We start from the raw sequence: 47,496 nt of genomic DNA on the forward strand, positions 1-47,496 counted from the left end.
ATCGCTACCGGGGGACATATCGTCCGTCTATGTTGGCGGCCGTACCAGACGCTGTCAGTAGGCAGCGCCCCGTCCGGGAAGCGGGCATATATGGGGGACTCGCCGAACCGTCAAACGCTTTTTTGCGGGGATCGTGAAAAAGATGCTCAAGCCTCCCTTTGATAGGCATTATACTCTTGTTTTAACGTGATTTTTCTTCTGAAAAATGTTCTGAAATCCTGGCCGGAAACGCGCTTCCGCAACGACCCGGCCGGGCCTGCCGACCGCAAATATTCTTCATCAAGGCGATTCACCCCAATGAGTCGTGCCGAGCCCCCGTCAAAACCTCCCTTCCGCATGGCGATGCCACGCCGATTTCAGGCATCGCGACCGGACGGATGCCCCCTCCCGGTCGATCCGGCGTCACCGCCCCTCTTTTCCGCGCGCGGCATATCTGCCTAGAACGGCACCATGAAAACACATCTCCGCATCGCTTCCGTGCTCACGCTCGCGCTCGCCACCCCCTTTCTGGTCGCTTCAGGCTATGAGGATGCCGATCCCTTCATCGGCACCGATGGCGAAGGGCATACCTTTCCCGGCGCCGCCGCGCCGTTCGGCATGGTCCAGCTCAGCCCCGATACCGACACGAACTGCCTGATCCGCGAATGCTATGGCCATGCCGCCGGCTATCGCCATGGCGACCCGACCATTCAGGGTTTTTCCCACACCCATTTCTCGGGCGCCGGCCATTCCGATCTTGGCGACTTCCTGGTCATGCCGGTGGCGGGCGATCATGTGCCGCTGGAACCCGGCGACCCGACACAGCCCGGTTCGGGCTACCGCTCCCGCTTCAGCCATGGCGACGAGGTGGCGCAGCCGGGCTATTATGCCGTGACCCTGAGCGATGCCGGCGTGCGGGCGGAGATGACCGCGGGCCAGCGGATCGGCGTCCATCGCTACAGCTTCCCGTCGGGCAAGGCGGCGCATCTGCTGCTCGACATGCGCAGTTCGCTCTACAACTATCCCGGCAAGATCCTGTGGTCCTCGCTCCGCCTCCACCCCGACGGCACGATCACCGGATCGCGCCAGACGCGCGGCTGGGCACCCGATCGCCAACTGTTCTTCGCGATGCGCTTTTCCGCGCCGCTCAAGGACCATGGCTTCATCAGCACGGAAAAGGACGTTCCCTACAAGGGTTTCCAGGGGCCGGGGCGCGGCAGCGATGCGGTGGCCGAACGGAGCGGCCGCGCGCTGGTGGGCCGGTTCGACTTCGGCACGCTCGACAGGCCATTGGAGGTCAGGGTCGCGATCTCCTCGGTCGATGAGGCCGGCGCGATCGCCAATCTCGACAGCGAGCCCGGCGGGTTCGACGCCGTCCGCGCCGCGAGCCGCCAGGCGTGGGAGAAGGCGTTGTCGGCCGTGGAGATCGAAGCCCCCGCGCCCATGCGCCGCAACCTCTACACCGCGCTCTACCACACGCTGCTGGCTCCCTCCGTCGCCGGCGACGTCGACGGGCGCTATCGCGGGCCGGACAATGCCGTGCATCGGGCCGAGGGCTTCACCTTCCGGTCGACCTTCTCGCTGTGGGACAGCTTCCGGGCCGAGCATCCGCTACTGACCCTCGTCCAGCCGGACAGCACGAACGGCGACATCGTCCGTTCCCTGCTCGCCAGCCGCAAGGCAAGCCCGGACGGCATCCTGCCGGTGTGGCAGTTCCAGGGGCGCGAGACATGGACGATGATCGGCTACCATGCCGTGCCGGTCATCGCCGACGCCTATCTGAAGGGCATAGGCGGCTTCGACCCCAGGGAAGCGCTGGACGCCATGGTCGCCAGCGCGACCTACGCCCCCTATGGCGGCATCGGCGACTATCAGCGGCTCGGCTATGTCCCCATCGACCGGGAGCCGGAGGCGGCGTCCAAGACGGTGGAATATGCCTATGACGACTGGACCATCGCCCGCATGGCCGAGGCGATGGGGCAAAAGGACGTGGCCGCGCGCTTTTATGCCCGCGCCGGCAACTGGCGCAACAGCTTCGACCCCAAGACCGGTTTCGTCCGCGCGCGCAAGAGCGACGGCGCCTTCCGCACCCCCTTCGATCCGACCGCGATCAACTATGGGTCCGACTATACGGAGGGCAATGCGTGGCAATATAGCTGGTTCGTGCCGCAGGATCAGCACCGGCTGTTCCAGCTGATGGGTGGCGATGGGGCCGCCATCGCCAAGCTGGACGCCATGTTCGACTTCGACAATAGGAAGATCGACTACAGCCATGCGGAGGATATCGCCGGGCTGATCGGCCAATATATCCATGGCAACGAGCCCAGCCATCATGTCGCCTATCTCTACAGCTATGCCGGCGCGCCATGGCGGACACAGGCGCGGCTGAAGCAGATCGTGGAGAGCCAGTACAAGCCGACGCCCGATGGCCTTTCGGGCAATGACGATCTGGGGCAGATGTCGGCCTGGCTCATGTTCACCGGCCTCGGCTTTTACCCGGTCACGCCGGGCAGCCTGGAATATGTGATCGGCCGCCCCTTCGTTTCGCGCGCGGTGCTGAACCTGCCCAATGGCAAGCGGTTCACGATTCTCACCGATGGCCTGAGCGACGCCAACCCCTATGTCGGCCGGGTGATGCTGAACGGCAAGCCGCTGGAGCGCAGTTATCTGCGGCATGAGGAAATCATGGCGGGCGGCGAACTGCGCTTCACCATGCAGGCGGCACCCAATCGCAACTGGGGCGCCTCCCCGGCGGCGCGGCCCTATTCGCTCAGCACGGCAAGAGCGATTTCCAAGTGATCGGAATCGATCGCCGGTTAAGAAATCGCGGTCGATCAAGGATAGAGAGCGGTTGCTCTGATGCAATCAGATCAACCGCTCCAGGCGCTGAACGGATAGCCTGTCCATGGCGCGATGGGGTTGCAGACGCAGGGGCCTAGGGCGGATCGACATCCAGAAGAGGGCAGGTTGGCTACAGCCAGGACCATCGTCATCCTGAACGTGTTTCAGGATCTATCGCGCCTCCTGAAGCCATCGCGCACGTGGAGGAATGGATGCTGAAACACGTTCAGCATGACGAATTGGAATAAACATAGCTCAATCATTCAAGAGAGTTGAATGTCTATTTGACCTAGAGCGGTGAACGATTGGATGGGATCGTTCACAGCCCTGATTGTCTTTTGTTTTCCGCATTCTGCCAGCCGTCGGCTGTTCCAGCCGACTTCAGAATGCTCTAAGCGCCCCGCGCCATCTCCTCGCCCCGGTCGCGGGCGGCGCGCAGCGTGTCGGTGAGCAGGGCGACGAGGCGGTCCTCGGCATCCAGCACATCCATCCCCTGCCGCGTCATCCCGCCGGGGCTGGCGACGCGATCGGCGAGCAGGCCGGGGCTTTCATCGCTCGCCGCCGCTAATGTCGCTGCACCCTGCACCGTCGCCAGCGCCAGCCGCCCCGCCTGATCGCGTGGCAGGCCAAGCGCGGCGCCCGCCCGCGCCAGCGCGTCGATGAAGCGGAACAGATAGGCGGGGCCGCAGCCCGAAAGCGCCGTCACCAGATTGAACTGCCCTTCGTCGGCGATCCATTCGGCAAGGCCCAGCGGCGTCATCAGCGCCTGCACCGCATCGCGCGTTCCGCCCGATGTCGCACCATCGGCAAACAGCGCACACACACCCTGCCCCACGCCCACGGGCGTATTGGGCATCACCCGCACGATCTGCGCGCCGTCGGGCAGCGCCGTGCGCAGTTGCGCCGCCGTGGTGCCGGCCAGAATAGAGACGAACTGCGTGTCCGCGCCCGCAATCCGCGCCAGATTGGGAGCCACATCGGCGAACTGATAGGGCTTCATGCCGATCAGCACGGTCGTCCCCGGCGGCAGCGCCTGCGGATAGTCCGTGATCACCGCCACCCCCGGCGCGACCGGCCGGCCACTGGGGCGCAGCACCGTCACCCGCGCCGGATCGAGCCCGCAAGCGATCCAGCGGGACAGCATCTGCCCCGCCATATTGCCGCAACCGATCATGAAAAGATGCGCCGGCCAAGCCGCGCTCATGCCATCTGCCATGCTGGGTTCAGGCTTCGCCGCGTGTCTCGATGAGACTGGCCGACAGCGCCTCCGCCGGGGTCTTGCCGCCCCAGAGCACGAACTGGAACACCGGGTAGAAACGCTCGCACTCGTCGATCGCGGTTTCCACCATGATCTGCGCCTGATCCAGCGTGATCGTGTCCCCCTGCCCCAGCAACGCGCCGTGGCGGAACAGCACGATGCCGCTCGAAGACCACAGCTCGAAATGGCCGAGCCACAGCTGTTCGTTGATGAGGCCGATGGCTTCGTACACCGCCACCCGCTTGTCGTCCGGCACCTTGATGTCGGGCATGGCGAGCAGCTGGAGCACCTGATCCTCGTCACGCCAGATGGCACGCACTTCATATTGCGCCCAGCTGCCGCGCGTGGTCGCGGCGATCTCATCCTCGGCGACCTGCTCTATCGTCCAGCCATGGGCGTCGAAATAGGTCGCCAGCATGTCTATGGGCGCCGCATCCTGCCCGTCATGTTCGAATTCGTCGCTGTCCATCATGCTCTATTCGCTCGTCCGCGTCCCCTTGCCATGCTCTATCAGCTTATGTCGCCAAAAAACAGGCGCCAGCCACATGGCCGCCGGGGCTGTGATCCATATGTGGACAGACTGTGGATAAGTCAGTCGGCCTTCTTCGCCGAAACCTTACGCGAAGAGACGCGCGCCTTCACCACTTCGGGCGCGGCGCCTTCCAGCGCGTCGAGTCGCGCCTTCAGCATCTCCACCTCCTCGCGGGCGGCGGCGGCCATGGCCTTGACCGCGTCGAATTCCTCGCGGCTGACGAAATCCAGGTCGCCGACCCAGCCCTTGGCCCGCTCGCGCGCGCGCGATTCGAATTCACGGGTCATGCCGGCCACGGTGCCGGCCGCGCCGTTCACCAGCTTGGCCAGATCGTCGAAGAAACGGTTTTCACTCTGCATGGCATTCACCTGCGATCAGATGGGACGGGACTATATCTGGGTGCGCAGCGCCGGAACCACAAGGGTTTCAGCGCCCGGATTGAGGCGCATGATCCCGCAGTTCAGCGACGAGGCGAACACAAGCCATGCCAGATAGGGCAGCATCATCCATCCTGCTACCCTGCGAATCCGGAAAAAGACGATTGTCGCGGCCCCCGCCGCCAGAAGGATCGCGACGAGCAGGGCCAGCGCCGCCGTCACCTGATGCGCGGCGAAGAACAGTGGCGACCAGGCCAGATTGCCGATCAGCTGGACGAGGAACAGGGCGATCGCCAGGCCCCGGAGCCGCGCGCGCCGCGCATGCAGGATCATCGCGATCGCCAGCCCCATCAGGATGTAGAGCAGCGTCCAGGCGATGGGAAAGGCCATGGCCGGCGGCATGTAATCCGGCTTCTGCAGCGCCGCGAACCAGCGATTGCCATAGCCGCTATTGGCCGCCCGGCCGGACAGGAAACCGAGAAAGACGATGGCCGGCACGGTGAACAGGGCCCAGCGGAGATAGGCAAGGCGAAGCTGCCCCCTGGACGCAATCTGGTTCATCCGCGCTCACCCCCCTGATTATTCGACGCAATCGGCCCGCTTCAATTCATTCAGCGGCATCCGCCGCCCCGTCGCCCAATGCCGAATCCAGCTTCCGCCCTACGCTTTGCGGGGAAACCGTGCGCCCCGCAACCCGCGAATAAATGATCGGGATGAGGAAGAGCGTGATCAGCGTCGCAAAGGAAACGCCCGCCACGATGACGACGCCGATGCTGCTGCGCGCCGCCGCGCCCGCGCCGGATGCGATGACCAGCGGCACCGCGCCCATCACCGTCGCGACGGACGTCATCAAAATGGGGCGCAGGCGGCGCACCGCCGCCTGGCGGATCGCCTCGCCGATCGCCAGCCCCTCGTCGCGCAACTGGTTGGCGAACTCGACGATCAGGATGCCGTTCTTCGCGGCCAGGCCCACCAGCATGACGATGCCGATCTGGCTGTAGAGGTTGATCGTGCCGCCGCTCAGCGCCAGCCCCATGATGCCGCCCGCCACCGCCAGCGGCACCGTCGCGATGATGATGCCGGGGTGGACGAAGCTTTCGAACTGCGCCGCGAGCAGCAGGAAGACGATGAGGATGGTCATGCCGAAGATCAGCAGGATGGAGCCGCCGGTCTCGCGCAGCGACTGGCTTTCGCCGCGATAACCGATCGCCAGCACCTCGGGCGACTGGCGCGCCTGGGTTTCCAGATAATCCAGCGCCTCGCCCAGCGAATAGCCCGGCGCAAGGCCCGCCGTCAGGGTGATCGCGCGCAGCTTGTTGTAGCGGTTGAGCTGGCGCGGCCCGGCCACGTCCTTCAGCGTCACGACAGCGGAGAGCGGCACCAATATGCCCGTGCGCGTGCGCACCTGAATGCGGGCGAGGCTGGCCGGGCTGAAGCGCCCGGTGCGCTCGGCCTGCACGATCACGCGATATTCCTCGCCCCGGTCGACATAGGTGGTGACGCGGCGGGAGCCGAGCAGGCTTTGCAGCGCCTGGCTGACATCGTTCACCGACACACCCAGATCGCCCGCGCGCTTGGTGTCGACGTCGATCCGCATCTGCGGCTTGGTTTCCTTGTAGTCGCTGTCGAGGTTGACGAGGCCGGGATTGGCCGCCGCCGCCGCCATGATCCGGTCGCGCGCCGCCACCAGCCCTTCATAGGTCGATCCGGCGATCACCAGGTTGACCGGCAGGCCGCGGCCGCGCGACAGGCCCGAGCGCGGCGCCACATTGCCGCGGATGCCCGGCTGCTGGGCCAGCACCTTGTTGATCTCCGTCGACACCTCGTCGGTGGTGATCGTGCGGTCCTCCCAGGGACGCAGATAGGCGATCACCGCGCCATTGTTGAAATCGTCGCTCGTGCCGAAGCCGCCGGGCACGCGCATGATGAGGTTCTGCAACGTCCCGTTGTCGCGCAGCGGCTGCAGCTGCTTTTCGACGGTGTTCAGATAGCTGACCATCTTTTCATAGCCGGTGCCTTCCGCCGCGCTCACATTGCCCTGCACCACGCCGGTATCCTCGGACGGCGCCAGCTCGTTGCGCAGGGTCGTGAACAGCCCGCCGGCCACCACCAGGAACAGCCCGACAGCCAGCAGCGGCACCAGGGGGCGCTTCAGCATCCGGTCCAGCGCGCGGGCATAGCCGCTCTCGATGCTCTGGAAGCGATCGTCGATCCACTTGGTCAGCCGCCCGCGTTCGCTATGCTTGAGCAGCTTGGAACAGAGCATCGGCGCCAGGCTGAGCGAAATGAAGCCGGAAAAGGCGATCGCGGCGATCATCGCCACGGCCAGTTCGCGGAACAGCAGGCCCGTCTGGCCGGCCAGGAACATCACCGGCACGAATACGGCGCACACCACCAGCGTCGTGGAAATGATGGCAAAGCCCACCTGCCGCGTGCCGAGATAGGCGGCGACCAGCGGGTCCTCCCCCTGCTCGATGCGGTGATAGACATTCTCCAGCACGACGATGGCGTCGTCCACCACCAGGCCGATGGCGAGCACGAAGGCGAGCAGCGTCAGCAGGTTGATCGACAGGCCCAGCAGCCACATCACCGCGCAGGTGGCGAGCAGGCAGATCGGCACCGTCACCGCGGGAATGATGGTGGCGCGGATCGACCCCAAGAACAGGAAGATGACGACGATCACCAGCACCGCCGCCTCGCCCAGCGTGTGGTACACATTTTCGATCGCGCGGCTGATGAACAGGGATTCGTCGGACCCGACCGCGATCTGCATCCCTTCGGGCAGCACCGGCTTCAACTGCTCCATCAGCGCCTTGGCCTTGTCCGCCACTTCCAGCGTGTTCGCGCCGGACTGACGGATGATGCCAAGGCCGATGGCGGTGCCGCCATTGGAGCGGAAGCTGCTATAGGGGTTCTCGGCGCCCACCTCGATCCGGGCGACGTCGCCCAGCTTCACCTGATAGCCATTGGCCCCGCGCCCCACGACCAGCTGCGCGAACTGCTCCGGCGTCGCGAACGGCCGGCTCACGCGCAGCGTCTGGTTCTGATCCTTCGATTCCAGGCGGCCGGCGGGCAGCTCGACATTCTGCGACCGCAACGCGCTTTCGACATCGGCCGGGGTCAGGCCAAAGGCCGCGAGCCGCTCGGCATTCATCCAGATGCGGGTGGAAGGCCGCGCCTCGCCGCCGATGAACACGCGGGCCACGCCGTCGATCGCCGAAAAGCGATCCGAAATATTCCGGTCGAGATAGTCGGTGAGCTGGATCGGGGTCCAGCCCGGCCGGGAGAAGGCGATGAAGAGGATCGGCCGCGCATCGGCATCCACCTTGCGGATCTCCGGCGCCAGCGCGTCCTCGGGCAGGTCCTGCAGGGCCGATCCCACGCGGTCGCGCACATCGTTCGCGGCCGAATCGATATCGCGCGAGGGATCGAACTCGATGCTGATGGTCGAACGGCCATCCTCGGACGTGGAGGTGATCGTCTGGATGCCCTGCACGCCGGCAATGGCGTCTTCCAGGATCTGGGTGATGCGCGTTTCGACGACCGATGCCGCGGCACCCGTATAGGTCGTTTCCACCGACACCACCGGCGGATCGGTATCGGGATATTCACGAACGGAGAGGCTGAGATAGCCGACAATGCCGACGATGCAGAGCAGCAGCGCCACCACTGCCGCGAAGACCGGCCTGCGAACGGAAACGTCGGAAAGCTGCATCGGCCCTGTCCGTCAGCCGGCCGGCCGGCCGGTGGCGCCGGGGCCGGACGGGCCGCCATGCGCCTTGCCGCCGCGCGCGCCGCTATCTTTCAGGCCGTCTTCCGGCTTGTCCGTCGTCAGTTGCACGGGCATGCCGTCGGACAGCTTGACCACGCCTTCGGTCACGACCACCTGCCCGGCCCTGATCCCGTCCGTCACCTCGACCAGGCCGCGATCGCGCATGCCGATCTTCACGGGCGTCCGCACGACCTTGCGGTCCTTGCCGGTCCCCGTGACGACGAAGACCAGGCTCTTGTCGCCATCGCCCACCACCGCCAGTTCCGGCACGGCAAGCGCGCTGCGCTGGCGCGAGAGGACCTTCACGGTCAGCAGCATGCCCGGCTTCAGCGCCTTGTCGGGATTGGGCAGGATGGCCCGCACCTTGACCGCGCGGGTCGCGGAATCGATCACCGGATCGATGGTCGCGATGATGCCCTGGAACGGGCGGTCGGGGAAAGCGGCCGAAATGGCGGTGATCGGCTGCCCTTCCTTGATGCTGGACAGCAGCGTTTCAGGCACGGTGAAGTCCAGCTTGATGCGCGAGATATCGCTGATCGTGGCAATCGCCGTTCCCACCGGCACCACCGCACCCACCGAAATGGTGCGCAGCGAGGCATAGCCGGCGAAAGGCGCGCGCACGACCCGGTCACTGATGGAGGCTCTGGCCAGCGCCGCATTGGCCCGCGTCGCGGTGGCGGTCGCGGCCTGCGCCTCCAGGTCGGCATTGGTGGCAAAACCGCGCGCCTTGAGCGCCTGGATGCGCGTCAGCTGCAGCGCGGCCTGCTGTTCATTGGCGGTGGCGGCGGCCAGCTGGGCGGCTTCCTGCCCCTGCGACAGCGTGGCGATCACTTGCCCGCGCTGCACGAAACCGCCGTCGGTGAAGTTGAGCGAGGTGATCCGCTGCGTCACCGGCGCCGCCAGCACGACCTGTTCATTGGCCATGGCCGTGCCGACCGCTTCGATCGCATCGGTGAACGAGGCGGAGCCGACAGGCTGCGCCTCGACAAGGGGCGTTGGGCGCGGCTTATGCTGCTGCCCACTGCCACATGCGGCCAGCATCAGCGCCGCCAAGGAGAAAACCACCGAAATTCGCATGGCGCTGGGCTAACGGTCCTTTGAATGCGACACAACAACCAGCTTTGTCGCAAAGTGTATCAACGATGTGACAGCAGGTGCAGACCCTGGTCATCGCCGGTCAGAACGAAACAGTCATCCGTTCCCGCTACGTCGGGCACAGATGAGGAATTCCACATTGCCTTCCGGCCCTGTAATGGGACTTTGGGTCACGCCCGCGACACCCCATCCCGCGCCATCCAGCCAGGCTCTCACATCCTCGCACACCCGCGCGTGAACGGCCGGATCGCGCACCACGCCGCCCTTCCCCACTTCCTCGCGCCCCGCCTCGAACTGCGGCTTGATGAGCGCGACCAGCAGCGCGCCGGGCGTGGCAAAGCTCATCGGCCGCTCCAGCACCTTGGCCAGCGAGATGAAGCTCGCGTCGCACACGATGATGTCGACGGGTTCGGGGATATGCTCAAGCGTCAGGATGCGGGCGCTGGTCTTCTCATGCACGATCACGCGATCGTCGATGCGCAGCTTCCAGGCGAGCTGGTTGGTGCCGCTGTCCACCGCATAGACGCGCGCGGCACCGTTGGTCAGCAGCACATCGGTAAAGCCGCCGGTCGAGCTGCCGACATCCATCGCCACCATGCCCGTCACGTCCAGCCCGAAATGGGCGAGCCCATGGGCGAGCTTGATGCCGCCGCGCGACACCCAGGGATGGTCGCGCCCGCGCACGTCCAGCACGGCATCCTCGGGCAGCTGCTGCCCCGCCTTCTCCACCTTGCGGTCACCCTGGAAGACAAGGCCGGCCAGGATCAGCGCCTGCGCCCGCGCCCGGCTTTCCACCAGGCCCCTGTCGACCAGCATCTGGTCCGCCCGCTGCTTCGCCATATTCAGAGCAGCCCGGTCAGCGCCGATGGCGTCAGGATCTGCGGCAGCACCCTGCCCGACTGGCCGGGCGCATACCACAGATAGAGCGGCACACCCGAGCGCCCCTGGCTTTCCAGGAAGCGGCCGATCGCCGCGTCGCCATTGGTCCAGTCGCCCACCATCACCGTCACGCCATTTTGCGCAAAGGCGCGGGCGACCTCCGCCCGGTTAATGGCGGCGGCTTCATTCGCCTTGCAGGTGATGCACCAGTCGGCGGTGAAATAAAGGAAGACCGGCTTGCCCTGCGCGCGCAGCGCCGCCAGCTTCGCCGCGTCGAAGGGCACGACACCCTCCCTCGCCACCGCCGCATGGGCATCCGTCGTGCGGGCAGGCAGCAGTGCGATGCCCAGCGCCAGCGTCGCCGCCATCGCCGCCGCCGTCGGCAGGCCGCCCGTCCGGCCCTGCCGCTGCCTGGTGCCCAGCCACCACAGCACCGCCGCCGCAAGCATGGCGGCGCCCGTGCCCACGGCAATCGCGCCCATGCCGCGCTGTTGCCCCAGCAGCCAGAGCAGGCCCAGCGCGGTCAGGAACATCGGGATCGACAGGATGCGCTGCAGCCGTTCCATCCACAGGCCCGGTTTGGGCAGGCGGCGGCGGATCGCGGGCACGAAGGCGACCAGCACGAACGGCAGCGCCAGCCCCGCGCCCAGTCCGGCGAACACCGCCAGCGCTGCCAGCACCGGCAGCACCAGCGCCGCACCCAGCGCCGCGCCCATGAACGGCCCGGTGCAGGGCGTCGCGACAAAGGCCACGAGCGCGCCGGTCCAGAAGGCGCCCCCCATGCCGCCCTTGCTCGCCAATCCGCCGCCTGCCCCGACGGCGGACAGCGTGAACAGCCCGGCAAGATTGAGCGCGATCGCCGTCACCAGGATGAGCAGCAACAGGATGATCCGCGGGTCCTGCAACTGGAAGGCCCAGCCCACCGCCGCGCCCCCCGCCCGCAGGCCCAGCAACAGGCCGCCCAGCGCCATGCAGGTGACGATCACCCCCAGCGCATAGGCCAGCGCCTCCCGCTTCGCCGCACGACCATCGCCGCCCGCCTTGGCGAGGCTCAGCGCCTTCAGGCTCAGGATCGGGAAGACGCAGGGCATGACATTGAGCAGCAATCCGCCCAGCAGCGCGCCGCCCAGCGCGACAAGGATGGCGCTGACGCCCCGCGCCTTTGCGCCGGCACCCCCGCCTGCCAGCGGTTCGCCCGCCGGCGGCACCGGGCCCGGCCGCGCCGTCAGCAACAGCCCCTGATGGTCGCCGGTGCGCAGCACGCCGTCCACCACGCCGCCGCTCTTCGCGCTGCCATCGGCATCGGTCTCTACGATCAGCATGTCGCCATTGCGCGAGACGTTCTGCGTGGCCGCGAAGCGCAGCGCATGATCGGTGCGCGCGAAGAAATGCGGATCGCTGACGGCGGCGGAGGCCGGCAGCGGCACCGCCAGCCGGAACCTGCCATCCACCAGCTGATAGCGCCCCTCGGCACCCAGCGGCCGGGGCAGATGCGCGCGATAGCCATCGAACCGGCTCTGCAGGCGCGGATCGACCGCGCCGCTGCCCACCAGCATGTCGACGGAAAGATCGGCCCCCTCCGGCACGCACACCTCGCGCGTGCAGGCCAGCCAGTCGGCATGCACGCGTACCGGCAGGCGATCGCCCGGCTTCATCCCCGCCGGCACGCGACCGCTGACCAGCACCGCATAGGGGCCTTCATAGACATGGTTCATCAGGCCGGACACGATCAACGTCTCGGGCACCGGATAGCGCAGCGGCCCCAGGGTCACGCCGGCGGGCGCGCTCCACTTCACCGTCATGCCCAGGCCCGCGTCGCCCGGATTTTCCCAATAGCCGTGCCAGCCCGCCGCCGGGCGCATGTCGAAGGCCAGCGTGAAGCTGCCGCCGGGCGCCGGTGCGGGGCTCTCCGCGATCAGCTGCGCGGCGATATGCGGCGGCCCGCCCTGGCCGAAGGCCCCGGGCGATTGCGCCCATGCGCCGGGCGCGCCAAAGGGCAGCAGGCCAAGCATCATCGCGCCCACCATCGCCACCATCTTCAGCACTGTTATCCGTCCCGGCCTCAGCACTGTCATCGACATTGTCATCTTAAGGACATGAAAAATCCGCATCTGGCACCTGTCCTCTTGTCCCTGAGCGGGCTAGGTCTGCCTTATACGCCCGTCAAGCCCGTGGAGTTACTCCTCTTGTCCCTTCGCCATTTCGCCGCCCTTTCGCTGATGCTCGCATCCGCCGCGCCGCTCGCCGCCCAGACGTCTGCTCCTCAGGCGCCTGCCGCCCAGCCCCCGGCCGCGCCGCAATCCCCGCCCAGGCTGATCGTCGCGATCTCGGTGGATCAATTCTCCGGCGACCTGTTCAACGAATATCGCCAGCATTATGTCGCGGGCATGAAGCGGCTGGCGCAGGGCGTCGTCTTCCCGCGCGGCTATCAAAGCCATGCCGCGACGGAGACCTGCCCCGGCCACTCCACCATCCTGACCGGCAGCCGCCCTGCGCGCACCGGCATCATCGCCAACACCTGGTTCGATTTCAGCGCGCCGCGCGCCGACAAGTCGGTCTATTGCGCCGAAGACGAGGCCAAGGGCACGAACAGCAGCGAAGACTATACCGTATCCCCCCTGCATCTGCGCGTGCCCACTTTGGGCGGGCGGATGAAGGCGGCCAATCCCGCCACCCGCGTCGTCTCCGTCGCCGGCAAGGATCGCGCCGCCGTGATGATGGGCGGCCCCGTGACGGACCAGATCTGGTGGCTCACGCCCAAGGGCTATGTCAGCTATGCCGGCACGCCGGCCAACCCGCTGGTGGACAAGGTGAACGGCGAAGTCGCCCGCCTGCTGGGCGCCGACCGCCCGGCCATGGAGCTGCCCGCCGACTGCGCACCCAAGGATTTCGCCGTCGATATCGGCGCGGGCAAATCCGTCGGCACCGGCCGCTTCGCCCGCAAGGCCGGCGACTATAAGAGCTTCCGCGCCTCGCCGGAGCAGGACGCGACCACCCTCGTCCTCGCCGCCGCGTTCATCGAGCAGATGGGCCTTGGCAAGCAGGCGCAGACCGACATCATCGCCATCGGCCTTTCCGCCAACGACTATGTCGGTCACAGCTACGGCACCGAAGGCACGGAGATGTGCATCCAGCAGATGTCGCTGGACCGCGAGCTGGGCGCCTTTTTCGACCGGCTGGACAAGGACGGCATCGACTATGAAGTGGTGCTGACCGCCGACCATGGCGGCCACGACCTGCCCGAACGGCATCGCGAAAACGGCATTCCCGACGAAAGCCGCGTGGATGCGGCACTCGCGCCCAAGGCGCTGTCGGATGCAATCGCCGCGAAGACCGGCCTGTCCGGCCAGCTCATCTATGGTGACGGCCCGGCGGGCGACCTCTATCTCGCCCCCACCCTCTCGCCCGCGCAGAAAGCCAGGGTGCAGGCGCAGGCCCTCGCCATCCTGCGCGCTCACCCGCAGGTGCAGGCCGTCTTCACCAAGGCGGAGATCGCCGCCACCCCCAGCCCCACCGGCTCACCGGAAAACTGGAGCCTGATCCAGGAAGCCCGCGCCAGCTTCGATGCCCATCGTTCGGGCGACCTGCTGCTGCTGCTGAAACCGCGCGTCACGCCGATCATCGACCCGACCAAGGGCTATGTCGCCACCCATGGCAGCCCCTGGGACCTCGACCGCCGCGTGCCCATCCTCTTCTGGCGCAAGGGCATCACGCCGTTCGAACAGCCGCTGGGCGTGGAAACGGTGGACATCATGCCGACGCTGGCCGCGACCATCGGCCTGCCGGTGCCCAAGGGCGAGATCGACGGCCGCTGCCTCGACCTGGTTGCCGGCCCGGCGAGCAGCTGCCCGCAATAAGCAACGCAGCGCTGCCGGTTCGGCCCATGAGCCGGCAGCGCCTGCGCCCCTTGCGCAAGAGGCGGCGAGCCTCCGGGCCGGATTTGCCCGCACCCGGTTTTCGCGGCAAGCCGCCGCCCGCACAGGCTGCCCACACAGGCCAGCGCACGGGCTGCCAGGCCGGCAGGACGCAGTTATTTCCCCGGCCGGCCCATTTCCATGCTATGGTGGCCCATCACGTCATCCTCCATGACCAGGATGTGACAGAGAGCGCCTTGGCTCCCGGTCGATCTGGGAGAACCGTGATCGACATCATCTATCTTCAAAAACGACTCCGGTCCGCGCGCACCATGGCGGCGATGGCCGCCGACGTCCCGGCGCGCATGATCCATGAGGACATGGCGCGCAGCTATGCGCGGCGACTGGCGGCGATGGAGGCGCTGAACGGACAATGTGCATCGCAGAGGGCGACGCCGTTTGCGCCCGCCGTGGCGCCTGCGATCAAGGCCATGGCCCGGCCGGCCCGCATCGCGGCCTGACACCCGCACGCGCATCCCCTGCTTTTGGGAGCAACATCATGCATCCTTCATCCAAGCTGTGCCAGGCACAGGAAAAAATCCAGCTGGCGCGGGCGGCGGGCGCTGAACTCCTGAATGTCCGCATCATTGCGACGAAGGCCGCACAGATCTGGCGGCTGGAAGGCATCAGCGCGCAGAAGCGTGAACGACGCCAATCGACCGCCCTGTCTCGACGCCCGGCGCCCACGCTCCCCGAAACGCCCGACACGCCCGACCTTGAGGATCGGCATTTCAGCGAGAATCCCGATCGCGGCTTTGCAGCCGAGACCCCCGACCGCGCGCAGCCCTTGCCGACCTAGCCAAGGCCGCGCGTCCCTGGCGATGGAGGCCGCCCCTGCCTCCAGCATCATCTCCCGAAGGAAAAATCCATGGCCAAAAGTCAGAAAAAATCGAACCGCGAAGTCCGCAAACCCAAGGCCGAAAAGCCCAAGAAGCAGAACGCGTCCAACCCCTCGCAAAAGCCCGGACCGGTCGGCATGGTGACATTGAAGAGCTGAATCCGGCCGGCCTCGCGCCGGCCCCATTCCCGCCCCCATTCCCACCCTACGAAGGAAAAGGCACCCTATGCTGATACGCGCTGGCTATAATATCGGCTTCAGGACGGAGCACCCTACCCCGATGCTGGCCGCGCTCAGCATCCATCCTTCGCGCAACAAGGATCTGCGGACCGCCCAGCGGATCATGACCACGCCAGACATCCCGCTCTACGACTATGTCGATGCCTATGGGAACATCTGCACGCGGCTGACGCTGCCGACCGGCGACACCACGATATCGACGGGCTTCCTGATCGAAGACCCCTTCGAACCGGACATCGTGGCGCCGAACGCCCGGCAAGTGCCGATCGAGCAGCTGCCCGACGAGGTCATGCTCTACCTGCTTGGCAGCCGCTATTGCGAAACGGATCGGCTGACGGACATCGCATGGTCGCTCTTCGGCGGCATGATGGGCGGCTGGGCGATGGTGCAGGCGATCGTCTCCTTCACGCATGAGCGGATCGCCTTCGACTATATGGCCGCGCGGATCACCAAGACGGCGTGGGATGCCTATGTCGAGGGGACGGGCGTGTGCCGGGATTATGCGCATCTGGCGATTGCCCTGTGCCGATGCATGAACATCCCCGCGCGCTACTGCACCGGTTATCTGGGCGACATGGACCTGCCGGCGCTGGAGGGGGACATGGATTTCTCGGCCTGGTTCGAAGCCTATCTGGATGGCCGGTGGTATACGTTCGACGCGCGGCACAACCGGCCGCGCCGGGGCCGCATCCTGATGGCCCGCGGACGGGACGCTACCGACGCGGCGCTCACCACCGCATTCGGGACAGCCATCCTCACCCGCTTCGATATCTATACCGACGAAGACCGGTTGCCCCCGGCCTAGGCGCATCGTGCGAAAAGCGGGAACCGGTTTTTCGCAAGAAACGATGCGATCACAAGAGAAGAAAAACATGATCCGATTCGATCCGATCGGATCATGTTCCAACGCCGCGACGCCCGGCGCCGATCGCAGGACGCGCGCCGTTGGGGGCGACGAAGCTGCTGCTGCGTGACCGGGGAATCGGCGCGAGGCTGGCCAGTCCATTCGGGAGCCCGGCGCCCGTTCCCGGACAATGACTGACGCGCCTGCCCAAAGCGCGGTTCGCGCCATCCCCTATGCCATCATGGTTGCCGGAAACGGCGCGATCCGCCGTGGCAGCGGAAGATCAGGCGTCCCTTGCCGCGATGTCGCGGGACGCTTTCAAAAACAGGGGTTCACCAGCGCCATGCACGGTCTCTCGTCTCGTGCAGGCGCCTGTGCCGCCGATATCAGATCGCGGCTTCGGCTTCCCTGGCGCGTGGCGCATCCTTGCCCCTGGCCTTGCCGTCGACAGGCTGGGGCTGATCCAGCACCGCGTGCGCCGCGATCGCCACCTGCGTGCGATTCCTGACGTTGAGCCGGCGCATCAGCTCGGTCATATGCGCCTTCACGGTTTTCTCCGCGATGCCCATGTCATAGGCGATCTGCTTGTTGAGGAGCCCAAGATGCACGCCACGCATGACCTTCATCTGGGTTGGCGTGAGCCGCACGGGCATCTGGGTCGGCGTCAGCCGCACGGAATTGTCCTGCTGACCGTGCCGCGCGATCGTGGCCGATGCTGCGCGGGATTCCCTGGCAACCATCTTCATAGCACCCCTCATCCTTTCCACCGCTCACCGGATTGCCCTGTTGCATGGGTCGATCCACCGGCATTTCCTGAACCCAAGATCCGGCCCGTCACAATGACATATGCCAGAATCAGTTGGACAGGTTTACCCTAATATCGCAAACTACCTGGGTCAATACGTTGATTTTTGGTGACGACCGGTAAAATCTGTCATACAGATATGGGCAATCAGACAAAGCGCTGAACAGCAGGCGAAACAGGAGGGAGAGGTCGATGGGCGCGACACGGCACCGGATGTTCATGGCGACTCATGCCGCGGGAAGACCCATCCCGGCCAACATCGGTCCAGCGAAGGTCGGCCTGGCAAAGATCAACCCGGTAAAGATCGGCAATCGCCATGCACGGTGACGACCTCCAGCTCATCGTCGCGGCCGTCAGCGGCATCGGCCTGTCCGTCCTGCTGATCGTCAAGGGCCGCCTCCATCCGTTCATAGCGCTGTTATGCGGCGCCTTTGCGACAGGCCTGATCGCGGGCCTGTCGACCGAAGACACCGCCAAGGCGGTGCAAAAGGGCGTGGGCGACATATTGGGCGGCACCGGACTTGTCGTCGCGCTCGGCCTCTCCCTCGGCGCGATGCTGCAATTGTCCGGCGGCGCCTCTTCGCTGGCGCGCGCGGCGCTCGGGATCACCGGCCAGAAAGCGGCGCCCTGGGCCAGCCTGTTCATCGCCATGATCATCGGCCTCCCGCTTTTCTTCGAAACGGGCCTGGTCCTCCTGCTGCCCATCGTCGCGGCCGCCGCCGCAACCGTGGGGGGCGAGGGCGAGCAGGACGAACGCAAGCTGCAACTGATGCTGCCAGCGCTCACCGGCCTTTCGGTCGTCCATGCCCTGGTCCCTCCGCATCCCGGCCCGCTGCTCGCCATCAACGCGCTGGGGGCCGATATGGGGCGCACGATGCTGTGGGGCCTGGCGATCGCGGTGCCCACCGCGATCATCGCCGGCCCTCTTCTGGCGCGCTACACCGCGCGCGGCATCCGCCTGTCCGCGCCGGTCCTCGAACAGATCGAGACATCCGCGCCGCCGCCGCCCAAGCGCTGCTCCCTCATCGTCGTGCTGATGCCCGTCGTCCTCATCGCCGCCGGCCAGCTGCACACCGTACTGCCGCCGGACATCGCCCCGCGCTTCGCCTGGGTGGCCACGGCAAGCAACCCGGTCCTGGCCCTGCTCTTCACCAATCTCGTCGCCCTCCCCCTGCTCTTCGGCCGCAGGATCGCAAAGGCCGACACCCAGACGGCGATCTGGTCCGAAACGATGCACCCGGCCGGCGCGATCCTGCTTTCCATCGCGGCGGGCGGCGCGCTCAAGCAGGTGCTCGTCGCGGCGGGCCTTTCCGACCTGCTGGTGAAGCTTGCGTCGACCGGCGCGATCTCGCCGATCGTCCTTGCATGGCTGGTCGCGGTGGGCATCCGGCTGGCGACCGGTTCGGCAACGGTGGCGACCATCACCACCGCCGGCATCATGCCCGGCATCGTCGCGGCCACGGGCGTCGATCCCGTGTGGATCGTGCTCGCCATCGGCGCCGGATCGGTTTTCTTCTCCCATGTCAACGATCCCGGATTCTGGCTGGTGAAAAGCTATCTGAGCGTCAGCACCGCCGACACTTTCAGGACCTGGTCGGCCCTGGAAACGGCAATCTCTGTGATCGGCCTGCTGCTTGTCCTTTGCGCCAGCGCCCTCTTCTGATCTAGGATCTGGCCATGCATATATCGTCATTCCCACAGGGGCTGGCAGGATGAGCGAGCAACGCCTTGCCGACCGCGCCTATGCGGCGATCGTCGCGCTCATCAACCAGGACAACCTGCAGCAGGGCGACCGCCTCCCCTCCGAATCCCGGCTTGCGGAGAGCTTTGGCGTGTCCCGTACCATCGTTCGGGAGGCACTGGTGCGCCTGGCCGCGGACGGCATCACGGAGGCGCGGCGCGGCGCCGGCTCCTTCGTCAAGCGACGGCCGTCCGAGCGGCTGGGCGAACATATGCCCCTGTCGGACCTGTCGGCGGCGATGGGCAGCTATGAAGTGCGGTTCGTGCTGGAAGGGGAAGCTGCCCGGCTCGCCGCGCTGCGCCGGACGCCCGAGCAGATGGCGGCGATAGAGGAGGCGCTGCGCAAGCTGTGCGATGCCCTGCTGGCGAACGGCCCCGCGCATCTTGAGGACATGGCCCTGCACCGCGTGATCGCGCTCAGCACCTCCAACCCCGCCTTTGTCGAGACGTTCGATCATATGCACAGGGAGATGGACAGGATCATGCGCGCGGGCGTCGACATCTCGCGCTCGCGCCCGCCCGAGGCGATCCAGGCGATGCTCGCCGAGCATGAAGCCATTGTGGAGGCGATCCGGACCCAGGATGCCGATGGCGCCAGCCTCGCCATGCGCTGGCACCTGTCCCAGGGCCGCAAGCGGCTGATGCCGTGAAAACAGGGACCATGGTCCCGGGTGACGATGGGCCGGCGACTGCCTAGCCTGATCCGGCGATAAAGAAAGCGGGCGCGCCCGCTGCAAATGGGAGGATAGCATGGGGCAATATCGGCCGGCCTGGAGATATTTTGGTTCGTCCCTCGCCCTGGCGCTGATGCTCGCAACGGCGAACGGCGCCCAGGCCGCGGGCGCGGACTCCGCCTTCACGGCGCTGCCCGACGATCCGCGCGCTATCGTCGTCAAGGCGCGCGGCGATGGCGTGGCCGACGATAGTGCGGCGATCCAGGCGGCCATCGACGCCGCGGCCGCGCGGGACGGCGGCGGCCTCGTCTTCCTGCCCTCGGGCCGCTACCGGATCACGCAGTCGCTGTTCGTCTGGCCGGCGGTGCGGCTGTTCGGCATCGGCAAGACGCGGCCGGTCTTCGTGCTGGGCGACAGCACGGCCGGTTTCCAGCAGGGCGTCAAGACGATGATCGTCTTCCCCGGCGCCAAGGTGAACGACCGCCGCCAAGTGCCCTTTCCCGTGCCCGGCAGCGTGCCCTTCAACAAGGGGATCGCCGACGCCAATTCGGGCACCTTTTATTCGGCGATGAGCAATGTCGATTTCGAGATCGGCGAGGGCAACCCCGCTGCCACGGCCGTCCGCTTCCATGCCGCCCAGCACGCCTTCCTCAGCAATATCGACTTCCATATCGGATCGGGCCTGGCCGGCATCTATCAGGTCGGCAATGAGGCGGAAAATCTGCGCTTCTTCGGTGGCCGCTATGGCATATTGACGGAAAAACCCTCCCCCGCATGGCAGTTCACGCTGATCGATTCCCATTTCGAGGGGCAGCGTGATGCGGCGATCCGGGAACATGAGGCGGGGCTGACCCTGGTCAACACCAGCATCCGCGACACGCCGGTGGGGATCGACATCGACCGCGGCTATGGCGACTGGCTCTGGGGCAAGGATGTCCGCTTCGAAAATATATCGAAGGCGGCAGTCATCATCAGCAACGAGGGCAACGCCTATACCCAGATCGGCTTCGAGAATGCCCTTGCCAGCAAGGTGCCGGTCTTCGCCCGCTTCCGCGACAGCGGCAAGACCGTCGCCGGCGCCGGCGGCACCTACAAGGTCTCGGAATTCACCTATGGCCTCAAGCTCGACGGCCTGGGCACCATGGGCAGCTTTGCCACCAACATGCAGGCGGCGGCCATCGCCACGCTTCCGGCGGCCCGTAGCCGCGCCGTAAGGCCGCTCCCGCCGACCGCGCAATGGGTCAACGTCCGGACATTGGGCGTCAAGGGCGACAACAAGGCCGACGACAGCGCCGCCATCCAGAAGGCCATCGACACCCACCGCGTGCTCTATTTCCCGCTCGGCCATTATCGCGTGACGGACACGCTGCGGCTGCGGCCCGACACGGTGCTGATCGGGCTGCACCCCAGCCTGACCCAGATCGTGCTGCCCGACGGAACGCCCGCCTATGCCGGGGTCGGCAGCGCCAAGCCGCTGATCGAAAGCGCCAGGGGCGGCGACGCCATCGTCTTCGGCCTTGGCCTCTATACCGGCGGCTATAACCCCCGGGCGACCGCATTGTTGTGGAAGGCGGGCGCCGACTCCCTTGTCAACGACGTCAAGTTCCAGGGCGGTCACGGCACCACCCTGGCCGATGGATCGCGCTTCGACCCCTACAACGCCAATCATTCGGCCGACGCCAACCCGCTCAACCGCTGGGACGGCCAATATCCCAGCCTGTGGGTGACGGACGGCGGCGGCGGCACGTTCACCAGCCTGTGGACGCCGAGCACCTATGCGCAGGCGGGCCTTTACGTGTCCAACACGCGGACGCCCGGCCATGTCTACCAGATGTCGGCCGAGCATCATGTCCGGGCGGAAATCGTGCTCGACGGTGTCGAGAACTGGGAATTCCTCGCCCCCCAGACCGAGCAGGAATCCGGCGAGAGCCAGGACACCGTGGCGCTGGAGATCCGCAATTCGCGCAACATCCTGTTCGCCAACTATCATGGCTATCGCGTCACCCGCTCGGTCAAGCCTGCCCCGGCGGCCGTGAAGCTCTACAATGTTGGCGATATCCGTTTCCGCAACGTGCATGTGAATGCAGAGAGCGGCTTTTCGACCTGCGACGCCAATGGCTGCGCCACCTATCTGCGCGTATCGAAATTCCCCTATGAGAATGCCGTGCAGGATGTGACCAGCAAGCTGGAGGTGCGCGAACGCGAATTCGCCGTGCTCGACATCCCCTTCAAGCCCAAACCCGTTCCCGCCACGACATTCGCGGGCGCAAAGGTGGAGAAGCTGGAAACGGGCTTCTATTCCATCTCCGGCGCCGCCGTAGACGCTGCGGGCAAGCTGCATTTCGTCGAGCATAAATTCCACCGCATCTATGCCTGGTCCCCGGACAAAGGGCTGGAGATCGTGCAGGATGCGCCGCTCGATCCGGTGAACCTTGCCTTCGACCGGTCCGGCAACCTGCTGGTCCTCTCGTCGGACGGGCCCGAGGGCACCGTCTACAGCGTGAAGCCGGGCTCCGCGGAGATCACGACGATCCCGCCCACCCCGGTCGCCGCGCATCCGGACGCCATGGTCGCGATCCCGGTCAATTTCTGGAACAATGGCGAGTTCAAGGACCAGATCGACCCCGAAACCTATGCATTCACCACATTGGCGGAGATGTTCGCGCGCGACGTGGCCGTGCCCAAGGCACGCGAATATGTCTCGCCCGACGGCAGCTTGGTGCTGCCGGCCTTCCGCACCTTCCAGCAGGGGCCGTCCGACCATATCGGCTGGCGCTTTTCCGACACGCTCGACACCCATGGTTTCGTGACGGCAAGGCAGGGCGCGCGGCTGACGATCGTCAACGGTTCGGAGGATCGCACCTATAGCGGGCTGCTTGGCCCCGGCGGCAGCATCACCGACCTCAAGCCCATCGCCGATCGTGGCGGCGAGAGCGTGGCGGTGGACAGCAAGGGCAATGTCTATGTCGCCAACGGGCAGGTCTTCGTCTACGCGCCCGACGGCAAGGCAATCGGCCGGATCGACGTGCCCGAAAGGCCGCTCCAGCTGATCTTCGGCGGTCCAGACCGACGCACCCTCTACATCCTCACACATCATTCGCTTTACGCCGCACGGCCCTGACGCCGCGCGCGCAACCCGCCGGCGCTCCTCCTCCCGGCGCCGGCGGGATTTTTCTTCGATGATCCGGCGGCGCTTCAGGGTTGCGGGGTCGATGCCGGCACGCCGCCCGGCAGAAGGGCGGAACGGGCGCGACGCAGCCTGGGGCACGGGCAAATCCCCGGCCACGGCTCTTTCAGGGGAATGATTGCCTCAGCCATTCATAGGTCGAGCGACACAGTTCATCGGGGCTGCGCCGCGCGTCGAGGATGAGCGCGGGCTCCTCCGGCGATGGGGGTTCCAGCGCTGCCAGCTGGCTTTCCAGCAGGCTGACGGGCATATAATGCCCCTGCCGCGCGCCCAGGCGGCGCGCGATTTCATCCTTGTCCGTGTTGAGCAGGACGAAGGCGGATTTACCCCCCACGGCCATGTTCAACCGATCCCTGTAGCTGCGCTTGAGCGCGGAGCAGGCGGCGACCGCTACGCCGTTGGCGGTCATGGTCCTGCCCATTGCCGAACCGAGCTGGTCGAGCCAGGGCCAGCGATCCTCGTCGCTCAGTGGCTTGCCCGCGACCATCTTCGCGATGCTGGCGGGCAGGTGGAACAAATCCCCCTCCAGAAAGGCGCAGTTGAGCCGGTCGGCAAGGAGCGCGCCAAGCGTCGACTTGCCGCTGCCGCTCACGCCCATGATGAAGATCGCCCTCGGCATGATCGCGCTGACTTCTGATCGCGGCTGCACATCCGTCCCTTTGAAATCCTGCTGATCCGTCTGCCGCATATGGGTTCTGCGGGGCGCGGACACCCAACACTACAACACTGATATCCAACAGATTTCATGCCCGGACTATTGGGACCATGGTCCCGGATGACGCCCCCTGCGGCCATGCCCTATCACTTAGTGCAATCGGATGGCCGCCCGTGGCTGCCGCCCGCCAGACAATTTCAAAATTGCGGCTGCATCAGGTGAGGATGGCATGAGATCGAGTTTGCTCGCATTGGCTGTTATGCTGGCGCCCACGGCCGCCGCCGCCGCCGGCCCATCCACGTCCCTGTTTGCGACCATGCCCAACGATGCCGCAGCGGTCGTCGTCACGGCGAAGGGCGATGGCCGGACCGACGACACCGCCGCCATCCAGGCGGCGATCGATCGCGCGGCGGCGAGCGGGCATGGCGGCATCGTCTTCCTGCCCTCCGGCCGATACCGGATCACCCGCACGCTCAACATCTTGCCCGCCGTGCGCATCTTCGGGGTCGGCCCGACGCGCCCCGTGCTGCTGCTGGCCGACAACACGCCCGGCTTCCAGAAGGGCGTAGCGACCATGCTCGTCTTCAGTGGCGACGATCAATATAATGTCGGGAAAATCCCCTTTCCCGTGGAAACCACGGTGCCGTCCGGCACGCAGATCAGGGATGCCACCTCCTCGACCTTCTATTCCGCGCTGGGCAATGTCGATTTCGAGATCGGCCAGGGCAACCCGGCGGCGGCGGCGGTCCGCTTCCGCACGGCCCAGCACAGCTTTCTCAGCCATGTCGATTTCCACATCGGGTCGGGTTTTGCCGGCGTCTACAATGTCGGCAATGTGATGGAGAATGTCCGCTTCTTCGGCGGCCGCTATGGCATCGTCACCGAAAAAACCTCTCCGGCCTGGCCGTTCACCCTGCTCGACGGGCATTTCGAGGGACAGCGGGATGCGGCGATCCGGGAACATGAGGCGGGGCTGACCCTGGTCAACACCAGCATCCGCGACACGCCGGTGGGGATCGACATCGACCGCGGCTATGGCGACTGGCTCTGGGGCAAGGATGTCCGCTTCGAAAATATATCGAAGGCGGCAGTCATCATCAGCAACGAGGGCAACGCCTATACCCAGATCGGCTTCGAGAATGCCCTTGCCAGCAAGGTGCCGGTCTTCGCCCGCTTCCGCGACAGCGGCAAGACCGTCGCCGGCGCCGGCGGCACCTACAAGGTCTCGGAATTCACCTATGGCCTCAAGCTCGACGGCCTGGGCACCATGGGCAGCTTCGCCACCAACATGCAGGCGGCGGCCATCCCCGCCCTTCCCGCGCCCCGCGCACGCGCCATCCGCGCGCTGCCCGGCACCGGCGAGTGGACCGATGTCCGCACCCTGGGCGCACGCGGCGACGGCGCGACCGACGACAGCGCCGCCATCCAGAAAGCCATCGACACCCACCGCGTGCTCTATTTCCCCGCAGGCCATTATATGGTCAGCGACACGCTGCGGCTGCGGCCCGACACGGTGCTGATCGGGCTGCACCCCAGCCTGACGCAGCTTGTGCTGCCCGACGGGCTGCCCGCTTATGCCGGCGTCGGCAGCGTCAAACCACTGATCGAGAGCGCCAGGGGCGGCGACGCCATCGTCTTCGGCCTTGGCCTCTATACCGGCGGCTATAATCCCCGGGCGACGGCACTGCTGTGGAAGGCGGGCGCCGACTCGCTGGTGGACGACGTCAAGATCCAGGGTGGCGGCGGCACCTTCCTGCCGGGCGGCAAGCGGCTGGACGTGGGCGCGCCGATGAACCGCTGGGATGGGCAATATCCCAGCATCTGGGTGACGGATGGCGGCGGCGGCACCTTCTCGTCGGTCTGGAGCCCCAACACCTTCTCGCAGGCCGGCTTCCATGTCTCGAACACGAAGACGCCCGGCCATGTCTACGAGCTGTCGGCCGAGCATCATGTCCGTGCCGAGATCGTGCTCGACGGCGTCGAGAACTGGGAATTCCTGGCGCCGCAGACCGAGCAGGAGGTGCGCGACGGCGTCGATGCCGTCTCGATGGAGATCCGCAATTCGCGCAACATCCTGTTCGCCAACTATCATGGCTATCGCGTCACCCGATCGATCAAGCCGATGGACACGGCGGTCAGGCTCTACAATTCCGGCGACATCCGTTTCCGCAATGTCCATGTCAACGGCGAGAGCGGCTATGCGACCTGCGACGCCAATGGCTGCGCCACCTATCTGCGCGCCAGCAAATTCCCGTTCGAAAACGCGATCAAGGACATGCGGACCAAATCCGAGGTGCGCGAACGCGAGTTCGCCGTCCTCGACGTGCCCGCCAGCCCCGTTCCTGCACGGACGGGTCTGGCGGGCGCCAGGGTGGAGAAGCTGGAAGGCGATTTCTTCTCCATCTCGGGCGCGGCCGTCGACGCAGCGGGCAAGCTGCATTTCGTGGACCATAAATTCCACCGCATCTACGCCTGGTCCCCGGACAAGGGGCTGGAGATCGTGCAGGACGCGCCGCTCGATCCGGTGAACCTCGCCTTCGACCGGTCCGGCAATCTGCTGGTGCTTTCATCGGACGGGCCCGAGGGCACCGTCTACAGCGTGAGGCCGGGTTCCGCCGACATCAGGCTGATCCCGCCGACCCCGGTCGCCGCGCATCCCGGCGCCACCGTGCTGCTGCCCGCCAATGTCTGGAACAATGGCGAGTTCAAGGACCAGCTTAATCCCGAGACCTATGAATTCACCACCCTGGCGGAAATGTTCGCGCGCGACGTGGCCGTGCCCAAGGCCCGCGAATATGTCTCGCCCGACGGCAGCCTCGTCCTCCCGGCTTTCCGGGTGCTGCAGCAGGGGCCGGCAAACCCCCTGGGCTGGCGCTGGTCGGACACGCTCCAGACCTATGGCTTCGTCACCGCCAGGCAGGGCGAGCGGGTGGCGATCGTCAACGGATCGGAGAACCGCACCTATAGCGGGCTGCTTGGCCCCGGCGGCAGCATCACCGACCTCAAGCCCATTGCCGATCGCGGCGGCGAGAGCGTGGCGATCGGTCCCGACGGCAGGACCTATGTCGCGAACGGGCAGGTCTTCGTCTACGCGCCCAACGGCAAGGCAATCGACCGGATCGACGTGCCCGAAAGGCCGCTCCAGCTGATCTTCGGCGGTCCCGACCGGCGCACCCTCTACATCCTTACACATCATTCGCTTTACGCCCTGGGCGTGTGAGCAGGCTGAATTCCGAACGTCCAAGATAATGAAAAGGGGAAGGATTATGCGTAACATCATTCACGGGGAGACAGGCGGGCTGACATGCCGTGCGCTGTTGCTGGCCGGTGCGGCCGCGCTGGCTGCCGTGGCGGCACAGGCCCATGCGCAGGACGCGCCGCCTCCGCCGCCCGCCGCACCGACGCCGTCCGTCACGGTCGCCGACACCCCGTCCCGCGGCGCTCAGGGCGATGACGCGGCACGCGACATCGTCGTCACGGGATCGCGCATCACCGCCAGCGGCTTCACCGCCCCCACCCCGACCACGGTGCTGGGCGCCGAGGAGCTGTCGAAGAGCGCGCAGCCCAATGTCTTCGCCGCGATCGTCCAGCTGCCCTCGCTCCAGGGCAGCACCGGGCCCAGCACCGGCACGTTCAGCACGTCCAGCGGCACGCAGGGCCTCAGTTCCTTCTCGCTGCGCGGCCTTGGCCCCATCCGCACGCTGACCCTGCTCGACGGGCAGCGCGTCGTCGGCGCGAATGTGACCGGCGTGCCCGACATCAGCCTGTTCCCGCAGCTGCTGATCCAGCGCGTCGATGTCGTGACCGGCGGCGCATCCGCCTCCTACGGGTCGGACGCGGTCGGCGGCGTGGTCAACTTCATCACCGACAAGCATTTCAAGGGGATCAAGGGCAATGTCCAGGGCGGCATCAGCACCTATGACGACAATCAAAGCTATACCCTCCAGCTGGCGGGCGGCACCTCCTTCCTGGACGACCGGCTGCATGTCGTCATCAGCGGCGAATATAGCCATGACGACGGCGTGCCCGCCTTCGGCTTTGGCGAGGGACCGGGGCCCAACGGCCGCGACTGGTATTCGACCGCCACGCTCATCAACCGGCAGATCACCAATGACGGCCTGCCGCAATATCTCTACCGCGAACATGCCCAGCATTATCAATATACCAAATATGGCCTGATCACCGCCGGGCCGCTGCAGGGCATCGCCTTCGACGCGAACGGCCAGCCCTTCAACTTCCAATATGGTTCCAACGGCGTGCCGTCGAAGACCGCCTCGGGCGCGGTCGCGGGCTGCTATGCCCCCTTCTGCGTCGGCGGCGACCTGAGCGGTAATGTCGGCAACGGCTCCAGCTTGCAGTCGGAGATCACGCGCCTCAACGGCTATGGCCGGATCGGCTTCGACATCGACCCGGACAATGAAATCTATGCAACGGTCAATGTCGCGCGGGTAGCCTCCAACAACACGCCCAATCCCGGTGCGGCGAAGAACGCCAATCTGACGATCCAGTGCGCCAACCCGTTCGTCCCCGCCTCGATCCAGGCCGCCTGTGCCGCCAACGGCATCACCAGCTTCCAATATGGCGTGAGCAACGCCGTCCTGCCCGACTTCATCAACGTCAATCCGGTCCGGGAACAATATCGCTTCGTGGTCGGCGCCACCGGCAAGCTGCCGGTGCTGGGGTCGGACTGGACCTATGACGCCTATTATGAGCACGGCACGGCGATCACCGACATCACGGTCACCAACATGACCCTGAACCCGCGCTACAATCAGGCGATCCAGGCCATTACCGGGCCCAACGGCCAGATCATCTGCGCCAATCCGGTCGCGGTGGCGAATGGCTGCCAGCCGCTCAACATCATCGGCGGCGCGACGCCGAGCGCCGCGACCCTCGCCTATGTCTCGCCCGCCAACGGCCCGCATCAGCACACCCGCCAGACGCAGGACGTGTTCAGCGCCAGCATCAGCGGCCAGCCCTTCTCGCTCTGGGCGGGGCCGATCTCCATCGCCACCGGCTTCGAATATCGCCGGGAACATTATCGCGTGACGGGCGACCCCTATGGCGACGGCGCGGCGGATGCCGGCGGCTACAATGCGGACTATCCCGCCGATCCCATCCTCAATGCGAACGGCAACAACTGGTATGCCGGCAACTATCACAGCGGCCGGGGCTCCTATGACGTCTATGAAGGGTTCCTCGAACTCAACGTCCCGCTGCTGGATTCCGAAGGCGCAGGCAAGGCGAACCTGAACGTCGCCGGGCGCGGCACGCATTACAGCACGTCCGGCACGGTCTGGACCTGGAAGATCGGCGGCACCTGGGACACGCCGCTGGACGGCATCCGCCTGCGCGCGGTCACGTCGCGCGACGTGCGCGCGCCCAACCTCAGCGAGCTGTTCGCCGCGCCGGTATCGGTCAACAACTCGATCACCAACCCGTTCAACGGGACGGCGCCCACGATCCTCCAGAACACGATCGGCAACCCTGCCCTGAAACCGGAGATCGCGCGCAATACAGAGGTCGGCATCGTGCTGTCACGGCCAAGCTGGGCGCCGGGCTTCAGCCTGTCGCTCGACTATTACCGGATCAAGCTGAACGGCGTCATCTCCAGCCTGAGCGCGCAGCAGATCGTCAATCTCTGCTTCGCCGGCGTCACCTCGACCTGCGGCGCGTTCGACCTTGCCCCCGCGACCGGATCGCCCTTCGTCAACGTGCAGGCCTTCAACCTCGCCTCGATCTTCACCGACGGCTTCGATATCGAGGGCAGCTATCGCACCGGCCTGGACGGCATCGGCCTGCCCGGCGACTTCACCTTCCGCGCGCTCGCCACCCATGTGAAGAATTATGTCACGGACAGCGGCCTGCCCGGCACGATCCCGACCCAGGGCGCGGGCGTCAACACCGGCAACACGCCGCACTGGAAGCTCTACGCCACCCAGAGCTGGGACACCGACACCTTCGGCCTGACGCTGACCCAGCGCTGGTTCAGCGACGGGACGTTCAACAATGAATATGTCGTGTGCCAGTCGAGCTGCCCGGTCTCGACCGTCAACAACCCCACGGTCGACTTCAACCATATGAAGGGCGCCTTCTATTTCGACATCGGCGGCACCTATCATGTGACCGAAGCCGTGACCGCCTATTTCAAGGTCGACAACCTGTTCAACCGCGATCCCACCCCGTCGCCGCAGACCAATGCCGGCATCGACGTCAATCCCGCGCTCTACGACCTGCTCGGCCGGATGTACCGGGTGGGCGTGCGGTTCAAATTCTAGGGCAAGTTCCGGGCATCCCTCCCCCTGAAGGGATGGGGGCGGACGGCATCGTCCGCCCCATTTCCGTTATCGGCCTAGCGCGTCACAGCCGTTCAGGTCGCAGCGCGGCGTGCCTGCTTTACCATGGACGTTCCGCGACCAGTTTCTCCTCGGCGACGCAGAGCCCGGCCGGGGGCACGGGCGCCTTTGCCCTGATGGCGGCAAGCTCGGCACGGGCCGCATCAAGATCGTTGCGGAAGGCCGCCGATCCGTGGATCGCCGCGACCCAGGCGGATGCGTTCATATACCCCGCCTGGACGGCCGAGGCACTGTGCGATCCACACACCGCGCGGCTCTCGCCATAGGCGCGGCCCCGCGCCAGGATGCCGGTCGCCCGGTCGGGCAGCAGTTCGGCCAGCACCAGCGCCATCGACCAGCCATGCGTGGTATGGCCGGAAGGATAATCGCCATCGGCCGCGAGATGCGCGGTGGCCGGCTCGCAGATCGGCTGGTCGGTGCCCAGATAGGGCCGCGGGCGGTGATACAAATCCTTGGGCGCGCGCGCGACCCGGCCACCGCTGGCCGCCATGCGGGTGAACAGGTGCCTGGTGGCGGGGATGGACGCATCGCGCAGGTCCATGCCCATCGCGCAACTGAAATGGCCGAGCATCGCCGCTAGGGAGGAATCGACGTCCGCCGTCGCCATCGCCCAGCGCGCGGACCCTTTCAACGCGCGGGTCTGCCGGAAGATCGCGCTGTCGGCGGCAGCGGCGGCCGACCCGTCCTGCGGCGGCCTGGGCAGGATGCGGGTCGTGTCCGGCAGGGCGTCGGCCGGCATATAGGGCATCGACGCGGAGTCGTCGCGCGGTGCGGGCAATGTCATCGGCGCGGTTTCCGCCCGCTGCCAGTCGGCATCGGCCACCATTTCCACCGGCAGGCCCGCACACTTGGCCGCCACGCGCGCGGGATTGCACAGGGCCGCCGCCCGGTTCGGCAGGCGGACCGCAAAGCCCCCGGCAAAGCGCGGATCGGGCCAGAGATAATCGGTCGACACCATCTGCGCGCCTGAGCGCAGCGCGATGTCGCGATGGCCGGTGTCGTTGGACCGTGCCTGCACGGTATTGTCGTCGGCGCGCGTTCTCACCAGGAAGCCGGCCCGCACGTCGGCGGCGATGCGGTCGGCCTGCCCCACCGGATCGTTGAGGGTCAGATAGGCGGCGGCCGGCGACGTCTCGTCATCGGCGTTGACGAACATGACGCGGCCTTCCAGCGACCGGCGCTGGCCGCGATAGGTCGCGACCTTTTCGGGGCGCTCGTCCAGCGCGAACAGGATGCGCCCCCGCGCCGCACCCAGGGTCGGCCAGTTATCGTGCAGCACGGCCTCGCGCAGCGTCGGATATCGGCCCTGCACGTCGTCGGGCGTGATCAGCTTGGCGGGGGGCAGGACATCGCGCACCTCGCGGTCGAGCGCGTCATAGGCAGACGCGTCGAAGGGCAGCAGCGGCACGCCGCCCGGCGCACCCTTGCCGTCCTTGGCGTTGATGAGGATGGTGATCGGCGCATGGCGCGGATGCGCGTCCGACCAGCGGCGCACGATGCCCAGGCACTCCTTGAAGCTGATGCAGCTGGAGCGGAAATCGATGTCGGGGACGTGCAGCACCTTGTAGCCGGGCTTGCGCATCGCCGCCGCCCATGCGGGATCGAGCGGCGTATGGGTGAGCCCGGCGATCATCGGGCTGGCATAACGGCCCCCTTCCGGATCGTAGACCACGTCGATTTCGATCTGGCGCGCGCCGGCGTCAAGCTCGGCGGTGATGGCCTTGTGGGCATAGTCGAGCGCCTGGCCGCCTTCGGGGCTGCGCGCCGCGATGATCGCATGATCGGCCGGCGGGATCGCCTGCTTGTAGCTGTTATGGGTGCCGACGGTGAACAGGTCGTTGACGCGCAGGTTGCGGTCCATCCAGGCTTCCGCGCACCCCGGCCCCGCCGCCCCGGCATCGACGGCATCGAGCTTGCAGGCGGTCCTGGCCGGGGGCGCTGCATCCGCCCCGCCCGCAAACAGCGCGAGCGCGGGCAACGCCGCGGCAAGAAGATTTCTGGAACGCATGGACTGGACCTCATTCTTGATTTGGCAGCGCTTCACGATGCAGGGACCGGCGCGCGGGCGAAAGCTGCCCCGCGCGCCGGTCCCTGCCGTTCTTTGCTATTATTTGCCGAAGTTCACATAGACCGGGTTGGTCATCATCAAACGCTCGGCCTCCTTGCGGACCTCGAAGCGAATCCAGTGACGGGCGCCGTCGCCCTTCCAGCTCAGGCCGATGTCGGACGCGTCGCCGTCGATCTTCTCCACCGACAGGGCGGGGTCGGGCTTGCCGTCCACGAAGCCGACCAGACTGTTGCCCTTGCTGCCCGTCACGTGCAGGCCGAGCGTCAGCGCCCGTCCGGCCGGAACGGTGAAATTATCGCCGATCATGCCCGTCTGCGTGCCGCTCTGCGCCTTCAGGTCGAGGCCGTGGCCCAGCGCGCCGGTCATGTCGACCGCCACATGGCCGGCCTTCACCGCGTCCAGGATCGATCGTTCGGACAGGTCGGCGGCATAGACCAATGTGGTCGGGAAGCCGACGCCCAGCCGCCCGAGCTGCACATCATGATTGTCGCTGCCGCCCAGCAACGTGATCCGGCGCCCCTTGGCCAGTTCCTCTTCCCAGCGCGGGATGTCCTTGCCGGCGTCGCCGCCCATCATCTGGCGGCGCAGATTGCCCGCGTTCATCGCCTCCATGGCGGAGACATAGGCGGTGGCGTCGTCGGGCGCGGTCCAGCCGCAGCCCCGGCATCGCGCATCGCTGGGCGAGCCGGGATGGTTGATCGACACGATCGCGCCGGCCTCCACCGCGTTGCGCAGCATCGTCTTCATGTCGGGCACGGCCGGTTCACCCATGCGATAGTCGACATATTGGGTGGTGCCGAAGATGTTGGCATGGCCCTGCTCGGTGGTCATCTCGCGGCCGGGGATCAGCAGCACATCGTCGAAATAGGGCTGCAGCTCGCGCATCGCGTTATAATGGCCGACATTATTATGGTCGGTCATGCCGATGAAATCGAGATGCGCGTCCTCCGCCGCCAGGACCGTGCGGAACACCGGACAGGGGATGTGCCGGCCCTTGCGGCTGGCGCAGAAGCCGTCGCTCTCGCCGGTGTGCATGTGGAAATCGCCGCGATACCAGCGCGCGCCCGTCTCCAGCGGTTCGGGCGAGAAGGTCGATACCGCCGGCTTCTGGCCATAGCGGAAGAAATAGATGTTCGCGGTATATTGGGACGTCACGCCCTCGCTGATCCAGGAGATGCCAAGGTCGAGCGCCCAGCGCCGACCGCCCACCGGTCCGGGGATGAAGGACGGCGTGGCGTTGTTCTCGTCGATGACCACGGCATGCTTGTTGCTGCCGCTCCAGCCGCGGAAATGCTCGCCGTCGAACAGGCCCAGGTTGATGACGGTGCGGCCGTCGGGCCGGGTATATTGCAGGTCGATGCCGATGCGCTGGACGTCCTTGGGCACGTCGAACGGCACGGCGAGATTATGCTGGAAATCCTTGCGCGCGACGGTGCCGGTCAGCACCAGGTCTGGCTTGGTCTGGCCGATCGCAAGCGGCACCTTGTCCCAGGCGGGGGAAGTCTGCGCAGCGGCGGGCATCGCCGGGAAGGCCGCCAGCAGGGCAAGGGCCGCCGCTGTCAATCCGTGCCGGACGCTTTTGAAGATGAGCATGTCATATCCTCGCGGAAAGCCGGCAAGGGCGCGGTGTCGCGCCCTTGCCGCGGGGGGGGGAACAAAGGCTCAGAAGCGGAAGGTGATCGCGCCGCGAACGCTGCGACCGAACAGCGTGCGGGCGATGTAGACCGCGTCGCCCACTTCCTCATTCTGGATCGCGCCGGCGCGGGGATTGCCCTCGGTCAGGCCGATCGTGTTGGTGAGGTTGTTGACGAACAGGTTGACCGACAGCCGTTCGGTGATGTCGAAGCGGGCGTTGAGATCCACCGTGGTATAGGCCGGCAGGCTGATCTGGTTGGCGACCTCGGCATAGCGCTGGCCGTAATAGGCGACGTCCGCCTCGACCCGCAGGCGATTGTCCAGCAGATTGACGGCGGGCGTGACGCGGAAGCTGTTCTTCGGCACGCGGATCAGGCGATTGCCCGAATAGTCGATCTGCTTGCCGGTATTGTCGGTATATTTGAAGTCGGAGAATTTCGGGTCCTGCCAGGTCCAGTTGGCATGGATGTCGAACCAGCGGACCGGGCGCCAGGTGGCTTCCAGCTCCGTGCCCCAGGTACGGGTGTCGCCATAGACGGTGTTCAGCACGAACTTGCCGGTGTTCGCGTCCTGCTTGTAGTCGCTGATCTCATAGCTTTTGTAGAGCGAATAGAAGCCGGTCAGGTACAGGTCGAAATGCGACCGGGAGAATTTGATGCCGCCTTCCACGAAATCCATCTTCTGCGTCACCGGCTTGGCGGCCGGATTGCCCAGGAAGCTGGAGACGTTCGGCAGGCGGAAGGTGGACGTATAGCGCAGGAAGGTGCCGAAGCTGGGCTGGAACTGGTAATTCGCGCCCAATGTCCACGCCGCATGGTCATAGCTGTTGTCGAACGGTGTGAAGACCCCGTTGCCCACCTGCACGGCGTCGTCTTCCATGGTAGCCGACTGGCCCAGGTTGACGGTCTTCTTGCCCTCGACCGAACCCTCGGCCTGGACACGTTCCCAGCGGGCTCCGCCGTCGATGCGGAGCTTGTCGGTCACCTTCCATTCGTCGCTGGCGTAGATCGCGAGCGTATCCGACGTGCCGCTGGCATTGTTGAATTCAACGCCATAGCTGGCGATGCCGCCGGTGCTGAGAGCCCGCACGCGATTGCCGGCCGCGTCGAGGACATAGGCGTCCAGCAGCGCCGCATTATCCTTGACGTCGGTGAAGACCGAGGCGGAATTGGTGGCGTAATCCTCTTTGACATGGGCATAATAGACACCCAGGGCAATATCGTGCCGCCCCAGGAATTCCGCGGTCTTCGTCAGCCGCGCATCGTTGATGAACTCGCTTTCCGGCACCGTGAACGACCGCGCCAGGTTGAGCAGCGCCAGGCCGTTGCCGTTCTGGCCGGTCATGTTGAACGGCTGCGAGGGATTGTTGGTGTAGCCGAAGCCCAGCGTCTGGCCCGGCGTCAGCCCCTTTTGCACGGCCGCATAGCTGCCGGCGAGCAGGTCCGCCGCCGACGCGACAGTGCGCGGGGTGATGCTGTTGCGCTTGGTATAGCTGTCGCGATAGCGCATATTGTCCTGGAAGGTGAAATCGCTGCCCAGGTCATATTTCAGCTCGGCGGTGAGCTGCGTCAGCTTCACCGTGGTGCCGACCGCATTGTCGAAATCATAGGTGCCGTCGGGCGTCAGGAAGGTGAAATTGCGCGTCTCGGGGCCCGCGATATTGTCGCGCTTCGCATTGAAGCCGGGCACGCCGGTCGGGTCGCCATTCTCGTCGTTGATGAACGGCGTGACCATCGCATTGCCGATGCGCTCGTCGATGCGCTTCACGCCCACCATGAAGGAACCGCGGTCGAAATCGCGGGAAATGGTGGCGCGGATCTGTCCGCCTTCATCCTGACGATAACCGGTGTGGCGCTGCCCGTCCGACAGGCGATAATAGCCGCCGACGAAGAAACGCCAGTCGCTGTTGCCGATGGGGCCGCCCAGCCAGCCGTCGACGCGGTGCGAATTATAATCGGCCACCTCGTAGCGGACGAGACCTTCCAGATGGTCGCCGCCGCGGCGGGTGATGAAGTTCACGACCGCGCCCGGCGCGTTCGAGTAGAAGATCGACGAAGGACCGCCGCGCACGACCTCGATCTGCTGCACCGTCTGGTCCATGCGGAGCGACTGGTCGCCGTTCAGCCAGCCAAGGCCGGCGTCATGCTGGGTGGTGATGCCGTCCTCAAGCAGCGACAGCGCCGAATAGCCGTCGGTGGGGATGCCGCGCACGCGGATATTGCCGCTCGCCTCGCCCGACGAGCTTTCGATCCAGAAGCCCGGCACATTCTTCAGCGCTTCGGCGACGCCGATCGGCGCCTTCATCTGAAGCTCCTCGGGGGAAATGACCGAAATGGCGTAGCTTGCCTCGACCTTTTTCTGCGTCGCATTGCCCGCCCGGGCCGTGACGATCACCTGATCCTCGGGCGCGGGGGCATTCGCCTCCTCCGCCATTGCGGGCTGAGCGATCAATCCGGCCGCGAGGCTGGTCGCTGTCAGGAGGGAAGAAAGAAAAGTCCATTGTTGCGACATCGTGGCGCCCCTTATTGTGTGATCTGCGGGGGCGCATATGGTAGCCATTGATATCATTTTTGTGACAGTGGTATACGATAGGCAAAAATAGGGGGATGGAGATATGGCGGCATACCGAAAACCGTTGCAGGAACGGTCCAGGCGGACGTTCGACGCGCTGCTGGATGCCGCCGGCGTCCTGCTGGGCGAATGCGGGATCGAGCGAATCTCGACCAACATGATCTGCGAGCGGGCGGGCGTCACCCCGCCGGCCTTCTATCGCTATTTCGATGACAAATATGCGATCGTGGAGGCCCTGGCCGAACGGCTGATGGAAAAGCAGAATGTCGCGCTGGAAACATGGGTCGCGCGCTATCGGGATGCCGGCCTGGCGGTGATCGCCGAAAAGGTGATCGACCTGATCCGCGAAATGGACCGGATCACGGGGGGCCAGCCGGGCGCGCTGTGGATCATGCGGGCGCTGCGGGCCGTGCCCAGCCTGACGCACATCAGGCTGTTCTCGCACAATTATGTGGCCGACCTGCTGGCCGATATCTACGCCCCCTATCTTCCCCATGTGTCCCGCGACGTCATCCGCCGCCGCACGCGCATGTCCGTGGAAATGGCCTATTCGCTGGACGAAATGCTCAAGGAAGAGGAAGCCGACCGCGAATCGCTGTTTGCGGACGCCCATCATGTCTTCAAGGCGATGTTCCACTATCCCGATTATCTGGCGCGCGAAACCTGACCCCCACCGCCGTCGACCGCACGCGGCCGATGGCTGGATGACGGAGGAGGTCGTGACGCGTCATGGCGAACCATCTTGTCGATGGAGAACTGGCTGGGGCGGCAGGATTCGAACCTGCGCATGGCGGCATCAAAAGCCGCTGCCTTACCGCTTGGCGACGCCCCAGCATGGCGCGCTGGCCGTTCTTCCGGGCAGGCGCGTTCCTGCGCATATAGCGGCTGTCGGACGAAAGGGAATATGAAACCTGCCGATATGTGACGCGGCTTTTATGCCGCCAGCGCGAAGCGCAGGGTGACGCGCAGCCCGCCTTCCGGGCGATTGGCGAAGGCAAGCGTTGCGCCGTGACGCAGCGCCAGGGTCCGCGCGATCGCCAGGCCCAGGCCGACGCCGCCGGTTTCCCTGTTGCGCGAGCTTTCCCCGCGAAAGAAGGGCTCGCACAGGCGATCCAGCACGTCCGCCGGAACGCCGGGGCCGTCATCGTCGATGTCGATCACCGCGGCGCCCTGTTCGGTGCGCAGCGACAGCCGCGCCACGCCCCCGTAGCGCACGGCATTTTCCGCGATATTGCCGATGCAGCGGCGCAACGCGGCGGCATCGCCCATGATGACGGCGCGGCCCGTCGTGTGGAATTGCACCGCACGCTGCATATCGGCCAGATCGTCCGCCAGCGTCTGGACCAAGGCGGAGAGATCCAGCCGGACCATCGCCACCTCCGCCCCTTCGCCCCGCACGAAATCCAGCAGTTCCGTCACCATCCCCCGCATCTCTTCCAGATCGGCCTGCGCACGGGCGCGGATCGCATCGGGCAGATGTTCCAGGCGGAAGGAAAGGCGCGTCATCGGCGTGCGCAGATCATGCGCGATCGCCAGCAGCATGGCCGTCCGTTCCGTCACATGCCCGGTCAGCCGGGCGCGCATCTGGTTGAAGGCATGGGCGAGTTGCCGCACCTCCGGCGGGCCGCTGACGGCAAGAGGCGCCGACAGTTCCGGTCGCGCACGCGCGGCCCCGCGCGCCAGCCGGTGCAAGGGCCGGGTGATCCGCCGGGCTACCAGCCAGGCGGGCAGCAGCAGCAGGATGAAGATCGCCGTCATCATCGCGAGGGTGACGGCATACCAGCGCCAGGAAATGCCCGGCCGCACCTGCACCAGCCGCCAGCCCGCCGGATCGCGCACCGCGATGGCGAAGCCGCCGAACATCATCCGCGGCCCCATGCCCGCGCCCGGCCGAAACGGGCGCATGCCGGCATGCGCGCGAAACGGCGGCACGGCGATGAACAGCCGGACGTCCGATGGCGACCGGCGAAGCTGGCCGGCCACGTCGGCCGTTGCCCGCACGTCCAGCCGCATGCCCGCAACGGCCCTGGGCACCGATGCCAGACGCTGTTCCCTTACGCGCCACTCATAGCCCGTCAGCCGCCCGCCGCGCCCGATCAGCAGCACATCGGGCATCAGGGGCGGACGCGGACGCGGCGGCGGGCCCAGGAAGGTGACGGCCAGCATCGCGCCCAGCGCCGCGAGCAGCGTGACCGCCACAAGCGCAACGATACGGCCGAGAATCGGTGGGTTGAAGCGGCGCCTTGCGCGCCGCCGCGCGCCGAATGTCATCCCCTGGGCGCCTGCACCGGCGCCGTGAACATATAGCCTTCGTTACGGATCGTCCGGATCAGCTCGTCCGCATCGGCCCGCGCGCTTTCCAGCTTGCGGCGCAGGCGGCTGACCTGCACGTCGATCGCGCGGTCATAGCTCTCCGTCTCCAACCCGGCGGAATATTCGAGCAGCTGATCGCGGCTGAGCACCCGGCGCGGATGCTCCACAAAGGCGCGCAGCAGGCGGAATTCGCCATCGGTGAGCGGCACCACCACATTGTCGGGGTCCAGCAGCAGCCGCGTCGCCATGTCGAGCGACCAGCCGGCAAAGCGCGTGGGCGCGGGAATGTCGACCGCGGGCCGGGCCGCAGCGGCCTTGCCGCCATGGCGCGCACGCCGCAGCACGGTGCGGATGCGCGCCAGCAATTCGCGCGGGTTGCACGGCTTGGGCAGATAATCCTCCGCCCCCAGTTCCAGCCCCACGATCCGGTCGATATCCGTGCCGACGGCGGAAAGCATGATGACGGGCATGTCGCCACCGCCGGCCTGGAGCCGCCGCAGGATCGACAGGCCGTCCTCGCCGGGCAGCATCACGTCGAGCACGGCAAGGTCGAAGGAGGATCGTTCGAGCAGCCGGTCCATCGCCGCGCCATCGGCGGCGGTTTCGACCGCATAGCCGTGCCGTTCCAGAAATTCGGTCAGCAGATCGCGGATGCCGGCATCGTCATCCACCACCATGATGCGGGTCGCAAGGTCCATCGATGCTCCCACCGGGCCGACACGGCCGGGCATGGTCACAGGCATATCGTCTTCCATGGTCTGGCGCAAAGCCCCCCTTGCCCTTTTGCCGCGTGCGCCTTGCTTCCCGGCGGCACGCTGCGGCCCCCTGTTGCGCTCAGATCGCGACGCCAACGGTCACGGTGCCGGTAAAGCCATTGGTGATGTCGCCGGTCATGCCAGGGGTCATGGTGGCGATCTGCGCGGATGTGTTGTCGCCAAAGACATTGTCGTTGGCCGTGGTGGTGCTGGCGAAATTGGTGCGGCTGGAGGCATAGGCGGTCGTCGCATAGACGGTGCTGCAGGCGTCCGCAGGCATGGCGAACTGCGAGGTCAGGATGCGATTCGCATAGCTCGTCGCCAGCGCGACGCCGGGATAGACCTCGAAATGGATATGGGGATAGCGCCCCGAATAACAGCCGGGGAAGATCGTGGTGAACGTCACCTGCCCGTTCGCGTCCGTCACGCCCACGCCGCGCAGATAATTTTCCGACGGCAGGTCGTAGAGCGAATATTGGCCGTTCACCGTGCAGTGCCAGATATAGATCGCATAGCCGGCCAGCGGCGCGCAGCTGTTGTTCACATTGACCAGCGTGATGGTGAGCGTGGTGTAGACGCCGGTTGCCGTCGCCGTGGACGTGCCGAAGCTGGACCGGATGTCGGTGCGCACGATGCCGCTGTCATCCAGCACATTGACGACCGTGCCGTTGCGGCTGTTCGACCCGTCGGCCGGATAGGGGCCGTTGGTTTCGCTGGGGTCGGCAATGCAGGTCGTGGACGTACTGCCCGTGCCCGACGAAGAGCTGCTGGTGGCGCTGCTCGACGAACTGGTGGATGTGCTGGAACTGGCGGTCGAACTGGCGCTGCCGGTGCCGCTCGATCCACCGCCACAGGCGCCGACAAGCGCGGCCGTTCCCGCAGAGAAAAGGAGGTGGAGCGTCCGCCGCCGGCCGACCTGCTGATGTGCCAGGATTCGCAGATCATGGGACAAGCCCAGATCATGCGCATGCGCCTGTTGTTCGTTCACGCCGATGTCCCTCGATCCGTTGGCGGCCTTTTGGCCTGTGCGGATCGCTCTAGGGACGGCGTGTAACCGCCGGATGTCGGCGATTACACGCTTTGTAGCATGAATGTAGCCTCAGGCGTGCAACCTACAGATGCGTCACCCAGCCATGCGGATCGGCCGCCGTGCCGCGCTGGATGGAGGTGAGCGCCGCATGCATCCGCTGCGTCAGCTGGCCCGGGCCACCGCTGCCGACGGTGAAATCGCCCTCGACCGAACGCACGGTGCCGACCGGCGTGACGACCGCCGCCGTGCCGCAGGCGAAGGTTTCGACCAGCCGGCCGCTCTGCGCATCGGCGCGCCACTGGTCGAAGGCATAGGGCGCCTCGCGCACGGTGATGCCCTGATCGCGCGCCAGGGTCAGGATGGAGTCGCGCGTGATGCCGGGCAGGATCGTGCCCGACAGCGGCGGCGTGACCATGGTGCCGTCATCGAACACGAAGAACAGGTTCATGCCGCCCAGCTCCTCGACCCAGCGGCGTTCGACCGCGTCGAGGAAGGCGACCTGATCGCAGCCCTTCTCGATCGCCTGCGCCTGTGCGACAAGGCTGGCGGCATAGTTGCCGCCGCATTTGGCGGCGCCGGTGCCGCCGGGCGCGGCGCGGGTATAATCCTGCGACACCCAGATGGTGATCGCCTTGGCCCCGCCCTTGAAATAGGCGCCGACCGACGAGGCAATGACCAAGTAGAGATATTCATGCGCCGGCCGCACGCCCAGGAACACTTCGCTCGCGAACATGAACGGGCGCAGGTAGAGCGCGCCGCCTTCGCCGGAGGGAATCCACGCCCGGTCGATCTCGACCAGCTGGCGCACCGATTCGATGAACACATCCTCGGGCAGCACCGGCATCGCCATGCGGGTTGCCGATTCGGCGAAACGGCGGGCATTGGCCTCCGGGCGGAACAGCGCGGTGGAACCGTCGGCCATGCGATAGGCCTTCATGCCCTCGAAGATTTCCTGCGCATAATGAAGGACGGACGCGGCCGGGTCCATCGGGATGGGCGCGCGCGCCGTCACCTTCGCGTCATGCCAGCCCTTGTCCACGCTGTAGCGGATGACGACCATGTGATCGGTGAACAGCTTGCCGAAGCCGGGGTCCACAAGCAACGCATCCCGCTGGTCTGCGGGCATCGGCGCAGCATTCGCTTCGATCGTGAACTCCAGAGCGGTCATGTCGTCCTCTTCATCCTGCCAGGCATGGCATGTGCATCAATGTTGCGCTGCAACACCATATTGGCGCATTAAACTTGCCCCGCCCTAAAAGATCAGGCAATATAGGTCAAGATGACTGTCCAAATTTCACCCGCCTCCCCGCTGTTCCTGCGCGAAGACGAGATTCGTCGCGGCGTGGAGCTGCTCTATTTCGGTTACAGCAATCTGACTAGATCGATCGACGAAGGTCTGGGCATGCTGGGGCTGGGCCGGGCGCATCATCGGGCATTATATTTCATCTCGCGCCAGCCCGACCTGACGGTGAGCGAATTGCTGAAGCTGCTGGCGATCACCAAGCAATCGCTTGGCCGCGTACTGAACGAGCTGGTCGAGCGTGGCTATATCGAATCCCGGCCGGGGCCGCGCGACCGCCGGCAGAAACTGCTGCGCCTGACGGCATCGGGCGCGGCCCTGGAAGCCGATCTGTTCCGGGCCCTGCGCGAGAAGATGGCCAGCGCCTATGCGCAGGCGGGCCAGGGCTCCGTCACCGGATTCTGGCGCGTGCTGGAAGGACTGATCCCGCAGGAGGACCGCTCCATGGTGGCGGCGCTGCGCAGCAGCTGATCGGCCTCCGCCCGGCGGGATGCAACCATGTGCGCCGTGAACGATTATCTCCCCTACCATGCACAGATACGGGAGATGATATGCGCGCCATTCCAGCAACGGTCCTTGCCCTGATAGCCGCGACGGGCCTTGCCGCCTGTTCGGAGAAATCGGCGGACACGGTCGAGGCGGCAGGCAATGCAATCGGCAACGATATCGGGCGAAGCATCGGCAATGCCGACGACAAGGTCGCCAACGGCCTCGACAAGGCTGGCGCCGCCATCGACCGGGCGAGCGACAGGATCGGCGCAGCCGCTTCCGACGCGGCGGCCGAGGCCCAGCATGGAGCCGCCGAGGCGAAGCGCAATGCCGGCGCAGCGCTGGAGAACGCCGGGAAAGACATGAAGAATTGAGCCTGCAAGGGGGCGGGCGCTGCAACGGCACCCGTCCCCGCCGGCACGAAGGCGCCTACAGCACCACGTTCCGCACGAAACGCACCACGCCCCGGCCGCCATTGGCGAAGACATAGGGCCGGTCGCTGGTGAAGATCAGGAAATCCCCCGTCTTCACCACCTGACGCCCCTCGGCGGTTTCCACATGCAGTTCGCCTGCGATCACGTACAGCATTTCATGCCAGGCGGCCGAATCGGCTTCCGCCGGGTAGCGCTCCCCCTCCGCCAGGGTCCAGATCCACAGCTCCGCCTCACGCGTGGCGGGGGCCGTGCCCAGCAAGATCGCCCGGCTGTCGGGATCGTCGCCGCGCCATGCGACGCTGTCGATCCGGCGATTGTCGGTCGCCTCGGGCGATCGCACGATCTCGGCGAAGCTGACGCCCAGCGCTTCGGCCAGACGATCGAGCGATGACAGGCTGACATTGGCCTCGCCGCTTTCGACCGCCACGATCATCCGGCGGCTGATGCCCGAACGCTCGGCGAGCGCGGACTGGCTCATCTCCCGCGCCTGTCGCAGCCGGCGGACATTGCCGGCGACATGGGCCAGGACATCGGGCCGCGCCGTGCCGCCGCCGGGGGCTTGACTGTGCAATATAGTGCTCATAACAGGCTGCGCACTATGTTGCACAACGCCGCTCTCGACAAGCCCATGCCTGCCCCCCGCCTGCTTATCGGCCGGGCGGAGCTGGCCTTGATCGGCATCACCCTGCTCTGGGGCACGACCTTCCTCATCGTGAAGACGGCCATGACGGTCTCCGGTCCCTTCTTCTTCGTGGGGCTGCGCTTCACCACGGCGGCGGGGATCGCGGCACTGCTCGCCATCCCCCATCTGCGCGGGACCACATGGCGGGAGGTCGCGGCGGGCGTGAGCATCGGTATCGGCATCTATGTCGGCTACAGCCTGCAGACCTGGGGATTGCAGACCATCGCCAGCAGCACCAGCGCCTTCATCACCGCCTGCTATGTGCCGCTGGTGCCGCTGCTCCAGTGGATCATCCTGCGGCGCAGGCCACATCTGATGAGCTGGATCGGCGTCGCCTTCGCCTTTGCCGGGCTGCTGCTGGTCGCCGGGCCGCAGCATGGCCTTGCCCTGGACAAGGGTGAGATGCTGACCTTGGTCAGCACCGTCGCCATCGCGTTCGAAATCATCCTCATCAGCCTGTGGGCGGGCAAGGTCGATGTGCTGCGCGTAACGGTGATCCAGCTGGCCGTGACCGCCCTGCTCGCCTTCGCCACGATGCCGGTGACGGGCGAAGCGGTGCCGCCCTTTTCATGGCTGCTGGCGACGACGGCCTGCGGGCTGGGGGCGATGAGCGCCCTCATCCAGCTTGTGATGAACTGGGCGCAGCGCACGGTGTCGGCAACCCGCGCGACGCTGATCTACGCGGCAGAGCCGGTCTGGGGCGGCATCATCGGGCGCATGGCGGGCGACCGGCTTGGCCCCGCCGCGCTGGTCGGCGGCGTGCTGATCGTCGCGGGCGTGATCGTCAGCGAGCTGCGCTTCAACCGCAAGGGCGGCTGAGTGCCCGGATCGCTCAGCTGCCAGCCTTCCTGATCGGCGGCATCGCATCCCACTGCGCCTTGCACGCGGTCGACATCTTGCCCTTCTTCCAGCAATTATCCTCGAACGGCGGCAGGTTGGCGTTGAAATTATAGCCGGGATTGCCGAAATATTGCTCGCCCGCCATCGTCAGCGAGCGGCGCAGCTCGCCCATGCGCTTCTGCGCCACTTCATACAGCTTGCCGCGATCGGCAAAGATCGCGTCGCGCCCGACGGACCCGGAAATCTCGCAGAAATTGCGCTGCGCCTGCACCGTCGAAAAGGCGGAATAGATGCGCGTGCCATATTGGTCGAAGGCCGTCTGCCCCGCCTTGCCCTTGCCCACCGTGCGCTGGAAATAGGCGCCGACCGTGTCGAAGGATCGGCCCAGTTCCGCCTTGTGATGGGCCAGCATCGCATTGTAGTTGCTCAGCGTCAGCAATGTCGGTTCGAACTGGCATTGCAGCGCCGCGACATTCAGCGCGGCGCGCATGTTCCACACCAGCCCCGCCTTCAGCTCTTCCGGCGTCGCGCCGGGCATGTTGAGGGCCATCGACGGCTCGGCCCCGGTCACGGGCGGGGTGGAAAGATCGGGCGGGCTCCAGAAGAACTGCGCGGACGCAGGAGACGCGCCCATCGCCAGCGCAGAAAACGCCGCGGCGAGCGTCAATACAGTCTTGCGGATCACGTGTGGCACCTTCTCTTCAATATTCTGCTGCCGGCCTTTGCCGGTCGCTCCCTGTATATGGCCGGACGCCCGAAACCTCCAGCCCTTCCCCGATGATGGCACGGCGCGCTTATTCTGGCGCGCATCGCCTGCACCGGGGATGAACATCATTGCTCCGTCAGCACCTCTGCGCTGTTGTCGGCGGCCTTGGGCGCGGCCTCATTGCCTGCAGCACCACCGGCAGGCTTCGCGGCGGTCGCATTGCCGGTTTCGGCAAGCGCCGTGCCTTCGGCACGCACGCCGTCCAGATCGGTCATCGCATCGGTCGTCGTGCCGTCCGCCTTTTCCAGATCCTTCAGCGCGACGCTGTTGCCCTGCGTGCCGCCACCGCCGCCACAGGCCGCCAGCATCGCGACCGCCGCAAGCGGGGCCACCAGACGCGCACCCGCTTTGGCAAGGGCAAGGAACGGCGTGACGGACGAGGGCATCCAGAACTCCTGCGATGATGGTCGGAAACGGCGGGACCGGAACGGCCCCGCCAAAGATCGGCGGACCTTAACGGCGGTCCCCGCATTGCTCAAGAGCGACGCAACCATCTGCCCGGCATCCACCCGCACGACCGCCAATCACGCCACCAGCGCGTCGATCTGCGCCGCCAGCGCCGTGTCGCGCGCGGAAAGGCCGCCGGCGTCATGGGTCGTGAGGGTGATCTCCACGCGATTATAGACATTGGACCATTCGGGATGATGGTCCACCTTTTCCGCCAGCAGCGCCACCCGGCTCATGAAACCGAAGGCATCCACGAAGCTGCCGAAGGTGAAGCTGCGCATGATGCCGTCCGGCTCCGACACGCTCGACCAGAGCGGCAGGTTGGCCAGCGCCATGGCGCGTTCCGTATCATCCAGTTTAACGACCATTCATCATCCTTCCCTTATGCCTTCAGCCAAGATGCTGGCCTCCATGCCATGCTTGCCCTATGTCGCAGCGATGGCAGAGCATGGTCAACCGCCGCATTTCGCGCCCGACGACGCCCGGATCGAGGCGCTGGCGCTGGAAACGCTGTCGCGCCTGCCAGACCCTTTCGCTGCCCATCTGAGGAATATCGTCCTCTTCGTCCAGGATTTCGCGACGGATGACGTGCTGGCGGAGATGGGCCTGGACGATCCCTTCCAGCTGACCGGCCTCTATTCCGGCCGGCCGATCGGGCAGGAAGCGCAGACCGGCGACATGCCGCCGACCATCCATCTCTATCGCCGCCCGCTGCTGGACGAATGGGTGGAAACCGGCGTGTCGCTGCCGGCGCTGATCGCGCATGTCGTCATCCATGAGGTCGGCCATCATTTCGGCCTGTCGGACGAGGACATGCACGCGCTGGAGGACATGGTCGCGGCATGAGCGCTGCCATGCTGACAGTGACGGGCCTGGGCTGCGTGCGCGGCGGGCGGATGCTGTTTTCGGGCGTGGACCTTTGCCTCCGCGCCGGGGAGGCGGGCCTACTGCGCGGCCCCAACGGCACCGGCAAGTCCAGCCTGATCCGCGTCATCGCCGGGCTGCTGCCGTTGTGCGCCGGCACCGTCTCACGCGAAGGCGCGATGGCGCTGGCGGACGAGGCGCTGGCGCTCGACCTCGACCTGCCGCTGGCCCGCGCGCTCGGCTTCTGGGCGGAGCTGGATGGATCAGGCGATGCGGGCGTCGTCGCGGCGCTGGACGCGACCGGCCTTGCGCGCCTTGCCGACATCCCGTTACGCATGCTCTCCACCGGCCAGCGCAAGCGCGCGGTGCTGGCGCGGGTGCTGGCCAGCAACGCGCCGATCTGGCTGCTGGACGAGCCCGCCAACGGCCTCGACACGCAGGGGATCGCGATGCTGGGCGACCTGATGACCCGGCATCTGGCGGGCGGCGGCATCATCCTTGCCGCCTCGCACCAGCCGCTGCCCTTCGCGCCGTGCATCGACATCGATCTTGCCGCGCTGCGCCCCAAGGATGAGGGCATGGAGGCCGGAGCATGACCATGCTCCTCCGCCTTGTCGCCCGCAACCTTGGCCAGTCCTGGCGCTCGGGCGGGCTGTGGCTGCCGGTCGCCTTCCTGCTGCTGGTCGCCGCGCTCTTCCCCTTTGCCGTCGGGCCCGATGCCACGCTGCTGGCGCGCGCGGGCGGCGGCATGTTGTGGATCGCGGCGCTGCTCGCGGCGTTGCTGCCCGTGGACCGGCTGGTCGCGCCCGATCGCATGGCCGGCGTGCTGGACCAGTTGGCGCTGCGCGGCATCGGCGAGGAATTCGTCGCGCTCGCCATCCTCATCGCGCACTGGTTGGGTTTCGGCCCGGCGCTGATGATCGCCGCGCTGCCCGCCGCCGCGCTGCTGAAGCTGGACGGCGACACCATCCTGCTGGTCGAAGCCGGGCTCGCCATGGGCACGCCGGCGCTGGCGGCCCTCGGCCTGATGGTCAGCGCCCTGACGGCCGGCCTGCGCTCCAGCGGCGCGCTCGCCGGGCTGCTCGCCCTGCCGCTCGCGGTGCCACTGCTCATCTTCGGGGCCGGATCGCTCGGGCCGGGGAGCGGCGCGGCGCTCAAATTCCTGGCCGCGTCCTCCCTGCTGCTGGTCGCCATCGCGCCCTTCGCGGCGGGCGCAGCCATCCGTGCGGGCCGCGAATAGGGTGTGGATCGGCGTGCAAAAAGGACCCCGTTAGCGGGGTGATCGGCGTCTAAAAGGGACCCCTCATTTCGATGGT

39 protein-coding genes and 1 tRNA gene are annotated in these 47,496 nt (G+C 66.3%); 18 read left to right on the plus strand and 22 right to left on the minus strand.

Annotation, left to right across the window (positions count from 1 at the left end; all coding sequences use genetic code 11):
• The first annotated feature begins 450 nt into the window (after positions 1 to 450).
• Complete coding sequence (locus WFP78_RS21695) at positions 451 to 2,778, plus strand: GH92 family glycosyl hydrolase (protein WP_336966495.1); 2,328 nt, start codon at positions 451 to 453, stop codon at positions 2,776 to 2,778.
• 433 nt (positions 2,779 to 3,211) lie between these two features.
• Here the strand turns inward: WFP78_RS21695 and proC are convergent, their stop codons facing one another.
• From proC to WFP78_RS21735, 8 genes are all read right to left on the minus strand, one after another.
• A complete protein-coding gene (gene proC, locus WFP78_RS21700; protein WP_336966497.1) occupies positions 3,212 to 4,024 on the minus strand; it encodes a pyrroline-5-carboxylate reductase in 813 nt (270 codons plus the stop codon).
• Positions 4,025 to 4,043: 19 nt separating this feature from the next.
• A complete protein-coding gene (locus WFP78_RS21705) occupies positions 4,044 to 4,550 on the minus strand; it encodes a type III secretion system chaperone family protein (RefSeq protein ID WP_336966498.1) in 507 nt (168 codons plus the stop codon).
• A 119-nt stretch (positions 4,551 to 4,669) separates the two neighbouring features.
• Positions 4,670 to 4,969 (minus strand): accessory factor UbiK family protein, encoded by a 300-nt coding sequence (locus WFP78_RS21710; protein WP_336966499.1) that lies wholly within the window; start codon positions 4,967 to 4,969, stop codon positions 4,670 to 4,672.
• A gap of 30 nt (positions 4,970 to 4,999) precedes the next feature.
• Entirely contained in the window at positions 5,000 to 5,548 is a 549-nt protein-coding gene (locus tag WFP78_RS21715; protein ID WP_336966500.1) for a TspO/MBR family protein, read from the minus strand.
• 46 nt (positions 5,549 to 5,594) lie between these two features.
• On the minus strand, positions 5,595 to 8,702 hold the full coding sequence (locus tag WFP78_RS21720; RefSeq protein WP_336966501.1) for an efflux RND transporter permease subunit: 3,108 nt from the start codon (positions 8,700 to 8,702) through the stop codon (positions 5,595 to 5,597).
• Between the two features lie 12 nt (positions 8,703 to 8,714).
• The gene (locus WFP78_RS21725) at positions 8,715 to 9,836 is read right to left on the minus strand and encodes an efflux RND transporter periplasmic adaptor subunit (RefSeq protein WP_336966502.1); all 1,122 of its coding nucleotides are present in this window, start codon (positions 9,834 to 9,836) and stop codon (positions 8,715 to 8,717) included.
• Positions 9,837 to 9,950: 114 nt separating this feature from the next.
• Complete coding sequence (locus WFP78_RS21730; protein ID WP_336966504.1) at positions 9,951 to 10,694, minus strand: TlyA family RNA methyltransferase; 744 nt, start codon at positions 10,692 to 10,694, stop codon at positions 9,951 to 9,953.
• A 2-nt stretch (positions 10,695 to 10,696) separates the two neighbouring features.
• Positions 10,697 to 12,844, minus strand: a complete 2,148-nt coding sequence (locus WFP78_RS21735; RefSeq protein ID WP_336966505.1) for a protein-disulfide reductase DsbD family protein — start codon at positions 12,842 to 12,844, stop codon at positions 10,697 to 10,699.
• A gap of 108 nt (positions 12,845 to 12,952) precedes the next feature.
• Here WFP78_RS21735 and WFP78_RS21740 point away from each other — a divergent pair, with 108 nt between their 5' ends.
• The 5 genes from WFP78_RS21740 to WFP78_RS21760 all read left to right on the plus strand — a co-directional run bounded on the left by WFP78_RS21740 (position 12,953) and on the right by WFP78_RS21760 (position 16,530).
• Entirely contained in the window at positions 12,953 to 14,590 is a 1,638-nt protein-coding gene (locus tag WFP78_RS21740; RefSeq protein ID WP_336966542.1) for an alkaline phosphatase family protein, read from the plus strand.
• Positions 14,591 to 14,871: 281 nt separating this feature from the next.
• On the plus strand, positions 14,872 to 15,108 hold the full coding sequence (locus tag WFP78_RS21745; RefSeq protein ID WP_336966506.1) for a hypothetical protein: 237 nt from the start codon (positions 14,872 to 14,874) through the stop codon (positions 15,106 to 15,108).
• Positions 15,109 to 15,146: 38 nt separating this feature from the next.
• Entirely contained in the window at positions 15,147 to 15,446 is a 300-nt protein-coding gene (locus tag WFP78_RS21750; protein WP_336966507.1) for a hypothetical protein, read from the plus strand.
• Positions 15,447 to 15,515: 69 nt separating this feature from the next.
• Complete coding sequence (locus WFP78_RS21755) at positions 15,516 to 15,644, plus strand: hypothetical protein (RefSeq protein ID WP_336966508.1); 129 nt, start codon at positions 15,516 to 15,518, stop codon at positions 15,642 to 15,644.
• Between the two features lie 67 nt (positions 15,645 to 15,711).
• Positions 15,712 to 16,530 (plus strand): transglutaminase-like domain-containing protein, encoded by an 819-nt coding sequence (locus WFP78_RS21760; RefSeq protein ID WP_336966510.1) that lies wholly within the window; start codon positions 15,712 to 15,714, stop codon positions 16,528 to 16,530.
• Positions 16,531 to 16,955: 425 nt separating this feature from the next.
• On the opposite strand, the gene WFP78_RS21765 is transcribed toward WFP78_RS21760, so the two are convergent.
• A complete protein-coding gene (locus WFP78_RS21765) occupies positions 16,956 to 17,222 on the minus strand; it encodes a helix-turn-helix domain-containing protein (RefSeq protein WP_336966543.1) in 267 nt (88 codons plus the stop codon).
• 468 nt (positions 17,223 to 17,690) lie between these two features.
• Between WFP78_RS21765 and WFP78_RS21770 the strand changes: the two genes are divergently transcribed.
• The 3 genes from WFP78_RS21770 (at position 17,691) to WFP78_RS21780 (ending at position 22,909) form a co-directional block, all read left to right on the plus strand.
• Entirely contained in the window at positions 17,691 to 19,037 is a 1,347-nt protein-coding gene (locus WFP78_RS21770; RefSeq protein WP_336966511.1) for a GntP family permease, read from the plus strand.
• 49 nt (positions 19,038 to 19,086) lie between these two features.
• Positions 19,087 to 19,764 (plus strand): FadR/GntR family transcriptional regulator, encoded by a 678-nt coding sequence (locus WFP78_RS21775; RefSeq protein ID WP_336966512.1) that lies wholly within the window; start codon positions 19,087 to 19,089, stop codon positions 19,762 to 19,764.
• A 157-nt stretch (positions 19,765 to 19,921) separates the two neighbouring features.
• Positions 19,922 to 22,909 carry a glycosyl hydrolase family 28-related protein gene (locus WFP78_RS21780; protein ID WP_336966513.1) on the plus strand — a complete coding sequence of 996 codons (2,988 nt, stop codon included), beginning with the start codon at positions 19,922 to 19,924 and terminating at the stop codon, positions 22,907 to 22,909.
• Between the two features lie 172 nt (positions 22,910 to 23,081).
• On the opposite strand, the gene WFP78_RS21785 is transcribed toward WFP78_RS21780, so the two are convergent.
• Positions 23,082 to 23,573 (minus strand): gluconokinase, encoded by a 492-nt coding sequence (locus tag WFP78_RS21785; protein ID WP_336966545.1) that lies wholly within the window; start codon positions 23,571 to 23,573, stop codon positions 23,082 to 23,084.
• A 286-nt stretch (positions 23,574 to 23,859) separates the two neighbouring features.
• On the opposite strand from WFP78_RS21785, the gene WFP78_RS21790 reads away from it, so the two are divergent.
• Together WFP78_RS21790 and WFP78_RS21795 are read left to right on the plus strand one after the other, a co-directional pair.
• Complete coding sequence (locus tag WFP78_RS21790; RefSeq protein WP_336966514.1) at positions 23,860 to 26,850, plus strand: glycosyl hydrolase family 28-related protein; 2,991 nt, start codon at positions 23,860 to 23,862, stop codon at positions 26,848 to 26,850.
• Between the two features lie 46 nt (positions 26,851 to 26,896).
• On the plus strand, positions 26,897 to 29,908 hold the full coding sequence (locus WFP78_RS21795; RefSeq protein WP_336966516.1) for a TonB-dependent receptor plug domain-containing protein: 3,012 nt from the start codon (positions 26,897 to 26,899) through the stop codon (positions 29,906 to 29,908).
• A 118-nt stretch (positions 29,909 to 30,026) separates the two neighbouring features.
• Here the strand turns inward: WFP78_RS21795 and WFP78_RS21800 are convergent, their stop codons facing one another.
• The 3 genes from WFP78_RS21800 to WFP78_RS21810 form a co-directional block, all read right to left on the minus strand.
• Positions 30,027 to 31,994, minus strand: a complete 1,968-nt coding sequence (locus WFP78_RS21800; protein ID WP_336966517.1) for a Ca2+-dependent phosphoinositide-specific phospholipase C — start codon at positions 31,992 to 31,994, stop codon at positions 30,027 to 30,029.
• Positions 31,995 to 32,093: 99 nt separating this feature from the next.
• On the minus strand, positions 32,094 to 33,647 hold the full coding sequence (locus tag WFP78_RS21805) for a CehA/McbA family metallohydrolase (protein ID WP_336966518.1): 1,554 nt from the start codon (positions 33,645 to 33,647) through the stop codon (positions 32,094 to 32,096).
• Positions 33,648 to 33,716: 69 nt separating this feature from the next.
• Positions 33,717 to 36,200, minus strand: coding sequence for a TonB-dependent receptor (locus WFP78_RS21810; protein WP_336966520.1), 2,484 nt, complete (start codon positions 36,198 to 36,200; stop codon positions 33,717 to 33,719).
• 103 nt (positions 36,201 to 36,303) lie between these two features.
• On the opposite strand from WFP78_RS21810, the gene WFP78_RS21815 reads away from it, so the two are divergent.
• On the plus strand, positions 36,304 to 36,927 hold the full coding sequence (locus WFP78_RS21815; protein ID WP_336966522.1) for a TetR/AcrR family transcriptional regulator: 624 nt from the start codon (positions 36,304 to 36,306) through the stop codon (positions 36,925 to 36,927).
• Between the two features lie 90 nt (positions 36,928 to 37,017).
• Here the strand turns inward: WFP78_RS21815 and WFP78_RS21820 are convergent.
• From WFP78_RS21820 to WFP78_RS21840, 5 genes are all read right to left on the minus strand, one after another.
• Positions 37,018 to 37,092 (minus strand) — tRNA-Gln (locus WFP78_RS21820).
• A gap of 101 nt (positions 37,093 to 37,193) precedes the next feature.
• Complete coding sequence (locus WFP78_RS21825) at positions 37,194 to 38,531, minus strand: ATP-binding protein (RefSeq protein WP_336966524.1); 1,338 nt, start codon at positions 38,529 to 38,531, stop codon at positions 37,194 to 37,196.
• Positions 38,528 to 39,316, minus strand: a complete 789-nt coding sequence (locus WFP78_RS21830) for a response regulator (protein ID WP_336966526.1) — start codon at positions 39,314 to 39,316, stop codon at positions 38,528 to 38,530. The genes WFP78_RS21825 and WFP78_RS21830 overlap by 4 nt, the downstream gene beginning before the upstream one ends.
• A gap of 91 nt (positions 39,317 to 39,407) precedes the next feature.
• Positions 39,408 to 40,316 (minus strand): intradiol ring-cleavage dioxygenase, encoded by a 909-nt coding sequence (locus tag WFP78_RS21835; protein ID WP_336966527.1) that lies wholly within the window; start codon positions 40,314 to 40,316, stop codon positions 39,408 to 39,410.
• Positions 40,317 to 40,440: 124 nt separating this feature from the next.
• A complete protein-coding gene (locus WFP78_RS21840) occupies positions 40,441 to 41,526 on the minus strand; it encodes a branched-chain amino acid aminotransferase (protein WP_336966528.1) in 1,086 nt (361 codons plus the stop codon).
• Between the two features lie 111 nt (positions 41,527 to 41,637).
• Here WFP78_RS21840 and WFP78_RS21845 point away from each other — a divergent pair, with 111 nt between their 5' ends.
• Entirely contained in the window at positions 41,638 to 42,129 is a 492-nt protein-coding gene (locus WFP78_RS21845; RefSeq protein WP_336966530.1) for a MarR family winged helix-turn-helix transcriptional regulator, read from the plus strand.
• An 80-nt stretch (positions 42,130 to 42,209) separates the two neighbouring features.
• Positions 42,210 to 42,521, plus strand: coding sequence for a hypothetical protein (locus WFP78_RS21850; RefSeq protein ID WP_336966532.1), 312 nt, complete (start codon positions 42,210 to 42,212; stop codon positions 42,519 to 42,521).
• A 55-nt stretch (positions 42,522 to 42,576) separates the two neighbouring features.
• Here the strand turns inward: WFP78_RS21850 and WFP78_RS21855 are convergent, their stop codons facing one another.
• On the minus strand, positions 42,577 to 43,152 hold the full coding sequence (locus tag WFP78_RS21855) for a helix-turn-helix domain-containing protein (RefSeq protein ID WP_336966534.1): 576 nt from the start codon (positions 43,150 to 43,152) through the stop codon (positions 42,577 to 42,579).
• A 27-nt stretch (positions 43,153 to 43,179) separates the two neighbouring features.
• Between WFP78_RS21855 and WFP78_RS21860 the strand changes: the two genes are divergently transcribed.
• Positions 43,180 to 44,082, plus strand: coding sequence for a DMT family transporter (locus WFP78_RS21860; RefSeq protein WP_336966536.1), 903 nt, complete (start codon positions 43,180 to 43,182; stop codon positions 44,080 to 44,082).
• A gap of 13 nt (positions 44,083 to 44,095) precedes the next feature.
• Here the strand turns inward: WFP78_RS21860 and WFP78_RS21865 are convergent, their stop codons facing one another.
• From WFP78_RS21865 to WFP78_RS21875, 3 genes are all read right to left on the minus strand, one after another.
• Positions 44,096 to 44,737, minus strand: coding sequence for a hypothetical protein (locus tag WFP78_RS21865; RefSeq protein ID WP_336966547.1), 642 nt, complete (start codon positions 44,735 to 44,737; stop codon positions 44,096 to 44,098).
• A gap of 197 nt (positions 44,738 to 44,934) precedes the next feature.
• Complete coding sequence (locus WFP78_RS21870; protein ID WP_419723018.1) at positions 44,935 to 45,255, minus strand: hypothetical protein; 321 nt, start codon at positions 45,253 to 45,255, stop codon at positions 44,935 to 44,937.
• A 138-nt stretch (positions 45,256 to 45,393) separates the two neighbouring features.
• Positions 45,394 to 45,684, minus strand: a complete 291-nt coding sequence (locus WFP78_RS21875; RefSeq protein ID WP_336966537.1) for a 4a-hydroxytetrahydrobiopterin dehydratase — start codon at positions 45,682 to 45,684, stop codon at positions 45,394 to 45,396.
• A 70-nt stretch (positions 45,685 to 45,754) separates the two neighbouring features.
• On the opposite strand from WFP78_RS21875, the gene WFP78_RS21880 reads away from it, so the two are divergent.
• From WFP78_RS21880 to WFP78_RS21890, 3 genes are read left to right on the plus strand one after another with little or no spacing between them, the layout of a single operon-like run.
• Positions 45,755 to 46,162, plus strand: a complete 408-nt coding sequence (locus tag WFP78_RS21880; protein WP_336966551.1) for a metallopeptidase family protein — start codon at positions 45,755 to 45,757, stop codon at positions 46,160 to 46,162.
• Complete coding sequence (gene ccmA, locus WFP78_RS21885) at positions 46,159 to 46,776, plus strand: heme ABC exporter ATP-binding protein CcmA (RefSeq protein WP_336966539.1); 618 nt, start codon at positions 46,159 to 46,161, stop codon at positions 46,774 to 46,776. Before WFP78_RS21880 ends, ccmA begins: the two co-directional genes overlap by 4 nt.
• Complete coding sequence (locus WFP78_RS21890) at positions 46,773 to 47,420, plus strand: heme exporter protein CcmB (protein ID WP_336966541.1); 648 nt, start codon at positions 46,773 to 46,775, stop codon at positions 47,418 to 47,420. The genes ccmA and WFP78_RS21890 overlap by 4 nt, the downstream gene beginning before the upstream one ends.
• The last annotated feature ends 76 nt before the right edge of the window (positions 47,421 to 47,496 follow it).

Source organism: Sphingobium aquiterrae (assembly GCF_037154135.1).
GTDB classification, from domain to species: Bacteria; Pseudomonadota; Alphaproteobacteria; order Sphingomonadales; family Sphingomonadaceae; genus Sphingobium; species Sphingobium aquiterrae.

Coding starts and splice junctions, on each gene's coding strand:
- WFP78_RS21695 (WP_336966495.1), top strand. CDS start 451: ATGAAAACACATCTCCGCATCGCTTCCGTGCTCACGCTCGCGCTCGCC.
- proC (WP_336966497.1), bottom strand. CDS start 4,024: ATGAGCGCGGCTTGGCCGGCGCATCTTTTCATGATCGGTTGCGGCAAT.
- WFP78_RS21705 (WP_336966498.1), bottom strand. CDS start 4,550: ATGATGGACAGCGACGAATTCGAACATGACGGGCAGGATGCGGCGCCC.
- WFP78_RS21710 (WP_336966499.1), bottom strand. CDS start 4,969: ATGCAGAGTGAAAACCGTTTCTTCGACGATCTGGCCAAGCTGGTGAAC.
- WFP78_RS21715 (WP_336966500.1), bottom strand. CDS start 5,548: ATGAACCAGATTGCGTCCAGGGGGCAGCTTCGCCTTGCCTATCTCCGC.
- WFP78_RS21720 (WP_336966501.1), bottom strand. CDS start 8,702: ATGCAGCTTTCCGACGTTTCCGTTCGCAGGCCGGTCTTCGCGGCAGTG.
- WFP78_RS21725 (WP_336966502.1), bottom strand. CDS start 9,836: ATGCGAATTTCGGTGGTTTTCTCCTTGGCGGCGCTGATGCTGGCCGCA.
- WFP78_RS21730 (WP_336966504.1), bottom strand. CDS start 10,694: ATGGCGAAGCAGCGGGCGGACCAGATGCTGGTCGACAGGGGCCTGGTG.
- WFP78_RS21735 (WP_336966505.1), bottom strand. CDS start 12,844: ATGCGGATTTTTCATGTCCTTAAGATGACAATGTCGATGACAGTGCTG.
- WFP78_RS21740 (WP_336966542.1), top strand. CDS start 12,953: ATGCTCGCATCCGCCGCGCCGCTCGCCGCCCAGACGTCTGCTCCTCAG.
- WFP78_RS21750 (WP_336966507.1), top strand. CDS start 15,147: ATGCATCCTTCATCCAAGCTGTGCCAGGCACAGGAAAAAATCCAGCTG.
- WFP78_RS21755 (WP_336966508.1), top strand. CDS start 15,516: ATGGCCAAAAGTCAGAAAAAATCGAACCGCGAAGTCCGCAAACCCAAG.
- WFP78_RS21760 (WP_336966510.1), top strand. CDS start 15,712: ATGCTGATACGCGCTGGCTATAATATCGGCTTCAGGACGGAGCACCCT.
- WFP78_RS21765 (WP_336966543.1), bottom strand. CDS start 17,222: ATGCCCGTGCGGCTCACGCCAACCCAGATGAAGGTCATGCGTGGCGTG.
- WFP78_RS21770 (WP_336966511.1), top strand. CDS start 17,691: ATGCACGGTGACGACCTCCAGCTCATCGTCGCGGCCGTCAGCGGCATC.
- WFP78_RS21775 (WP_336966512.1), top strand. CDS start 19,087: ATGAGCGAGCAACGCCTTGCCGACCGCGCCTATGCGGCGATCGTCGCG.
- WFP78_RS21780 (WP_336966513.1), top strand. CDS start 19,922: ATGCTCGCAACGGCGAACGGCGCCCAGGCCGCGGGCGCGGACTCCGCC.
- WFP78_RS21785 (WP_336966545.1), bottom strand. CDS start 23,573: ATGGGCGTGAGCGGCAGCGGCAAGTCGACGCTTGGCGCGCTCCTTGCC.
- WFP78_RS21790 (WP_336966514.1), top strand. CDS start 23,860: ATGAGATCGAGTTTGCTCGCATTGGCTGTTATGCTGGCGCCCACGGCC.
- WFP78_RS21795 (WP_336966516.1), top strand. CDS start 26,897: ATGCGTAACATCATTCACGGGGAGACAGGCGGGCTGACATGCCGTGCG.
- WFP78_RS21800 (WP_336966517.1), bottom strand. CDS start 31,994: ATGCGTTCCAGAAATCTTCTTGCCGCGGCGTTGCCCGCGCTCGCGCTG.
- WFP78_RS21805 (WP_336966518.1), bottom strand. CDS start 33,647: ATGCTCATCTTCAAAAGCGTCCGGCACGGATTGACAGCGGCGGCCCTT.
- WFP78_RS21810 (WP_336966520.1), bottom strand. CDS start 36,200: ATGTCGCAACAATGGACTTTTCTTTCTTCCCTCCTGACAGCGACCAGC.
- WFP78_RS21815 (WP_336966522.1), top strand. CDS start 36,304: ATGGCGGCATACCGAAAACCGTTGCAGGAACGGTCCAGGCGGACGTTC.
- WFP78_RS21825 (WP_336966524.1), bottom strand. CDS start 38,531: ATGACATTCGGCGCGCGGCGGCGCGCAAGGCGCCGCTTCAACCCACCG.
- WFP78_RS21830 (WP_336966526.1), bottom strand. CDS start 39,316: ATGCCTGTGACCATGCCCGGCCGTGTCGGCCCGGTGGGAGCATCGATG.
- WFP78_RS21840 (WP_336966528.1), bottom strand. CDS start 41,526: ATGACCGCTCTGGAGTTCACGATCGAAGCGAATGCTGCGCCGATGCCC.
- WFP78_RS21845 (WP_336966530.1), top strand. CDS start 41,638: ATGACTGTCCAAATTTCACCCGCCTCCCCGCTGTTCCTGCGCGAAGAC.
- WFP78_RS21850 (WP_336966532.1), top strand. CDS start 42,210: ATGCGCGCCATTCCAGCAACGGTCCTTGCCCTGATAGCCGCGACGGGC.
- WFP78_RS21860 (WP_336966536.1), top strand. CDS start 43,180: ATGTTGCACAACGCCGCTCTCGACAAGCCCATGCCTGCCCCCCGCCTG.
- WFP78_RS21865 (WP_336966547.1), bottom strand. CDS start 44,737: ATGGGCGCGTCTCCTGCGTCCGCGCAGTTCTTCTGGAGCCCGCCCGAT.
- WFP78_RS21870 (WP_419723018.1), bottom strand. CDS start 45,255: ATGCCCTCGTCCGTCACGCCGTTCCTTGCCCTTGCCAAAGCGGGTGCG.
- WFP78_RS21875 (WP_336966537.1), bottom strand. CDS start 45,684: ATGGTCGTTAAACTGGATGATACGGAACGCGCCATGGCGCTGGCCAAC.
- WFP78_RS21880 (WP_336966551.1), top strand. CDS start 45,755: ATGGCAGAGCATGGTCAACCGCCGCATTTCGCGCCCGACGACGCCCGG.
- ccmA (WP_336966539.1), top strand. CDS start 46,159: ATGAGCGCTGCCATGCTGACAGTGACGGGCCTGGGCTGCGTGCGCGGC.
- WFP78_RS21890 (WP_336966541.1), top strand. CDS start 46,773: ATGACCATGCTCCTCCGCCTTGTCGCCCGCAACCTTGGCCAGTCCTGG.